Genomic DNA, 42,259 nt, shown 5'->3' with positions numbered 1-42,259 from the left:
AGACAAGGAGGGCAAGGGGGACAAGAGGACAAGGGAGGAAAACCGTACAGAATCTTGTTCGGTCAAGCTAACTTCTAAAAGCCGAAACGCCCTATTTTTCGTTCTCACTCTTCCTTGTCTACTGGTCTACCTGTCTTCCTTGTCTTACCTCAACCCCAATCTTAAAAAACATACCCTTATGAGGGGTTTAGGGGCGGGTTTAGGGATAATTGTAGGGGCGGGTTTAGGGACTCAATTCAAATATCTACCAATAATGGAACAACAAAACCCGCCCTTATTCAATTACAATCTCCGTAATAACATCTCAACAAAACCCGCCCTAACACCAAATCCTGACATAAGACAAATAACTATTCCGTTGACTTTTGCCGTACACCTTGCACAATCCGCGAGAGTTCACTCTTTTCATTCACAGTAATCCGACTGGGAGAACCACTGATAATCCGTTCATAATTGCGGAAAGAATCCTTAATTTCTGCCCCATCTTTGCTAATGGTGTACTCCCGAATGCCCGTATCATGCCAAGACCCGCGCATTTTAAAGACATTAATAGCCCGAGACATTTGCCCTCTAATTTCTACATATTGCAGCATTAAAATGGTATCAGTAATCGTAGAAATATGAGAATCCGTAATTGAATTCGATCCCATAAATTGATCCGTCGTATTGGTAAAAAAGCCCGTAATTTCTTCCTGCTTGGCGTAACCCGTTACCCCAATCACAAACTGACGGAACGCATTATTCGTCACTCCCCGCGCCAACGCCGAAAGCGAATCAATGGCAATGCGAGACGGTTTGAACTCCTGAATTTGGGATTGAATAATTTGCAAATGATCCTCTAATCCTGCCGATTCTGGATAGGAACAAAGAATTTTCAATAATCCTTTTTCCTCCATTTCCTCAAAATCGATTCCCCAGGATAAGCCGTTTCGCGTAAGCTGCGCTCTAGATTCTTCGTAAGCGAAAAGAATCGCCCGTTCTTCATTTAAACAAGCATCATGAATAAACTTACTCACTAATAAAGTTTTGCCCGTTCCCGTAGCTCCCGTTGCTAGAATAATGGAATCTTTAAAGAAGCCACCGCCACACATTTCATCCAGGGTTTTAATTCCAGAGGATACCCGAACATTAGATGAACGCTGCGTCAATTGCATGGCACCTAAGGGGAAGATATTAAATCCTTGATTGCTTAGGGTAAACGGGTATTCCCCTTTCATGTGAGTTGTACCCCGTAGCTTGAGAATTTCAATCGTGCGGCGTCGGCGTTCTCCTTCCAAAACATTACGAATAATCACCACATTATCGGAGACAAACTCTTCCACGCCAAACCGGGCTACAGGTCCATACTCTTCCACGCGCTCCGTCGTCATCACTGTCGTCACGCCAATTTGTTTGAGACGAGCGACTAAGCGAAAAATTTCTCGCCGCACCACGGAAGCCGCATCATATTGTTGAAAGATGGCGGTGATGGAATCAACCGAGACGCGCTTGGCTTTGTACTTACGAATCGCGTATTGAATTCGCTCGATTAAAGCGGACAGATCAAAGTTGCCCACCACTTCTTGTCCTTCTGGATCAGGAGAAGCATCCAGAATAAACAGTTTGCCATCATCAATTAACTTTTGCAAATTCCAGCCTAAGCTATGGGAATTTTTAATAATATCGTTGGGAGATTCTTCAAAGGTAACGAAGACTCCCGGATCATCGAATTGAGTGATCCCGTTATAAAGGAACTGAACTGCAAACAAGGTTTTCCCCGTACCCGAGGTGCCACTCACCAATGTGGTTCGAGCCACGGGTAACCCCCCATGGCTGATATCATCGAACCCTTCAATCATCGTCCGGATTTTCTGGACTCCTGCTGTGGCAAATTCATTGGGTCTTTGCTCATCTAGATTAAATGGACTCATAATTTTTTCATCAATTTTATTTATAGATAGGGCTGGGATCGCCGTCGCCTGAGAATAGATCTCGAATTCGCTATTATGCCATAAAATCTGAACATGACCTAAAAATCAACCTCCCCATCCCGAATTTCTTCATAAAGCAGATCCAATCCGACTAAGACTTTTTCACGATCAGACAGATCCCCAATAATTTTTCGTACCGGAGGGGGTAAAACTTTCGCCAAGGTTGGAGTTGCTAAAATTTTATCTTCCTCAGCGAGTTGAGGACTTTTGAGAACATCAATGACTTTCAGCGCGTAAACCCCTTGAAATTCATTTTCTAGGATATTTTTGAGGGTTTTCAATGCCGTAACTGAATGGGGGGTGTTCCCAGCCACGTAAAGCTTGAGGATATAAGTTTTTTTTAGGGGACTCATAGGGTTAGCCATTAGGACTTAGCGAAGGATAGTTGCAAATTTAAAAGTAACCCGGAAGAAATTCATTCACCGTTCACGTTAATGAGTCGGGAGCGAATTGCCCTGTCAAGATTATAACTCTCTCGGAATCGAACGACGATACATTTCACCTAGATGGGCAATCACATCGATCAGCGTTAGGCGATAGTCCATGAGAATCTCTTCATTGCGACCTTCTAGCTTGAGTTGTTGAGAAAAATCATCCATCAAATCCATGTGAATTTCTACAATCTTAGATACAGAGATGTCAGCAAAAAAGGCTTCATTGACAAAATTATCAATTAACTGGTTAATCGTGGCATCTTGACTGAAGTATATTAAAACAATCTGACGATAATCATTTTTAATTTGTTCGAGCAGCTTATCTTTTTCATGGTTAGGTAAATAGCGAAAGAAAAACTGAGGATTTCGTTTATAGTACACACCGAGATATCCCAGTCGCTCTTTGAGTTTTTCAGATAAGCGATACTGCTGCTTGGTTAAAGAATTCCGATGAGTTTGCTCACTTTTGTGATCCGCATTAGCCGGAAGATTGGGCAAGTTGCAGTTGGGGGAAAGGGCAAGAAACTGGGTAATTGCCTGTTCTATGGAATGTTCTAGGTCAGAGATTTGGCTAATATCGAGTCGGACTTCCGCCGCGTGAAACAAATACTGCATCTCCCCTGGTGTATAATGAAGGGTTTTCTGAATTGGCTGGGGCTGACCATTTGTGACAACAACTGGAACGTTATCTTTTGATTCCTGAGGAAGAATAATCAGAGGAAGTAAGGTTCCTTGTTCGTACAACTGATTAATAACGGGTGGTAAGGAGTCGTCATCTTGCAGCACTAAACAATCGATGTGCTGCTGTTTTTGTTCGATGAACTCCAGAAACTCAGCGGCTGAGTTCGAGATCGATAATAGATAGCGATCGCTATTTAAAACCTGGCTCAGTGATTGCGCCAGGACTGGGGAACGAACAAAAATACCAATCGATAGTTGAGGATGCAAAACGATAGGACTTTAATAGAGTTGACAAACAACCTTACCAGTTGTCGAGTTAAACTCCTCGACTGTAACGTATTTTAACAAATTTTTTCTAAAGTTAATTAACATTACGTTAAATACTCTAAGAATTGTAAGTAATTGTAAGCACTTTACCCTTTACCCCCCCGATCAAGCGCAATAATTGATCTAGAGCGGTGGTTATATTGGTTGGTCAGTAGAGCGAGTCCCTGGCACGATTCGGCTTTGGGACAACTTCATAATTGATAGCCTGTGACCTAACCGCTTTACCTGATTTGAGCGAATTGGTCATATCCATGTCAACTCCCAGTTTAAAAGAATGTGCTGCTCCTGTTCCGATTTGTTCCCAAACCACTGATCTAACTACCCTAGTGGAGATTTTTCACGCCTCAGGGAGTGACTCGATTGTTGTGGTCAGTGAGCAGCACTATCCTCTGGGAGTCGTGAATCTGCGACAGGTTATGCCCCATCTCCTGACCGGGGCGACGCCAGCAGCAACCCCAGGAGCAACGAGAAATTGCTCTCAACGGCTCTCGGAACTAGAACCCTCTGTCATTGAACCCCTAGGGATTCTACCAGCATCGTTGACAATCAGCCAATTCTGGACTATTCTAGCCGACTTGGATAGGGAAACACCAGAGACAGCACTGGATACATCCAAACTTCCTGACTCGGTAGGGTCTAGACAATGGGCGTTAGTCGAATCCAATGGCAGATTTTTGGGACTGCTTAATAGCTGGCAATTATTAAAATTCTTAGCACCATTACCCCAGACTGAGAATGTAGAGACGTTGCATGCAACATCTCTAGGTCAGGGCGGGTTTTGCACAAACGTTACCATCAATAGCCAAAAGGAAGTTTCATTACCCGCCCCGACAAACCATTCCCTCGAGAATCGCCAAGGGTTCCCCAATCCCCAATCACCCTTAATCCAACTCCTGGAACAACTACCCCTCCCCTTGAGTTTACAAACCGCAACCGGACAAGTCTTGTCGGCAAATCAGGCTTGGTGTCAACAGATAGGAGTATCGGAACATTCAACTAGGATAGAGTCAACCCGCGACTGTACCAATTGGCAGACAAAGCCTCAGGTGACAGACCCTTTAAAAGTAGCCGAACCGAACCCCACCCAAATTGAATTCAACAGTAGAGAGAAGCCAATGGCGTGGGGTGTTGGTTATGAAACTCAGCCAACATTCACCTTCCCCAGAACAATAGGTTGCGACTATGCAGGCGATAATCGCACCCACCTCAGGGCAACCCATATTCAACATCCGGAACTTGAGTCTACAGGGATATGCCAAAATCCTCAACACTCATGCATGGATGAGCAAAGGCGGGAAACTACAACAATTCACGATCGCCAGTTTTCGTTGACCAAACTATCTCTCCCCCCCTGCTTGTTCCCCGAATGGACAACGGAAGCCTGGAAAGACGCCCTATGTGTCCCGACCCAACCCGACGCAGCCAAGCCGACGATCCCAGAAAAACCCCTTAATTCCCCCAATTCACCGCTTTGGTTAGTCATGGCGCAAGACACGACAGATCAACAGCAAGTCGCTCAAGAACTGGCGGCAAAAAATGCGGATTTAGTCCAACTCAACCGCCTAAAAGATGAGTTTTTAGCCTGTATTAGCCATGAACTGAAGACGCCACTCACCGCCGTTTTAGGATTATCCACCCTGCTCAAAGACCAGTCGTTAGGCGAACTCAATCAGCGTCAAGCGCGTTATGCTCGGTTGATTTACCAAAATGGGCGTCAACTGATGGCAGTGGTCAATGATATTCTGGATTTAACGCGCATGGAAACGGGTCAGCTTGAACTGACGTTAGAACCAGTGCAGATTCAAAGCGCGTGCGATCGCGCTTATCAACAAGCCCTGCAAGTCTACTCAGACAACAATCCCAACCAGGAAGGTGAGATCCCTGACATCTCCTTTGTATTAGACATTGAACCCGGTCTAGACACCATCATTGCCGACGAACTGCGGCTGCGGCAAATGCTGGCACACCTGCTATCCAATGCGCTCAAGTTTACCGAGACGGAGAACACCATTGGTTTAAAGGTTAACCATCAAGATGGTTGGATTGCCTTTAAAATCTGGGATACCGGAATTGGCATTCCCGAAGACAAGCAGCACTTGATTTTCCAAAAATTCCAACAGTTAGAAGAACCGCTCACTCGTCAGTTTGAAGGGACAGGGTTAGGATTAGTCTTAACCCAACGCTTGGCTCGCTTACATGGAGGAGATATTTCGTTTATCTCTAAAAGCGGTGATGGCAGCGAATTTACCCTGCTGCTACCCCCCTGTCCACCGTCTGGTAAGGATTTGGCGGAAACTCAGGACTGGGAACAGGTAAGCACCAACCTCTCATCCCCCCATCGTAACCGCTTAGTATTAATTGTGGAAACCGTTCCCCGCTATCTAGAAAGCCTAACGGCGCAGCTAAAACAGTTAGGGTATTGGGTGGTCAATGCTCGTTCGGGTCCAGAAGCCCTCGCCAAAGCGCGTAGCTTACAACCAAGCATTATCTTACTCAATCCCCTCCTCCCGCAAGTTTCGGGTTGGGATGTCCTGAAATTACTCAAATCGGATTCACAAACCTGTCACATCCCCATCGTCGTGACAGCCACTCAAGCGGAAAAACAACAGGCGGATCAAAATAACGCCGATGGCTTTTTACGTTTACCCGTTCAAGCGGACGCATTGGCGAAAAGCCTGACTCGCTTGGGTAAACATCAGCCTCCCACCAATCAGGTTCTAACGCTGCTTTATGTCAGTGCGGGGTTGGTGGAGGTTCCCCCGGAATCGTCAAGACTAATTTCTCAGTTAACTGATATACTCAGTTGCCAACATTCAGATCTAAAATACCGGGTACTGGAAGCCGATGATTTAGAACAAGCAGAATTATTGGCACGGGTTTGGAATCCGGATATTGTTTTGCTGGATGGGGCTGGGATTACCGATCATCCCAGTTATTTTAACGCTTATTCGGCAAATCCCACCTTAGCGGATCTACCCCTGATTACCCTGGATCATCAAACCACACAAGCCGCCAATCAGGCGATCGGTCTTTCTGTTTATCCCTGTTTAGCCCCAGATAATCCTCAGAAAATTACCACATTGTTGCAAGTGATTCAAATTGCGGCTGGCGTGAGTCGCAAGTCGAGTATTCTCCTCTTTGATCTGGGCAACAATCAAACCGCTAGTCCAAAACATCCGACTTTTAATCCTCATCCTGTCACCCCTTACACACCTTGGCTACGGGCATTGATTCAATATCTACAAGCGGCTGGATTTAGGAGTCTATTCTCCCACTGTTGGTCAGATGTCTACCATCAACTTGAAGCACAAATGGTTGATGTACTGCTAATTCGGATCAAGGATATGGAAAATGATTCGGGCGTGGTTCAAGAATTAAACAAGTTGAATCAGCTACCGAATCGACCCCCGATTCTTTTGCTGGATCATCGATTGCCCGATTCATCGTTCAATGTTGGAGTATCTGAATTTGATAAAAGAACGACGGAATTAGAGTCGCAATTGCAAAGCGTGGCTACTAAAGTTTTGCCCGGTCGTTCCTATTCCATGAGTCAATTGTTAGAACAAATTCATCAGGTTCTCGGCTAAGGTATATCCAAGCCAGATCCCCGACTTCTCCAAGAAGTCGGGGATCTCTGTTCTGTGATTAATGATCAACAATTAACTTTGTCTGAATCTCTAGATGAGAGTGGCTGCCAATTCTCACCTCTAAATTTGAGGCTCTATCGAAATAGACGATAGTCGCGGTAATCATCGCGAGTCCGATGAAGATGACGCCGATGTCAATTTTTTCCATGGTAGTATGCCCTTATTGCTGATACCTTCAACAATAGACGACTGACTCCATGCAAAAAAAATACACAGGACAAGTTGCTGAATTGACTATGACATAGGGGTTTAACTTAACCAAGATTGGGGAACGGTGAGCTTTGGGGAGTGGACAATTTCTCAGCTAGCACGGTTAAGGGATGAGGGATATAGGAGATGGGGAAGATGAGGGCGGGTTTAGTCAAGTTATTGGTTTGTGGCAAAATGTTATAGCGCTTTTCAAGAGGTACACAGACAGATCCCCGACTTCTTCAAGAAGTCGGGGATCTTGCTTAGAGACTGTACCTCATCAACCACCAAATCTGCTGTATCTGTAAAACCCGCCTCTACACGCCTATTCCTGGTTTCAATGTAAATCTTCTTCCCAAATCCCAATATAGATTCGTCCCTCTTGTTGGCGTTCAATCACGCCTTCCAGATAATCTAGCTGAAAGGAAAACTGCCGAGATTGACGTTTCCACACTTGTTCTAATCCCTGTTGGATTTGCTGGTTCAACTTACACCCTAACATTCCATTCAATGTCAACAATACCGTCTGAGAATCAACTTCAGGTGTAAAGGAAGCTTCGGTTTGTCGAATTCGTAGAGAGTTTCGGTCAAACAGAAAACCTAAACTGATTTGATCCGGTATTAATTCATAGAAAACAGCACGAGTATTGGGCCAATAACCGCGTGCGGTTCCGGTGGGAGCGCCTAATAGACGCATCACATCTTCTTTTTTAATTCCTGGCTGAAAGGCGGGAACGCCAACGCCTGTGGGGACTTTTCGACATCGAGTTTCAATCATATCTCCTAAAGGAGGGGGAAAGACATTGATAGATTCTAAGGGAAATGTAGAGGGCTTAGAGGCAAGTAGGGAACTCAGTTGTAACCGCGTCAGTGATGATAAAAACTGTGTGGATAGCACGATGGAAAAAATCCCGGCTATCAGGAAATTTATAATGATGACTATTCCCATGACTATTTTATTAAAACTTAGGGAGGTATGTATAGCACCGCAGATAATCAGTTTAACGACCTAGTTGTTTACAATTAAAACGTTTTAATAGGATTAGATTTATACTCAAATAATGGCGCAGTTTTTAGGACTATCAAACCATTACGCTTTAAATAATTGGATGAGAAAACCGTCGCTCGTTTCTTACGAGTAAATCATTTTTTTGGTCATGCCGCCATCAATGACAAAATTTGCACCCGTCACGAATGTAGCTGGAGAAGCGGCGAGATAAACGGTAAATGCGGCAATATCTTCAGGTTTGCCCACTCTACCCGCCGGATGTTGTTGATGATCCTGGGGGGTTAATTGGAGTTGATGTCGGGTTGAGGGCTTTTGCCATTCACTGACATCTATCCATCCTGGACTAATGCAATTGACTCGAATATCTGAACCGAGGCTAATCGCGAGGGCATGAGTTAAGGCGACAATTCCGCCTTTAGCTGCCACATACGCTTCTGTATTCGGTTCAGACATGAACGCTCTAGTTGAAGCTATATTGATAATTATGCCTTGGTTTTGCCGGAGATAGGGAACAGTGTGTTTGGCACAAAGAAATGCCCCCGTTAGATTCGTCGCCAGCTTGTGGTTCCAATCGGCTAAACTGAGTTCGGTGATTGGCGGATTTTCGGGATTGGCGATCGCGGCATTATTGACCAAGACATCGATTCTCCCCCATTGGTTTTGGATGGCTTGAATCGCCTGTTTCACGGACTCTTCCTGGGAAATATCCGTCTGGATAAATTGAATTGCACCAAGGGGTTGAAACTCGGCGGCTGTAGCTGTTCCGGCTTCTGGATCACGTTCTGCGATCGCGACATTCATCCCCTGTTCTAAGAAGGCTTTCGCGATCGCTTTACCAATCCCTTGTCCGCCTCCGGTAATAATAGCGACTTTTCCTGGCAAGCTCATCGGTTATTATCCCCTAATCCTTAGGATTGAGCCGCCCGTTGTTGTTTCAGATAGGCAAACACTGACTTATCGCCAATGTCAGGAGGAATTGGCTGCATTGCCTTACGCACGGCAAAGACTACAAATAGAACTGTCCAAAGTCCTAAAAGCACCTGTTCCGCTGTGGCGGGTAACATATTAACTAAATGTCCTAGTAACAAGATGGGTACTAGGGGAGTCAGCAGTTTGGTTTCAAAGCGGTTAAAACAAAAGGCTTCTTTAAAATAAATCCCGGTTAACGCCGCAAACACAAAGCCAATTCCGAACAGGGTAACGGGTTGGTTATACACAAAAAGGGCGAGGGGTTCGCTACTCTGGATCGCGAACCAGCCAGCCGCAATCGCGCCAATTCCCCAAAACAGTTGTAGGAGGCGGTGTAGGGGGGCTAAATAGATATGAATCGTTGCCAAACTCACGCCTAGCGCTACACAGAATAAGCCATATAGGGGCGTGAGGGCGGTTAAAATGGTGGGATTATTCGGTTGCCACAAGACCAACCCACTAGCGATCGCAAAACTCAATGCTGCGATCATCAGGCTACTGCGGTATACAATAACGCCGACGCGATCGTTGTCGGTAATCGTAAATTCGCCAAATTGACCCTGGTACACCTCAGAGTCCCATTGTTGTTGTAATACCATGTTTATCTCCTCTCGTCTCAATACCAGGAAGGGGCTGGGAAGGTAGAGACGTTGCATGCAACGTCTCTACACCACACCTCCCTTATCTCCCAGCCAATGCCCTCTGTTTTATTAATTTAACCTTTCATTTCGGTGGCGACAGTCACGTCTACCCTCTTCCCTAACTCTAACTGCAACTCAGATTGAGCGCTACCGCCATTCACAGCAATTTCGACCCAACCGTGACTCCCAATTAAGGCGATGAGTTCTCCTAAAGGGCGATCGCTATAGGTTTGACCCGTGGGGATCTGGCGCTGGTTGACGGTGACTGACCCCATTTTTCCCCTCACGTCAGCGGCGGGAATATTGGTGATCAGGTTGCCAAAATGGTCAATATACTGGATAGAACCCGTGATCCCCGTCGCGGTTTTGGTCAGTTCCGGAATTGGCAATTGTACCAAAGTGCTGGGTTCAATTACTGATCCCAACTCGTTTAAGGAAACACCACTGGCAAGATGTGCGCCAACAGGGGCAAATATATCTCGACCATGGAAGGTTTGACTAGGGGTGGGGGTGCGCCAGAATTCTGGGTTAGTGAGTTCAACCGCAAAAACAATCGTACTTTGGGTTAAGATACCGCTAAACAATCCATTATCAGGTCCGACGAGGAAACCGTCATCTACTTGTAGCGCGATCGCACGACGCTGACTACCTACACCGGGATCAACCACCGCGACATGGATGGTGCGATCGGGAAAGTAGGGATAGGCGTTCATCAGGTTAAATCGGGCGGCGGCGATGTTTTGTCGAGGAATCTCGTGGGTGAGATCGATGATCGTGATGGCTGGGTTAATTTGGGCGATGACGCCTTTCATAACTCCCACGTAGACATCGTTGATGCCAAAGTCGCTTAATAGGGTGATGATTGGGTTTTGGGACATAATGAATCTAAATGCATTAAGTTAACTGGCGGTTGAAACCACAGCTACACAAACAAAACCCGCCTGCGCGGGTTTACGCACCCTAGTTTTTCTATCTTTCCTTGTCAAGGGAACGAAAGTTTCGTTTGGTTGGGCGATTTCCTTTTCAACAGGGCTTAAGTTGACACAGATGAAGGCTTGCGCCCGCACATAAGTGCCTCATCTATTTGATAAACGCTATAGTGGGAGCGATACTACTCGGATAAGCTCTAATTTAAATTCTTCTTCCCCCGCTTCCCCTATTGGCGTGGCATACCTTAGTTGATGAATTAGAATTGGTTCGTAGTGAGGGAACCTCAGCCCTCTCCAGCTAAGCGTTATAGCACTCTTCGTGCTTACTACAAACAAAACCTATTTTAGCTGTGCCACGCCACTACTGGACTGACACAGCTAAAATTGTGGAATAGATTTCACCATCGAATAGGGCGCACGTCTGTGCGCCCCTACGGTTTCGGGGCATAATTCTAATATCAAATAGGGTGTGCCACGCCACTACAACCTTTCTGATTCAATGATAGGTATAAAACTTCTATCTTGCAGCACTGATAATCAATCCTCACTTACCTTGAGGTGGGCAAGAGCAACAAAGGATAATATTAGGGTATCAAGGTTTATAAATCTTGCCCACCCTACATAAAATCGACTGAATCGAAGAACCCGCGCAGGCGGGTTTTGTTTGTGTAGCTGCGGTTTCTAACCGCCACGCTAACCGCCGCCCTTTTCTTACCCAAGCGCCTGCTTCACCCGTTCATACTCTGTAATTGCCTGAGAAACCAACGGTTCCGCTTCATCTATTGTACCCGCCCGCCCTAGGGCTTCTAATTGTTGACAAAGTTGGGCAAGGTTCTGCACTCCTAATGCCTGACTGCTTGACTTGAGACTGTGGGCTTTATGATACAACAAATCAGCATCGTTTTGCTTAACGGCATCCTGAATGGAGTCTAACAATTCCGGTGCTTCTTGTAAATAACAGTTAATCACTTCGCTGAGTTCATCCCCTGCCATTTCTTGCAAGGTTTGCATTACGTCTGGATCAAGAACAGGCTGTTCCGTCGGCTGTTCTGTTGTCGGCGGTTGACATTGACTCAAAACCTGTTTTAAAACATCAACGTGAATCGGTTTACTCATATAGTCATCCATCCCCGCCGCCAAACAGGTTTCGCGATCGCCTTGCATGGCATTGGCGGTCATGGCAATAATCCGGGGACGCGCCGATAAGGGAAATTCCTGACAAATTTGCTGGGTTGCAGTCAATCCATCCATTTCTGGCATCTGCACATCCATGAGTACCACATCGTAGGATTGACGGTGTAACGCTTGTAAGACTTCTAACCCATTAGCAACACTATCGGGTCGATATCCCAACCGCTTCAACATATTAATCGCCACTTTTTGGTTGACCACATTGTCTTCCGCCAAGAGAATTTTCAAGGGGAATCGTTGGGAAAAACTGGGGTCATATTTGGATGAATGGGAACGAGTTTTGCGGGGTAAACTGACGTCCTGGGTCAGAATATTAACTAAGACATTATACAACTGAGACTGTTTAATTGGTTTAGGCAAATATGCCGCGATCGCGGGGCTTGAATAGGCGAACTGGGTGTCAGGCGATGTCTCAACTTGCCCGATCAATCCTAGGATGACAATCGGTAAGTTTTTACAATGGGGATACTGACGGATTTGCGTGGCGAATGTCCACCCATCCATTTGAGGTATTTGGGGTGTTAAAATCGCGACATCAAAGCGTTTTCCTGCTTCTAACCATGCTGAGGCTTCTGTTGTGGAGGCGGTAGCGTCCACCTGTATCCCAAAACATTGGGCTTGTTCGGTCAACATTTGCCGAATTGCCGTATTATCTTCCACTATCAACAGGCGTTTATCACTTAATACTTGCTGAGAACTATCGGGTTCTGAATCCGAGGGAACAGGAGTCGCGATCGCGGTAAAATAAAAGGTAGAACCCACACCCTTTTCACTGTCTACCCACATTCTGCCTCCCATCAGTTCACTCAGTCGCTGGCTAATCGCTAATCCTAATCCTGTACCGCCATATTGACGAGTGGTTGACGCATCGACTTGGCTAAAGGGTTTAAATAGCCGATCCATTCGGGTTCTAGAAATCCCAATTCCTGTGTCACGTACAGCAAATTGTAAACAAATTTGATCCTCTGATAGTTCAGCCGTAGGGGTTACTGAAATCACCACGTCTCCAGTTTCAGTAAACTTGACCGCATTACTAACTAGATTGACTAAAATTTGGCGTAATCGGGTCACATCACCTACAATCATCTCAGGCGTTTGAGAGTCCATCAAATAGGCAAGTTCAATCCCTTTATCTCTAGCTTTCGACGATAATAGATCTAAAGATTCTTCAAGACAAGCGCGTACATCAAACGGCTGTTCCTCTAAAATCAGCTTCCCTGACTCAATTTTCGAGAAGTCGAGAATATCGTTGATGATCGTCAGTAAGGCATCACTACTATTGCGGATAATATCGACAAATTCACCCTGCTGATCGGTTAACTGCGTATCCAGTAACAAACTTGTCATGCCAATTACCGCATTCATCGGCGTGCGGATTTCATGACTCATCATTGCCAGAAAATCACTCTTGCTACGGTTCGCCATTTCCGCTTCTTCTTTCGCTGCTTTGAGTTGTTCTTGGGCAAGTTTTTTCTCGGTAATATCAGTAATAGTGCCAACAAGACGGTAGGGATTGCCTTCGCGATCGCGAATACAGCGCCCCTTTGCTGCAATCCACAGATAATGCCCATCTCGATGTTTGATGCGATGGATATTTTCATAAATCTGGGTTTTCCCAGCTAAATGATGATTAATATCCTCTATTACCTGATGTAAATCATCCGGATAAACATGATCAGACCAGCTTGATAGACGGTTGGGCAAGGAATTCTCCTCATAGCCAATAATTCGCATCCAGACGGGAGAATAATATACCTCATTGGTCAAGACATCCCAGTCCCAAATTCCATCATTTGTCCCCGAAACAGCCAGTTCATAGCGTTCTTCGCGTTCCCGCAATAGGGTTTCTATTCGTTTACGTTCTTTAATTTCGATAGCTAGTTCATTATTAATAGAGGCGAGTTTTTGTGTGCGTTCTTGCACCCGTTGTTCTAAGGTTTCGTTTGCCTGTTTAATTTCATGAAATTTTTGTGTCAGTACAGATGCCATCAACTGAAAGTTACTAATCAGAGAATGAATTTCCCGGACTCGACTTTTCGACCAATCAACAGGAACCGTGTTATCCAGAAGCTTTTGCGGTAAGTTAGTGGTTACCTGTGCCAACGTGTAGATGGGCTGGACTAATCGATGGCTTAGTAGTACAGCAACCAGCAATGCTAAAACCGTAATCAGTAGCATGGTTGCCAGGTTTTGCAGGTAGAGGATTTCTAAATTATCAATATAAGGCGCTGTCGGAATTTTAATCACTAACGTCCAAGGAAGATAGGGTTCGAGTGAGAGTTCTTGGACATGAAATGAATTTCGCCAACGCACCATAATTGGTGTGCCGGGAGCAATGGGCAACCATTGAAAAATATCAGCATCAAGGGGACGAATTTCACCTCCTTGACGCGGATCAAAGGGTTCCATGATCCTGACATTCGACTGGGTACTGGCAATCAGGTTATTTTGATGATCAACTAATGTTATTTGTAACCTTCTCCCTTTAATATTCAGTTTGAGGAATTCCTGAATGTGACTTAAATCTAAGGAGCCATAGGCAATGCCACGAAAACGATTATTGACTATCACTGGCACACTTAAGCCGACATGAGGTAACGGATAGGCATCATCTATATGTACATCGGAGAGAATCGGCTTTAAACTGGTGGCAGTTTGTTCCAGTAAGGACTGTTTGGTTATATTTAAGCCGATGGTTGATTCTCCATCTGGATTAAATGGGGGTTGAGCGGCAATTATTGTTCCATCCGTATCGGTGACATAAGCCTTAATAAAATCAGAGAAACTGCGTTTAATTAATTCAGTACTTTTCTGTAGAAGTTCCGAGGGTTGCTCTGGATATTGAGCGGCAATCTCAGCTAGTTCCTCAACCGCATGTAAATGTTGCTGATACCAAAAATTTAGGTTAGCGACGAGGGATGCAGATGTGGCATTGAGTTCGGTACGAATGTCTGATTCAATATTATTGAGAATTTGCCGCCCGTTAAAAATGGTTAAAATTAATACCGGGAATAAGACAAACGCGACGAAGAGATTAAAAATTGTTTGCTGTAGCGAAAGTCGGTTGGATTGGCGTCGAAATTTGAGCCAATTCTGTAAAGGTAAATTTGTGACAATTAGCGTTGCAATCAAAGCATTAAAGATACTATTGACCGACTGCTTAAACACAATCAACCAGGTTTGAGTCACGCCAACATTTAAAACCCCCCCATAAAATAGCCACACCAGAGGCATACCAATCAACACCCAATAGATACCAGTGAGGAGCAGCATGTTTTCCGTCTTGCGGTGCAACAGCAAGCTAATAAACAGGGCTTCCCCGGTAAAAACAATAATGGCGTAGGGATGTCCCCAGAGGGTATAGGTATAACTGCTGGCAATCAGGGCGGCTAAAGTCCCCCAGAATATGCCATAAAAATACACCACCATTAAGACGGCAATACTGCCAAATAAAAAGTCCACCCCAAAAAATAGGGATAGACTGAAATAGTTGCCTAAATATCCAGCTCCAATTAGGGCGAAGAGTAAGAGATTAACACGCTTAAACAGGGAGGAAAATCCTTTGTTCAAATGAAAAGGGAATTTCATAGATGAGAGAGCGTTGGCTGGGTTTCCGGATCTAAAAGTGACAGAATGACCAGAGACTGATCATCACCTAGGCTGGACTGAATCCACCTTAGATCTAGCTTAGACTCAGATCTTGCATCTGTCGCTTTTTTCAGACACGATCATTGAGATTTTCGGGATTATTGGGATTATTGGGATGATCGCGGTTGTAGGGGCGAGTCGCTGCACATCGTAGGTGGTGTGAGAATTAACCTATATCGACTCGCCCTTTTCTAAAGGTACGCCGTGTCGGATAATTGCTGATAACCGGTGGAGGGCGACCCGATTAAATCAAAGGTTGTGGCAATTTTCAAAATTGCTGAAACAGCAGAATGGCAATTTCTTGTAACATTTCTACATCCGAGAGTTGGGCGATGTTCAGAATTTCATCGGGAATGACAACAGCCATCGGGTAAAATTTAGACTCGTTTATTCCTATTGTAAAGACAACTAATACCCGACGGAGGGCGACCCGATAAAATTAAGGGTTGGGTGATGTTAATTGAATGAGGCGGGTCGCCCCTACCATTGTTTTGATGTGCGCGGTGTCGGATAATTCCTGATACTATTCCTACAATGCCCTATAATGCCCCGTTTTGGCAATATCTAAGGTACAACTGCAATACATTCAATTTCGACTAAAACGTCTTTGGGAAGTCGGGAAACTTCCACACAAGCCCGGGCGGGGGCGGATGCTTCATCAAAATAGCGGGCATATACCTGATTCATTGCCGCAAAATTATTCATATCCGAAAGAAAAACTGTGGTTTTGACGATATCTTGCATCTGAACCCCAGCCTCTTCCAGAATCGCGGCTAAATTTGCCATCGCCTGTTCCGTCTGCTTGACGATATCGTTTTCGCCAATAATTGCACCCGTTTTGGGGTCAAGGGAAATTTGACCGGCGACAAAAATCAGTTCTCCTCTAGCTGCGATCGCTTGATTATAGGGTCCGACGGGTGCAGGGGCGTTGGTTGTACGGATGATTTTTCGGCTCATTGGTCATTCATCATCAGTTATTGGTCATTCGTCAAAGAATTATCGCACTGAATGGGAGCAAATGTAGGGGAAGGTTTTACAGATAAGTTATGGCGACACAGGGATAAGTTAACTAAACCTGCCCCGACTAAACCTGCCTCTACAATGTTCAAAACTCAAAACGGTATAATGTCTGATCCTTGCGCTGTATTTAATGATGAATCAATCCACTCAATCTACCTCCACTCTGCCCAAACCGGATCTCGTTCCCGGAAAAAAACGACGTCAGCGCATCAATTTCTGGACGCTAGGGGTTTTAGCGATCGCGCTTTTGGTGGCGACGCCTGTCTTATTTGTATTGAGCAATATTTTTACCGATGCGGGTGAGATTTGGCAGCATTTGGCGCAAACGGTTTTATGGCGCTACCTAGCTAACTCATTCTGGCTGATGATTGGTGTCGGCTGTGGCGTTGGTTTAATCGGTGTGGGAACCGCCTGGTTAGTAACGATGTGCCGTTTTCCCGGATCTCGCCTGTTTGAATGGGCGCTATTATTACCCCTCGCCGCACCTGCTTATGTCTTAGCCTATACCTACACCGACTTTTTAGACTTCTCAGGACCGATTCAAACCGCGTTACGGGATGGGTTTGGCTGGAGTTATGGCGATTACTGGTTTCCCAATATTCGTTCCTTGGGTGGGGCAATTCTCATGTTAACGCTGGTGTTGTATCCCTATGTTTATTTATTGGTACGGGTGGCGTTTTTAGAGCAATCGGTTTGTACCTTAGAAGCTAGCCGCAGTCTGGGGTGTAGTCCATGGCGCAGTTTTTTTACAGTAGCATTACCCTTAGCCCGTCCCGCGATCGCCGCAGGTGTGGCGTTAGCGTTAATGGAAACGCTGAATGATTTTGGCACGGTGAAGTATTTTGGCGTACAGACGTTCACCACGGGTATTTATCGAACCTGGTTTGGTTTGGGGGAACGAGTCGCCGCCGCCCAATTAGCGGCATTTCTGTTGCTGTTTATTTTAGCGTTAATTTGCGTCGAGCGATGGTCACGGCGTCAGGCACGATATTATCAAAACACGAACAGTTATCGTCAACTGCCCAGTTATCAGTTAGAAGGGATACGCGGAATTGGCGCGGCGTTGGCGTGTTTTGTGCCATTGAGTCTCGGATTTTTGCTTCCAGCGGGACTTCTGCTGGAGATGACACTCAAAAATACTACCGCGACGCTAGAGGGTAAGTTTTGGGTTTATGCCCGTCATAGTTTTATTCTGGCAGTGGTAACAGCGGTTTTGGGTGTGGCGATCGCCGTCATTATGGCGTATGGATTACGGTTGCAATCAACCCTGGTGATGCGCTTAGCGACTCGGATTGCCGCGATGGGGTATGCTGTACCCGGTTCAGTGATTGCTGTGGGGATTCTGATTCCCATTGGCAGACTGGATAATGCCATTGATGCCGGGATGCAAGCACTATTTGGCATATCCACAGGGTTACTGTTCAGTGGTACGATTACTGCCTTAGTTTATGCCTATTTAGTGCGCTTCCTTGCCGTATCGTTTAATAGTGTGGAAGCCAGTTTAAGTAAAATTAAGCCCAGCTTAGACGATGCTGCCCGTTCCTTGGGGTACAGTCCGACGAGTACCTTAGTCAAAGTCCATGCACCGATGATGTGGGGGGGATTACTCACCGCCGGGATGTTGCTGTTTGTGGACGTGATGAAGGAATTGTCCGCCACCTTAATTATTCGACCCTTTAATTTTGACACCCTTGCCGTGCGCGTCTACAACTTGGCATCAGATGAGCGGTTAGTGGAAGCGGCTGCACCAGCATTAGCGATCGTCGTTGTCGGAATAATTCCAGTTATCTTATTAAGTTGGCGAATTGCGCGATCAAGGTGATTCGTCATTTGTCATTCGTCATTTGTCGTTTGTGATAATTGAACGGTTAAGTCGGGGCGGGTTTAGTTATATCAGGGTGAAAACGAAACGTTAGTGGTAAAACCCGCCCCTACAACAGATGTTTTATCGGAACGTCTCTACTACCCCATCTCCCCCATCTTCCCCATCTCCCTCATCTCCCCCATTTCCCTCATCTCCCCCATCTCCCCCATCTTCCCCATCTCCCTCATCTTCCCCATCTTCCCCATCTCCCTCATCTTCCCCATCTCCCCCATCTTCCCCATCTCCCTCATCTCCCCCATCTCCCTCATCTCCCCCAGCTTCCTCTTCCCTGGTGCGTAATGTCGGTTATTATGATAAATTTTTTAACATACGTTTTAAGATTTGCTGCATTAGACTTTTGCCAGCGATGATCGAACCAGCCAATGAGCAAACCTTGGCAGAACAAGCGCCAAGTCGTTACGAGTGCCGCTCTTGCGGCTACGTTTACGAGCCAGATAAGGGAGATAGTAACCGTAATATTGCCGCCGGGACACCCTTTGAGGAGCTACCCAGCGACTGGCGTTGTCCAGTATGCGGTGCTAAAAAGCCCCAATTTCAGGATATTGGTGCCAGTGGTGCCCCCTCTGGGTTTAAGGAGAACCTCAGCTATGGCTTTGGGGTGAACCGTTTAACCCCAGGGCAAAAGAATGTCTTGATTTTTGGCGCCTTACTGCTAGGCGTTATCTTCTTTTTAAGTTTATACGGACTACGCTGAACCGAGGAGGCAATCCCTCTATACACATATCTCAGTTACGCCAAACGACAGCATGTTGCCAATGAGCAATTTCATGAAAACCTTGAAACGAATCTTAATAATCTTCGCGATCGCCTGTTTGTGTGTTAGTTGTAAGTACGCCGAACCCTTGGGCTATAACCCTTGGGAATTGGTTTCCTTACCTACCCAGGAAACACTACGGGATATCGGGTTTACCGATGACCCCAGTCATGGATGGCTCGTTGGCAGCAATTCCACACTCCTGGAAACCACCGATGGTGGCGAAACCTGGCAGGAGAAACTCCTAGATGTTGGGGATGATAATAAATATCGTTTCACATCGGTGAGTTTTGCGGATGACGAAGGCTGGATTGTGGGTGAACCCTCAATTCTGCTACATACTACGGATGGTGGTGCGTCCTGGGTACGCATACCTCTAAGTGAAAAGTTACCCGGCGATCCCAACACCATTTTGGCGCTAGGTCCCAAATCAGCGGAAATGACAACCACAATTGGGGCAATTTACCGCACCCAAGATGGGGGTAAAACCTGGAAAGCTCAGGTGGAAGAAGCAGTAGGTGTTCTGCGTAATATTTCCCGTTCCCAGGATGGTAAATATGTCGCCGTTTCCGCCAGAGGGAACTTTTACTCAACCTGGGAACCCGGTCAAAGTTCCTGGGAACCCCATGAACGCAGCACTTCTAAGCGTCTGCAAAATATGGGATTCACCGAAGACGGGCGTCTCTGGGGCTTAGCACGAGGCGGAATGCTGCAATTTAGTGGTAGTGAAGATTTAGATGCTTGGGAAGAACCAATCTATCCCGAATTTTCCACCAGTTGGGGATTACTGGATTTAGCCTACCGAACTCCCGATGAAGCGTGGATTGCTGGGGGAAGTGGGAATTTGCTTTGTAGTTTTGACGGTGGCAAAACCTGGCTTAAAGATCGCGAAGTAGAAGATGTGCCATCCAACTTTTACAAAGTTGTCTTTATCACGCCAGAACAAGGATTTGTTATTGGTCAAGCGGGTGTTTTGCTCAAGTATGAACCCCCAGCCAAAACAACGGCTTGATCGCGTATAAATTAGTTGACTGTAATCTCGGCTTGATCATGGCTGTAAAGCCAGCTCGATGTTTTAAAATAGGAAGGTCGAGTGAATTATAACTGTTTCTGGGAAGGAGGAATCATTTATGTCAGGTAGTACTGGTGAGCGTCCATTCGGCGATATTATTACCAGCGTTCGTTATTGGGTGATTCACAGCATCACGATTCCGGCTCTGTTTATTGCCGGTTGGCTATTTGTCAGCACAGGTCTAGCCTATGATGTGTTTGGCACACCCCGCCCGAACGAGTATTTCACGCAACCGCAGCAGGAAGTTCCAATTGTGAGCGATCGCTACGAGGCGAAAAAGCAAATTGATGAATTTACCAAAAAGTAAAATTTGGAGATTTCAGTAAAAAATCATGACTAATACTCCCAATCAACCCGTTTCCTATCCGATTTTTACCGTTAGATGGCTAGCGGTGCATACGTTAGCGGTTCCCACCGTATTTTTTCTCGGCGCGATCGCCGCCATGCAATTTATTCAACGATAGGAGCTAAAATCCATGCCAGAGCGCACTCCCAATCCGAATAACCAGCCAGTTGAACTGAACCGGACCTCTCTGTTTCTCGGTCTGTTGTTGGTTTTTGTGTTGGGCATTCTCTTTTCCAGTTATTTCTTCAATTAACTCAACTCACTCATTCGTTAGCTTGAACTAGGAGGTATTCGTCGTGTCTGGAAGTGGAAAAATTCCGTTATGGGTCGTCGCCACAATTGCTGGAACAGGTGTTCTGGTCGTTGTTGGTCTTTTCTTCTACGGTGCTTACGCAGGCGTTGGTTCTGCAATGTAGGATGGATCGTCAACTCAGTTGAACTGAAAATTAATTGAACTGAAAATTAATCTGAGAATTAACGCCGCCAGTTTTGTGGAGACTGGCGGTATTTTATGGTGATTTGTCATTCGTCCTTTGTCATTTGTCATTTGTCATTCGTCATTCGTCCTTTGTTAATCAGGAAGTCGCTCCCCCATCTCCCTCTCTCATCGGTGCTGGAACTGGGGGAGATCACCACTTTTGTGTGATCATTTCTTGATAATTGACAGTTTTAGGGAAAAACTGTAAAAATATATACAGAAATATTTTGATAAACCTATCTGAATTCAGGGATCTATCCCAAGTCAGATGCGTTTTCAGTCCAATTAGAGCAAGAAGCCCATTTTCCCCAAGCCAAGATTCGCTGGTGGAAATCAATTGGAGGCGTAAACCATGAAACTTCATTATCGAGGAGTCAACTACGATTCAGAGCCATCAATGGCAGATGTAACCGAAGGTGAGACTGGCGGCACATACCGAGGTCACACTTGGAAAATGCACAAGCCAAAGCTACAGCAAAGACGCCCAGGGTCAGTTGGACGCCCAGGGTCAGTTGAACTGACCTATCGAGGTGTCACCTATCGGCGCAGTTAAAACGCTTAGAGTCTAGGCTTCACTCAATTCAAACCATTTTTTAAAAGACTTAAGGGAGACAAGACAGATGAAACGTTGTTATCGGGGTGTTCATTACGATGACACACCATCCACATTAGACGTAACCAAAGGCGAGATTGGCGGCACTTATCGGGGTCAAAATTGGCGGTTTCACTATCTCAGACATATTCCCGAACCCCCACCTACCCATGATTTAAAGTGGCGAGGCGCTGGATATCAGACCGGGAAACCCGGTGTTGTCAAGTCTACTCCGGTCGAGTTACCGATGACGATGGTAGGAACTCGTTCCTGGTTTATTAATAATTCGCGCCAAAAAGCCTTCCAGCAAACCCGCGTCACTCACCTGGACAATATCTGTCAGTCCCTAGAACATCGGTTAGAAGTCGCCAGGGCAAAAGGTGATCAAGACTTAGTGCGTCAGCTGGAGAAAGAATCCGAGCAAATGACCTGTCCCTTGAGATAAGCTTACGCTACTCCAGATCCCCGACTTCTTTGTTGAAACCCTGATTATCCCGAATAAATTGGATTCTCCAAGTCGGGGATCTACCGGACGTTGACAAGGATTGTGGCTTAAGTTGACACGGATGACTGACGTGCGCCCTCTTTTCAACGTGTGTAAGTTTGGATAATAGTATCTGTCAACAGAACAATGAACCCAAAAGGTTAACGCTGCGCCAGTAGACTCGTATCTAGTACGACTGGAGCGATCGCACGAGCACGAGTTTTATCCCTAATAATGATAGCGACAAGAAATAATCGTTAGATAATTATCATCTACCGCGTAGACAAGACGATTCGTATCATCAATACGACGTGGCAAAAACCCCGATAAATTTTCTTTCAACGGTTCAGGTTTGCCAATCCCCTCAAATGGCATACTTTTAGTTGCCTTGATCAGTTTATTAATCCTCTTAAGCGTCTTCTTATCCTGATTTTGCCAATAAAGATTTTGCCAATAAAGATAGTCCTGCCACGCTTCATCAGTCCAGGCTAACTTCTGGTTACTCATCTAATAAGTCTTTCTCTGTTACCTGTCCTTGTTTGTATTGGGCAATGGAGCGTTCTAAGTGGGCTACATTGGCTGGAGACTTTAATAAATGAACGGTTTCGAGCAAACTATTAAAATACTCAAGGGACATAACGACGGCATCATCAGCATCCCGTCTGGTGATTATAGTATAGTCAGCATCATTAACCACCCGATCCAAAATGGCTTTCAGTTTATTTCTAGCTTCAGTAAACGTTACGACTTTCATCGATCAAAGTTGTCCGTTTAATTGTACAGGTATAGCCTAGCTGATCTGAGCTACGCACGTCAAAGTCATTGCGGTTCAGTTCCCCAACTGCTTAGAGGAATGGGAGTTCTCACGTAGGTAAAGACGATTAGCGCTGCGCCAATAGGCTTACATCAAGCATTACCGAAGTGATCTGATTTTCTCGACTTAATACCCTAATGATTGTGAAAATTCGGCAAGCGCGATCGCGTTACAATAGCAGCAGGTTAATCTGAGGCTGATTTTAGTATGCCCATTACATTGCCACCGGAACTGGAACAGTTTATTAAAAATTAGGTTGTTAAAGCGTCGGTCAAGTATTATGAGAAACCGGGTTTCTCGTGAGGATGACAACGAAATATCATTCACCCAAAGAAACCCGGTTTCTTGACCGATGTCCTAGCGGCAAGTATGCCTCTACTGATGAAGTCTTGTTGATGGCTTCACTCTCATTTAGTTGTCTTAACCAAGCCCATATTGTTCTTTTCTGCCTGTTGGGGCTTCGTGAATCTGCAACCATGTTTTATAATGAGAGAATCAAACTTGCTGAAAAACAGGGATGGACAAACTAAAGTTTATTGATTTATTTGCTGGAATTGGTGGATTTAGAATTGCCTTTGAAAGAACGGGATATGAATGCGTGTATTCTTGTGAAATTGATCCCAAATGCCAGGAAGTATATTTTAATAATTTTTTAGATCAACCCGCAGGTGATATTAGAAAAATAGACATTAATAGTATTCCTGACTTTGATGTTTTAACGGCGGGCTTTCCTTGTCAGCCTTTTAGTATATGTGGCAAAAGAAAAGGTTTTCAGGACACACGAGGTACTTTGTTTTTCCGCATTTGTGAAATAATCGCAGCCAAAAAACCTCCAGTTATTCTCCTGGAAAACGTAAAACATTTAATGCATCAAGATAAAGGTAGAACGCTCAATGTGATTTTGTACTCTTTAGAAGATTTGGGATATAAAGTCAATTATAGTCTGCTGAATTCTAAAGATTTTGGCGTCCCCCAAAACCGGGAAAGAATAATTATTGTTGCCACCCAAAATAAACAATTTAATTTCACTAAAATAAAAAAAACAAATGCTAGAGCAAAATTAAAAAATTTTCTATCTGATTCTGATAATTTTGAATATTTAGAGCCGGACAGCTATACCATAATAGATCAACCCAAACAACAGCAATCGGGATTAATTTTTGTAGGATATCGCAATAATAAGAGTATTTGGAAAAAAGGAGTTAGACCCAACACTCATCATTTATCTAGAGTTCACCATCAACCCAATAGAATTTATTCAGTAGAAGGCATACATCCTACAATACCTTCTCAAGAGACATCGGGGCGATTCTTTATTTATCTCAGCCAAGAAAATGCAGTTCGCAAATTGACGATTAAAGAATGTTATAGAATTATGGGATTTCCAGAGAATTTTAAACTTCACGGAAATTTAGGAGAATGTTACAAGCAGGTGGGGAACTCGGTCTGCATTCCCATGGTTTCTGAAATTGCTCATCAATTAAAAGAACAAATATTTTTTTGTAGTCAGGAAGAAGAAGATGCAAATAATTTTATGGCTGAAAGTAAAGAAAAGTTTGTTCAATTGCAAATACCAGAATTACGGTTATGAATCACAAATAAAAGTTATTACAGGTTTATAAGCAAGCTATCAATGCTGAAGATATTCAAGGTGAAATACCAGATACTTACAAAGATTTTATTTCCAAGATTGCCAACAACTGTACTCGATTAAAAGGAGTTTATACAGTTTTAATAACTTTGTTAGTACATAAAACTCTTAACCCAGACCAAGATATTAGATTTCATCAAGCCCAAATAGGAGGTTTTTCAGGTAGAAATATAGATAAACAGTATATTACTCCTACGTTACAAGAGTTAGGGCTTCCTGCAATGGCTGAAAGTGGCTGGTTAACTCGTTCCCTTGAACAACCTAAACCTTACACTCTTGATTACCCTGGGAAAATCGGTAATAAATCAGTTAAAGAAGCATTTCTGAATCTTATAGATTGGGTTCAAAAAAATCCTAACAAAGCAGAGTTAGTATTGAGAATACTTTTAGGGCAAGTTATCCAAAATACCAATTCCACTAAAATTGAGATTACTAAAATAGAAAATAATGCAAGGCTTAATATTAGAGTTATAGTAGATTGTTTAGAAGAGCATTTTAATTTTAATTATAAAACTCATGGAGCATCTAAACTTCCAGTTCTTGCGTTCTATGCTATTTATCAAATTTTGATTGAAGAAGTTGAACGATATAAATTATGTACCTTAAAAAAGTTAGCTAGTCATACAGCTTCCGATCTAACGTCTAGAAGTGCAGGTGATATTGAAGTATTTGATGAAAACAATAAGTTATTTGAAGCTGTTGAAATTAAACAGGGTAAGAAAATTGATATTTAAATAATTCGTATAGTTAAAGAAAAGATAGTGAAATACAACCCACAACGATACTGTATTTTTTCATCATCTGATATTGAAAATTCAGATTCTGAATTAATTGATATAGAAATTAGTGAAATAGATAAAAATTATGGCTGCCAAATAATTATTAACGGAACCATACCTACCTTGAAGTATTATTTAAGATTGATAAGTTCACTCGATAATTTTATCAATAAATATTCCCTATTGATAGAATCAGACTCTGAACTTCAAATTGATCATAAGATTAAGTGGAATGAAATATTATCTAAACATTTTGATATCTCTTACGGGGATCAGAGCGACTGATATTATGGACACATGGGAAAGGGCGCAAGCCTTGCGCCCCTACCGTCGAACCTGGAAAGATCGCATACACTGAAAAGGCAAGCGCGATCGCACTTCGGGAAAGTATGGATGTGATCGCGTTACAATAGCAGCAGGTTAATCTGATGCTAATTTTAGTATGCCAATTACATTGCCACCAGAACTGGAACAGTTTATTAAAAATCAGGTTGCTAGCGGCAAGTATGCCTCTACTGATGAAGTCTTCTTAGCTGGTATTAAACTGCTACAGGAACGAGAAAATCTTTATCAAGGACGATTTGAGGAATTACGCTGCGAGATTATGGTTGGAGTTGAAGCGGCTGAACGAGGTGAATTCTTGGATGCAGAAACCGTCATGATTGGGCTGCAAGAGAAATTGCAACAGCGTCGCGCTTAGGCTAATTGATAAGCAATGTTTGCCGAATTACATCGACAGAAGCCGAGATATAGAGAGTATTATGGACTATCTCGCCCAAAGAGGAAGTATTGAAACGGCAGAGCGTTTTCTTGATAAGATCGACAGGAAGTTCAAAAGGCTATCTCAATTCCCCCAAATGGGACGTCAACGAGATGAACTCTATCCTGGCTTGCGGAGTGTACCGTTAGAGGATTATCTAATTTTTTATCGTCTGGTTACAAATGTAATCGAGGTGATGCGGGTAGTGGGCGGTTATCGCGATCTGGAGGCGCTATTTCGGGAAGATGATCAAGACTAAGCGATCGCATCCACTGAGGCACAAAGGCGATCGCTCTGTGTATATTGGACTTAGGGCAAGAGCATTACAACAGAAAATATATGTCTACTTATCATGAAGTACGTCGTCTAGCGGAAAACCTTACTCCTGATGAGCAAATGCAGCTGATAGAAGAATTGTTCAGCTTAATTCATCAACGAGTGACTTTAGCACCTAAGCCCAAACGTAGCATCTTGGAGTTGCGAGGGCTAGGTAAAGAAATTTGGAATGGCATGGATGCTCAAGACTATGTTAATCAGGAACGAGACTCATGGAATGGATAGCCCAGTTACAGGGGCAAGTCGTTGGTTTGGATAGTGCGCCACTGATTTACTTTATAGAGGAAAATCCGACTTACTTGGAGATGACTGACGCTTTTTTTGAGGCAATGGTGCGCGGTGAGTTTAGGGTTGTAACCGAGGGTGATAACTTTGTTAGAAGTGCTAGTTTATCCTCTACGGCGAGGGAACACAATACTGGCTCAACAATATCGTGACATCTTGTTTAATGAAGAAGGTTTGACGACTATCGAAGTGTCTGTAGCTATTGCTGAGGAAGCTTCACAACTCCGGGCAGCTTACAATTTGAGAACGCCTGATGCAATTCAAATGGCTACAGCAATTCGTCAAGGTGCTTTGTTTTTTTTGACTAATGATGCGCGTTTACCTTCTTTACCAGGGTTGGCAGTTTTGGTGTTAGAACCCACATTCCGCACTTCATAATGTAATACGTGATGATTACGCCTTGTGGGTAGCTTGGCGAACATAAAAACTGAAAAATCTAAGTATTTATACGTAAAAAGTTCGCCAAGCTATCCAGTTTTTCCGTACTACTTGGCATACTACAACTTGACGTGCGGAAGGTGGGTTAGAAGAATTGAGAGCTTGATTTTTAGTGGAGAGCGATCGAACTTCGGAAAAGATAGACGCGATCGCATACACCGACGCAGAAACGCGATCGCACTTCGGCAATAAATGCCTGGTCTACCATCCTCCAGTAGAGAATAATTTCATATTCCCAATTTAAATTCGTGACAGCTTACAATAGCAGTAGGTCAATCCAAAGCTGATTGCAGATAAGCGTGAATAAATGGAGCTAATTTGCCGTTCATCACATCATCAATTGACGTTGTCTCCACCCCAGTTCGACAATCCCGCACTATCCCCTCTAAGCACTGAGACTCACTAAATTTGGTACACAGATAGTCTCGAACATTTGGGACTTCTGATACTCCTGTAATTAAATCACATCGGATGTTACTAATATCCCCCACACCTTGGGCTTGAGCAATAGCTAACAATTTGCTTTTGAGAAGAATGAGAGCTTTTTCTCTGTTCTGTAGCTGAGATCGCTCCTGTGAAGAGCAAACAACAATTCCTGTTGGAACATGCAAAATCTGCACCAACACACATCTGGAAATAACCCCTGTTATCCTTAAGCATCTAACCTTGGAGGGTATCGTGATTTGTAAGTGTTTCTGAGGAATATCAATCTCACCATCTTCATCTAATAGTGGTATTACTTCCACTGTGACACTCGATATGTACTGCTCCTCACCAGTAAGAAAAAGTGAATTATACCTCAGACTATGTTCTCCTTTTTCTGCTTTGAGATAACCGTAGGCGTAACGCCCAAAAATTTCCAGAGTGAAAGATTCATGGCAATTCCTTGCATTTTCTCCATAATCTCTCTGAATTATATCGATTATATCTATCCCTTGATGAGCCACTGGATATATTATCCTATAGTCTCCCTGAATTACGTCAATTAGACGTATTCTATAGCCATAATTTTCTGCCCATTGAACATACATTCGTACTATCTCTATTACCCAAAATTGAAAATTTTTATCTCTAGATTTTGCCTCAATAATTAGAAAGGCTCCCTTCTGGTCACAGGGATCAGAGAGTAATTGTTGTATTTCCCATTTTTCTAGTTCCCGATTCAGTTGAGCAATCAGTACCTGCGATTCCTGCAACAACTCCTCATCTGTTTCCTGCTCTAGCAATAATGAGGCAGCTTGGAGGTCTTGCCAGCTAACTTGCCACTGCTCAAAATGCTGGAGTTGGAGTCGGTAGTTACTAAGCTGTTGGAGTGCTTCTTGGTAAGAAGGGCTTCTGTTGCTAAGGTCTGGTTGAGTGGCTACCTGCTCTAGGTATTGAATTATTGCTGTCAGTTCAGGATTGTTAAAGACAGTCTCTCACCTTATTTAAACGAGAGGACAAGATTTCTAGCTGTTGCTTGATGTCTGGGACTTGAGTCATGACGTATTTCCTTATCGTAAATTAACGATTCTGTTTTAAGTAATCTTAAATTAAAGTAAAGCTTGAATACTACCAAATGGAATCAAGATTCAGGACAAATCCAGGTAATACTGTTTCCACTGAAAGGGTAGAAGGAGATTCAAGCACTTCAATCTCTTGACCGGGGCGATAAATTTCCACTTGCCGCAGTTTCTGATTAATTAACCAACCTAAGCGGACACCATTCTCTAAATATTCTTTCATTTTATCCTGAGTGTCTTTCAAGCTATCACTCGGAGAAAGTAACTCAATCACAAAATCAGGACAAAGAGGAAGAAATCTCTTTTGTTGCTCAGGAGTTAGGGCATTCCAGCGTTCCAATTTTACCCAGGAAGCGTCAGGAGAGCGATCCGCTCCATTCAGTAGTTTAAAACCACCAGAAGAATCAAAAACTTTACCTAATTTATTTTGCTCGTTCCAGATCCATAATTGAGCAGTTAATCCAGCATTACGGTTACTCGTTTCTCCCCCTACAGGTGGCATGATAATTAATTCCCCTGTAGCAGTACGTTCAAATCTGAGCGTTTCATTGTCCTGACAGAGTTGATCAAATTGCTCATCTGTTAGTTGAATGATTGAGTGTAGGTTGAGGGTTAAAGCAGTCATAGTGATTGAGGAGACATGAAAGCAAGTTATTCGATTACATCCACAAATTTGCGGGATTGTCTTTGTCATCTTCCCACTTAGCCGGATTATTGATAATATAGTCTCGAATTCGGTCTAATGATCCATCAGCGCGAATGATGTGGTCATAAAATCGCGGTTGCCAACCAAAAGATGAATAATTATTCCTTTTACACCACTGACTAACGGCTGCTTTGTATGATCGAATGATGGCACCCAGAGAACCTGCTTTCGGAGACATTTGTGATCTTGCCCGATAGAACTCCGTGTCGCCACGGAATGTAGAGACGTTGCATGCAACGTCTCTACATGATGAATTAGGTTTATTAATAATCACAATGCCATGTAAATGATTGGGCATGACCACATAAGCATCCAGATCGGTATAAGCACAATGATGAGGAATTTCTGCCCAAAATTGTTGGGCGATTTGCCCAATCTTGGATAGGCGCATTTCTCTTGATATGACATCACCCAAGAAAAACGTGCGATCGCGTGTACAGATGGTGACGAAATACCAACCATTTGCGCCATAGTCTCTGTGGGGTAATCGGGTGGATTCAACCCGATATTTGCCTTTGTACAGGGTCATGGGTTTGTCCAGATGATGGTGTAGAGACGTTGCATGCAACGTCTCTACATGATGCATTTGGGTTGTTAATTATCACAATACCATATAAATGATTGGGCATGATCATATAGGTATCCAAATCAGGATAGATACCATGATGAGAAATATATGCCCAGAATTGTTAGGCAATTTGCCCCATCTGAGACAGGCGCATTTCTCCTACTATCACATCAGGGAATAAAAATGTGCGATCGCGGGTACAGATGGTGAGGAATCAACCTTTTGCCCCTGGCGTGTTAATGGGATTCCACCCGATATTTGTTTTGTACAAGGTTATAGGTTTTCCCCGATCATTGTGTAGAGACGTTGCATGCAACGTCTCTACAATCGTCAGGTCACCGACTATAACATCAGCAAAGAAAAATGTGCGATCGCGGGTACAGATGGTGAGGAAATATCAGTGGGTTAATGGGATTCCATCCGATATTTGTTTTATACAAGGTTATAGGTTTTCCCCAATCATTGTGTAGAGACGTTGCATGCAACGTCTCTACAATCGTCATGTCACCGACTATAACATCAGCGAAGAAAAATTGGCGATCGCGGGTACAGATGGTGAGGAATCAACCTTTTGCCCCTGGTGTGTTAATCGGATTCCACCCGATATTTGTTTTGTACAAGGTTATGGGTTTTCCCCGATCATGATGTAGAGACGTTGCATGCAACGTCTCTACAATCGTCAGGTCACCGACTATTCTATCCCTTCAATCCGATCCTCAACCTCCTGATACAACTCCCGCAACATTTGCAGATTACTCTCACTCGTCTCCCAATACCCGCGTCCATTCACTTCCAACAACGTGGATACCACCTTGCGGAAGGAATGGGGGTTCAAATTCATCAACCGCTGACGCATCGCTTCATCCTGGATAAACGTCTCATTAGCTTCCTCGTATACCCAGTTATCCACCGCGCCAGCCGTCGCACTCCAACCCATGGTATTGACTAACCGCTTCGAGAGTTCTCGCACGCCTTCATAGCCGTGACTCAGCATTCCCTCATACCATTTCGGGTTGAGTAGCTTCGTCCGCGCATCTAAACGCACCGTCTCCGATAATGTCCGAACTTGGGCGTTTGCTGTCGTCGTATCGGCGATATAAGATGCAGGCGTTTTCCCATCCTGACGCAGGGTTGATACCACCTTCGTCGGATCAGAATCAAAATAGTGAGACACATCCGTCAAACTAATCTCCGAGGAATCCAGATTCTGGAACGTCGCCTCCGCTGTTTTCAACGACGACTCGAAAATCTGGCGATTCTGTTCCATGGTTCCCGGATTATCCGCACTAAAGGCAAAGGATTTCCGGGTTAGGTACATATCCTGTAACTCGGATTCGTTTTCCCAAGTGCTATTCTCCACTGCTAGATTTACATTCGAGGCATAGGAACCCGACGCATTGGAGAACACCCGCGTCGCCGCTTGGCGCAGATTAATTCCCATATCTTCCGCCTGTTGCATGGCGTGTTTGCGGACAAAGTTCATCTCCTGGGGTTCATCCGCCTCAGCCGCCATTTTCACAGCTTGATCTAACAGATTCATCTGGTTGATGAACAAATCCCGGAATACGCCAGAACAGTTAATCACCACATCAACACGGGGACGCCCTAATTCTTCTAAGGGAATCAGTTCTAACTTATTCACTCGCCCTAACGCATCAGGAACAGGTTTCACCCCAACCATCCACATAATTTGTGCCAGGGATTCCCCGTAGGTTTTGATATTATCGGTTCCCCAGAGGACACAGGCAATGGTTTCGGGCCAAATTCCGCCATTTTCCGCCCGATGTCGCGCCAATAAGCGGTCTACGACGATTTTTGCTGATTTTACGGCGGCGGTGGTGGGGATGGATTGGGGGTCAAGGGCGTGGATATTTTTTCCCGTGGGTAATACATCCGGGTTGCGGATGGGATCACCACCGGGTCCAGGTAGGACATATTCCCCTTCCAAGGCTTTCAGCATCGCCCCCAGTTCGTTATCCGCCACGACTTGCTGGAGACAGAATTCCAGATACTCAAATAGGGGCTTAATTGCCTCCGAATCTACCTGACAGTACCCCGCATCAATTAACGCTTCAATCCAAGGGGTACGCTTCCGCATATTAAAGAAATTCAGACTCGTCACCTTGGACACCCGCCCCTCGGCATCGGTTTGGGCTTGGACTAACGCCGCGACAGCCGCACGAGTGGCTTGGGTGATGTCTTGGAGTAACTGTACATCCGCTAAGACACCTCGGTCGTTATTTTGATAGATCTCGTCGATATCCCGGTTAAGGCTATTGGCGATAATTCGCGGGAGACTCAGGATTTCTTCTTCGGGACGATCCAGACTAGCAATATTTACTAAAGTCGCGATCGCTTCCTCAGCCGTGGGCGGCTTACCAATCACATGCAACCCACAGGGTAACAGCCGCGACTCAATCTCCATCAGCTTTTTGTAGACTAACCCCACCAGGGTATCCCGTTCCTCTGGGGTCAGTTCGCTGGCGTCTTTTTCCGGTAAGGCGATATCTTTATCCAGATTCACCAAGCGGCATTTATCCATAATGGTGTTCACAATCGGAACGCCGCGTCCGGTGTCTTTCAGGGTTTGATAAGACCCAATTAACTCATTCAGTTCCTTCAACCCTTTATATAACCCCGCATTCTCCGCCGGAGGGGTCAGATAGGAAATGGTTTCGGCGTAACTGCGCCGTTTCGCGATCGTGGCTTCACTGGGATTATTCGCCGCGTAATAGTAAAGATTGGGAATCGAACCAATTAAATTATCCGGGTAACAATCCCCCGACATCCCCATCTGCTTACCGGGCATAAATTCCAATGACCCGTGAGTCCCGAAGTGCAGTACGGCATCAGCTTGCCAGAGATGTTCTAAATAGGTGTAGTAGGCGGCAAACCCGTGGTGGGGACTGGCGGAACGGGAGAACAACAGCCGCATCGGATCGCCTTCATAGCCGAACGTGGGCTGCACGCCAATAAACACATTGCCGAATTGCTTACCATAAATCAGTAGGTTTTGTCCATCACTATTTAAATGTCCCGGCGGTGGACCCCAGTTTTCTTCTAAACGGGTGGAGTAAGGGGTAAACCGTTCATACTCCATCACGGACATCCGGTAAGCAATATTCAGTTCGGGACTGGCATATTGTGCTTGGGCGTCGTGGATGACTTGTTGCATCAGGGCTTCGGCGGATTCGGGTAAGTCTTCCACGTCGTAGCCGTTATGCTTCAGGGCTTCCATGACTTTATAAATCGACCCGAAGACATCCAGATAGGCAGCAGTTCCGACATTCCCCTTATCTGGCGGGAAACTAAACACGGTAATCGCCACCTTCTTATCCAGTTTCGGCTTACGGCGCAGGCTTGCCCATTTCAGCGCCCGCTTCGCCACAGCTTCAATCCGATCCTGAAGGGCGATCGCTTTCCCGGTTGTACCGTCTCGCCCAGATAAAATAATCGGTTCAATTGCCCCATCTAATTCGGGGATGGCAATTTGCAGGGCTACCTGAATCGGGTGCAGTCCCAAGTCACTCCCTTCCCACTCTTCAGTGGTTTGGAAGACCAAGGGTAATGCCACCATATAGGGACGGTTGAGGCGTTTTAAGGCTTCAATTGCCTTAGGATGATCTTGTCGCGCCGGTCCACCAACTAAGGCAAATCCCGTCAGAGACACCACCGCATCCACCAGCGGCACATTCCCTTGTCCTTGACTCGTGGGGGTGTCATAGAAAAAGGCATCCACAGGTTTAGAGAAATCGAGTCCCCCAGCAAATACAGGTAGAACTCGTGCGCCCATGGCTTCTAATTCCTGTACCATTGCCACATAATGGGCATCATCCCCAGTTACCAGGTGGGTACGTTGCAGGACTAACCCGACACAGGGGGCGAAGGGATCTTTTAAATCTTCGGAGATATCGTCGCGATTGTTATACCAGGTGATATACTCTTTGACATCCTCAAACATCTTTGTCGATAGGGGATGCCAGATGCCCATGTCTGGGTAAACCACCGGATCTTTAAATTCTAGGGTTTTTCCCTTAAGCACATATTTATCTGCCAGCATTAACAGGAAGTTTTCCAGGTTTTGGGAGGAACCCCCTAGCCAATACTGGAATGAAAGCATAAAGTTCCGGGCATCCTGTGCCTTGTCAATGGGCATATATTTCAGGACTTTCGGCAGCGTCTGCAATAGCTTCAGCATCCCATCTTGGAAGGATGAGCCTGACTTAGCTTTACGCTTCTTCATAAACTGGGCGATCGCACTCTTGGATTGACCCAGTTGTGCCATGGAGAAGCTGCCTAATTTGTTCAGGCGCATTACCTGTGGCATAGAGGGGAATACCACCGCCGCATCCAAGCGATCGCGATGGGGTTGAACGGCGGCGACTACCTTATCCGCTAAGTCTTCGATAAAGATTAGCGAGGCGATAAAGATATTCGCTTGGGCAATATCCTGCTGAAATGCCTCATAGTTTTGTTCGTCGCGGAGTTCTTCGATTAAGTAGCCACTCATGTCAATGGCGATATCCGGCTGATTTTGATTGATAGAACGGACAGCCGCTGATAAGGCACTTTGATATTGTGGCTCTAGCACGACATAGACCACCTTCAGGACGTGACGATTCTTGGGGTCATCAGGGGTGATGTGACGAATGGTGGACTTGACGTGAGTGAACATGCGGTTCTAGCTCCTTTTGATGCGTGTTCTCTTCTCATTGATAGGGTTCCAGGGAAAGTTGGCTTGGCTTCCCTTCGGAACAATCGGCTTGGCGTTACAGTTAGGGCAACTTTAGTGGTTTTACCAGAAAATGCTGACCGATGCAGCGTTTTCGCCCTCGTTTGACACAATTCGATAGGAAGTTGCTCAATTTACTTTACATTTATTTACATTCATTGAAGTAGTCGCTCTAAATATTTTTCACAAAAATTTACAATTCAAGCAATCTGGGCAAAATTAAACTCAGTGTTCTAGAGATACTGGGGTGCATGTAGGCACATAATATTGGCAATTCTGGTATACAGGGACACAAAAACACAGAATCCCCAGCGAGGTTAGTCGTTGCGCTGTCTTGGCTAGATGCGATCGCATTTCCATGTAAACAGGGGTACTGGTGTATACAAACTGAGATTCCCTATCCCTTGCAGCGTTGGATCATCTCCTGTGTTAGGATATCGCCAGCATTTGTGGCATTTTGTGGTGAGTACCCTTCCCTTTAATTTGAAGGAAAAACAGATTTAATCAAGAAACTGATAAATGAAAAAATAGTCTGTTTTTTAATAGATAATCCTATGTTAAAACGTATCTATATTGATAATTTTCGCTGTCTGGTAAATTTTGAACTTGACGTTGATGCGATTAATCTATTTCTGGGTTCTAACGGAACAGGTAAATCGACAGTTTTTGAAGTCTTACAGAAAATCCAGGCATTTGTCAGTGGTGATAGCAAAGTCGATAAAATTTTTAACGCTGCCGACTGTACCCGCTGGCAAACCTTAGCTGTTCAACGGTTTGAACTGGAACTTCAAGGGAATGGTGGCAGCTACAAATACGAATTGGGTATTGGTCACAATCAGAATAAATGCCGTGTTGAGTATGAGCGTCTGTGGTTTGATAACCAACCCTTACTGAAATTTGAGTTAGGCGAAGTTAAACTCTATCGAGACAACCATTCAGAGGGACCCCAATACTCTTTTGACTGGTCGCAGTCTATGCTCCCTTCATTGATGCCAAGAAATGATAATACCAAGTTAACCTGGTTTAGAGAACGGATTCAACGATTTATCATCGTCAAAATTGTTCCCAGCTTGATGATTGATGAAAGTTCCCAGGAAGAAATGCGTTTGACGATTCAAATGGAAAATTTTGTGTCTTGGTATCGCTATCTTTCTGAAGATCAGGGTAAAATTGCTGAAATCGCCAATGTCTTAAAAGATGTGATTGAAGGGTTTTCTAGTTTTAAATTTGAACGAGTCAGCGAACAAAATTTAGTGCTGACACTACGAATTGCCGGAGAGACAGATAATTCTCAAACCCTTGAATATCGATTTCGGGAATTGTCCGATGGACAAAAGATGTTAATTGTTTTATACACGCTGATTTATGGCACAAAACAGGAAGACTATACGTTGTGCATTGATGAACCAGAAAATTTCTTAGCCTTACCGGAAATTCAACCGTGGTTGATTCAGCTTTATGATTTTTGCAGTGAGGGACAACTCCAAGCATTACTGATTTCTCACCATCCTGAGTTAATTAACTATCTTCTAGCGTCACCCATTGGCTATTGGTTTGAGCGTCAAAGTAATGCTCCTGTCCGAGTTAAACGCATTAGTAGTGAAGTCGCGGATAGTTCTGGATTACCCGTCTCAGAACTCATTGCTAGGAGATGGTTAAGTGAGTCAGCGTAGAGTGCAGATAGTGATTCTTTGTGAGGATCGCCAGCAGGAAGTGTTTGCCCGTCATTTCTTGAGGTAGCGCGGTTTTACTGGTATATTTCGCTCTAAAATATGTCCGCATTGATGTGCTAATTGATGGATTGACAATTACTGGGGGAATGTCAGGCAACAACGGAGGCGGCATTTCAAATAGAGAAAACTTGACAATAATCAATAGTACTATCTCTGGTAATACAGCAGAAACAGGGGGTGGTATCTATAATTTTGGTAACAGTGCAAATGGCAACTTTGTTAGCATGGTGGAGGTAAACAACAGTACCATTTCTGGTAACTCGGCGAGAGAAGAAGGTGGCGGTATATACAACAATGGAGGTGGAGTGAACGTAAGCAGCAGTACCATCTCCGAAAATAATGCAATATCTGGAGGTGGTATTCTTAACAACATATATGCCACTAACAGCGTCTACGCCGTTACTATTAATAACACTATTATTTCTGGTAACAACGGCACTAACTCTGATGTTGAAGGGAACTTTATCAGTAATGGTTTCAATCTAATTGGCGACACCACTGGTAGCACTGGCTTCGAGAACGACCTTATCGAGCCAGATATTACCAAAATTTTAGATACCACTCTTGCAGATAACGGTGGTTCCACTCTCACTCACGCCCTAGTTCCCGCTAGTCCTGCTATTGATGCTGGAAATAACAATGATGTCCCAGATGGAATTACCACAGACCAACGGGGTATGGGCTTTAACCGAATTGTGGATGGCAATAACGATACTATTGCGATTGTTGATATTGGCGCATTTGAGGTGCAGCAACTGCCATCAACTTCTGTTCCTGAACCCTCGTCAATACTAGGTTTAGTTGGTCTAGTGATTATTGGTACTGGTTCACTGCTGAAGCGAAAACTGCAAAATAAATCGTGACACTTATTCCCTTATTAAGGTTTTCTGTCTCAAAGCATTGTCAGGGATTTGGTTATCAGTTACCTGTAGGTCAGCCGGGAAATAAATTTCCGGCTGATAGCTAAAGTCAGCTAAAGCTGACTAGAGGTTTTAACCCGTTTTAACAGGTTTTAGCTTGGGTTCCGGAACTTGAGTTCACGGCTTAGTGCTGCTGATACCAAATCCGTGTTTTTTTCGCTTCGGTTTCCCAGACTTTTTCGGAAACGGAGAGTTAGACAATTGAGTTATATCTGATTTCACCTGCGGTTGAGAAGTCCTCGTTTCCGTGATCAACTGCTTTTGTCCATCAGGCACATCTGCCAAGGCTGCATCGGGTAAAACATAGGATGTGGCAATCAGTTGTTCATCCCAATCAATGATCTCAGGAAACCGAATACCCGGTAAAACCTGAACGGCGAAAATTTCCTGAACTGCTTCTTCAAACTGCAAAAACGCTACAGTTTGCCCTGTCTCAATATTGACCACCCAAACTCCACAGATGCGTTCCTCTAGCCTTTCGGTCAACGGAATACCACTAAATACTGCCGTTTCCCGTACTTGGGAAAGACCAATAAATGCCAAAGGACCCCAGAAGTCTATACCCCGCGTAAAGCCAGGAAGCTGAGTCGCTGTCTCACATTTCCCAGACGCCAAATCAACGGTTGCTAGAGAACCATTTCCTGATTCCAATACCCAGAGACGATTTTGATACCAGCGAGGTGAGTGAGGCATTGATAATCCCCGCACAATTACCTGATTCGTCTCTACATCCATCAATACGCCACCATAAGCCTTATTTTCTCGCCAGCCTCCTCGACTATCGGTTGTTCCCAATGCGGTGACGTACTTGGGGTAATTATTTACCATACCTAAACCATTGAGATGACAACGGTCTTCTGGTGATAATGCGCTGATAAAATCAGGTCGCCAACGGGGGACAAAGCTGTGGTCAAAGTCTAAAGTACACAAACAAGAAAAACGGGTATTGATAAACCAGAGTTCTTGTTCTGCCCACGCCATTTCATGAATATCAATATCCCCAGTAATATGAGAATTACGGGGAAGATAGCAAGCATCGTGTTTACCGATAGGTTCCAACTTTTGAGCAACGGCTGGTACATTGCGGAGTTCACAAACTTGGTTAGCTGTACCAATGGCAATTCTACCTCGGTCAGCGGCTAAACCCATGGGTTTTTGGAAGACGCGGAAGTGAGTATTGATATGTTTTCCATCAGCACGGAGGACGATTAACTTACCGGCTTGGTAAGTGGAAACCACTAAGGAAATTCCCAGTTGGGTGAGGATTTGGGGAAAGTTCGTGGTATGGACACTCCGCATTGGGTCGTCCTGGGGTTGGTGCTGGGAAGAGTTCGTCATCTGAAGTATGAAACACTCAATCGGAACATCAATATCTCCCATTTGAGCATATATTGCGGTTCCCAAGCAGATGAGGTACACCCAACTGTAGGGGCGCAAGGCTTGCGCCCTTACCGATGTAACTGAAAACTGCAATACCACCTGCTGAGACGATCGCGGTTTAATTTGATTCGACAGACAACGTGCGATCGCAAAGCAAGGCTTAAAGCTGACTAAAATTTTGGTGGATGTTCTCCTAGCTTGATCCACATTCGATGCACAGGAACTAAATGGGCATAACTGAATTAAGCGTTTGTAGTCAACGATACCAGCGCTTAGGGCGCTAAAGCGCAACTACGAACGAACCTGTGTTAAGCGCCATGGCACGTCTCTACAGATTGATCCAAAATAGTCCAAGCGACCCACTACGCCGTAAGATCTAAAGCATGATCTATCAACCACCGCGCCCAATTATCCCTGAGAGTACCTGGCACCGTCCAATTGGACAGGGCTGGGAGAATCCCTATACTGTACGCTATGCCAGTAATCTGGATGATGGACCCTGGCATGGTATGCCCCTGGGTGGATTTGGCGCAGGTTGTTTGGGGCGATCGCCACGGGGAGATTTTAATCTATGGCATCTGGATGGGGGTGAACATACCTTTAAATCTTTGCCAGCTTGTCAGTTTAGCGTCTTTGAACAGCCAGAAAACCAAGACGCCCAAGCCTATGCCCTTTGCACCGAACCCCCAGAGGATGGCAGTCTGGGCAAATGGCAATGGTATCCCACGTCGCCTAATGTAGAGACGTTGCATGCAACGTCTCTACAAACAGGAACCTATCACGCCCTTTATCCCCGCAGTTGGTTTGTCTACGAGAATGTATTTCAAACGGAATTAACTTGCCAACAGTTCTCCCCAATTTGGGCAGATTGTTATCAGGAAAGCAGTTATCCGGTGGCGGTGTTTGAATGGACTGCCCATAATCCCACAGATCAGCCGATTATATTAAGTATTATGCTCACCTGGCAGAATATGGTGGGCTGGTTTACTAACGCAATCAAGCATCCTCAAGTTCGGGTACGGGATGATGGGAGTCCAGTTTACGAGTATCAACCCCGTTGGGGCAATAGCACCGGGAATTATAATCAATGGATTGTGGATAATTTCCGCGTGGGTTGTCTGTTAGATCGGGTGAGGTTGCGGGATGAGATTGAAGAAGGCGAAGGACAACTCTGTTTTGCCACGGTGACGAATCCCAGTCAGGAGGTATTCTATCACTGTCGCTGGAACCCCACAGGCGATGGATCAGAGGTGTGGAATACATTTGCCAGTGACGGGAGTCTCAGTGATGTGCAAGACGAAACCCCTGCTGAACCCGGAGAACAAATTGCGGGTGCGATCGCGGTACGGGTGCGACTGCGCCCAGGTAGAACCCGGAAAATCCCCTTTATCCTCGCTTGGGATTTTCCGGTAACCGAGTTTTCGGCTGGGGTTAAATATTACCGCCGTTATACCGATTTCTTTGGGCGCACCGGGAATAATGCCTGGTCAATAGTTCGCACCGCTCTTAAACATTCTGACCTTTGGCAAGAGCGAATTTCATCCTGGCAAAACCCCATTTTAAAGCGTCAGGATTTACCTAATTGGTTCAAAATGGCGCTGTTTAATGAACTGTATTTGTTATCGGCTGGGGGGACAATTTGGAGTGCGGCAAATGAACGCAATCCGGTGGGACAATTTGGGGTGTTGGAATCCTTTGATTATCGTTGGTACGAAAGTTTAGATGTGCGGCTGTATGGGTCTTTTGCTCTAGCAATGTTGTGGTCGCGATTGGATAAAGCGGTACTGGAAGCCTTTGCCCAGGCAATTCCCACGAGTGATGATACACCGCGAATTATTGGCTACAATCAAGCCACAGCAATTCGCAAAGCCGCTGATGCCACACCTCACGATTTAGGCGCAGCGAATGAACATCCGTGGGAGAAAACCAACTATACCAGTTATCAAGATTGTAATCAATGGAAAGATTTACCCTGTGATTTTGTCTTGCAGGTGTATCGGACTTTTGTATTTACGGGGTCAAAAGATATTGAGTTTTTAGCCGAATGTTGGTCAGCGATTGTCAAAGCGCTGACGTATCTGAAAACCTTTGATCAGGATGGTGATGGGATTCCCGAAAACTCAGGCGCACCGGATCAGACGTTTGATGATTGGCAGTTGCAGGGAGTTAGTGCTTACTGTGGTGGACTATGGTTAGCCGCCTTAGAAGCCGGAAGCGCGATCGCACAGATTCTCCTGGACAACTACACCCTGGTTTTTTCCATTAATCTACCTGATCCAGAGGTAATTCAACAAACCCTAAACGATTATCAGCAATGGCTACAACAGGCAAAACCGATTTATCAAGAAAAACTCTGGAATGGTCAATATTATCGCCTGGATAGCGACAGTGATTCCGATGTGGTGATGGCAGATCAACTTTGTGGTCAATTCTATGCAAAACTATTAGGATTACCGGATATTGTTCCCGCCGAATGCACCCAGTCGGCATTAAAAACGGTGTACGAGTCTTGTTTCTTAAAGTTCCATAATGCCCAATTTGGTGCAGCCAATGGCGTAAAACCTGATGGTTCTCCCGAATATCCCGATGCGACGCATCCCCTAGAAGTGTGGACAGGGATTAATTTTGGACTAGCCGCCTTTTTAATTCAATTGGGGATGAAGGATGAAGCGTTAAAACTCACTGAATCAGTCGTTAGACAAGTCTATGAAAATGGGTTACAATTCCGCACCCCAGAAGCGATTACACCTATTGGCACATTTCGGGCAGGTCATTATCTGCGGGCGATGGCAATTTGGGCAGTTTATTTGACGGTAAGTCAATAGTGTTGAGTGTTGTGTAGGAGTTCTTTGCCCTCATATCATGTCCTAACGATTGCCCATAATTGCAATACTGCAATAACAGGGGTTTTAGGCGTTTTTATTAGGGGTGTTTGACCGGACATGATATCACCTATCTACGGCGTGCGATCGCGTATGAAATACCTACGAGCATACAGCTAAACTTCTGGTACTATTTGGGGCTTGCTGCACAAAGCCAAAACCGCAAAGCCCATCAATACTTTGAGTTTTATTGACAGAGGGTTTGATTCACGGAAATCGGGTAGCATCCTTCATAAGTATGGCATCACCTGGCTCAGGAAAAATGTACCCTTGCTCCCCCAGCTCCCAGACGTGCCATGGCACGTCTCTACATTGGCTTCCCCAGCTTCCCCCGCTCCCCCCCCTCACAAGGGTAGGTTTTTTAAGATGGGGGTTTAGGTAAGACAAGGGAGACAGGTAGACCAGTAGACAAGGAAGAGTGAGAACGAAAAATAGGGCGTTTCGGCTTTTAGAAGTTAGTTTGACCGAACCGAATTCTGTACGGTTTTTCCCCCTTGTCTTCTTTCC

The 42,259-nt window shown here is 44.8% G+C and carries 37 protein-coding genes and 1 pseudogene; 20 read left to right on the top strand and 18 right to left on the bottom strand.

Going from position 1 to position 42,259, the window contains the following annotated elements:
- Positions 1–350 precede the first annotated feature (350 nt).
- From kaiC to RIE73_RS02425, 3 genes are all read right to left on the bottom strand, one after another.
- On the bottom strand, positions 351–1,910 hold the full coding sequence (gene kaiC / locus RIE73_RS02435; RefSeq protein ID WP_446399662.1) for a circadian clock protein KaiC: 1,560 nt from the start codon (positions 1,908–1,910) through the stop codon (positions 351–353).
- Positions 1,911–2,008: 98 nt separating this feature from the next.
- Positions 2,009–2,323, bottom strand: coding sequence for a circadian clock protein KaiB (kaiB, locus tag RIE73_RS02430; protein ID WP_446399661.1), 315 nt, complete (start codon positions 2,321–2,323; stop codon positions 2,009–2,011).
- 111 nt (positions 2,324–2,434) lie between these two features.
- Positions 2,435–3,352 carry a circadian clock protein KaiA gene (locus RIE73_RS02425; protein WP_446399660.1) on the bottom strand — a complete coding sequence of 306 codons (918 nt, stop codon included), beginning with the start codon at positions 3,350–3,352 and terminating at the stop codon, positions 2,435–2,437.
- A 311-nt stretch (positions 3,353–3,663) separates the two neighbouring features.
- Between RIE73_RS02425 and RIE73_RS02420 the strand changes: the two genes are divergently transcribed.
- Positions 3,664–6,999, top strand: a complete 3,336-nt coding sequence (locus RIE73_RS02420) for an ATP-binding protein (RefSeq protein ID WP_446399659.1) — start codon at positions 3,664–3,666, stop codon at positions 6,997–6,999.
- 58 nt (positions 7,000–7,057) lie between these two features.
- Here the strand turns inward: RIE73_RS02420 and RIE73_RS02415 are convergent, their stop codons facing one another.
- The 7 genes from RIE73_RS02415 to RIE73_RS02385 form a co-directional block, all read right to left on the bottom strand.
- Entirely contained in the window at positions 7,058–7,207 is a 150-nt protein-coding gene (locus RIE73_RS02415) for a hypothetical protein (RefSeq protein WP_446399658.1), read from the bottom strand.
- Positions 7,208–7,585: 378 nt separating this feature from the next.
- Positions 7,586–8,197: a hypothetical protein gene (locus RIE73_RS02410; RefSeq protein ID WP_446399657.1), complete on the bottom strand. Its 612-nt coding sequence runs from the start codon at positions 8,195–8,197 to the stop codon at positions 7,586–7,588.
- Between the two features lie 183 nt (positions 8,198–8,380).
- Complete coding sequence (locus RIE73_RS02405) at positions 8,381–9,145, bottom strand: SDR family oxidoreductase (protein WP_446399656.1); 765 nt, start codon at positions 9,143–9,145, stop codon at positions 8,381–8,383.
- 20 nt (positions 9,146–9,165) lie between these two features.
- Entirely contained in the window at positions 9,166–9,825 is a 660-nt protein-coding gene (locus tag RIE73_RS02400) for a DUF2301 domain-containing membrane protein (RefSeq protein ID WP_446399666.1), read from the bottom strand.
- 116 nt (positions 9,826–9,941) lie between these two features.
- A complete protein-coding gene (locus RIE73_RS02395) occupies positions 9,942–10,745 on the bottom strand; it encodes an SAM hydrolase/SAM-dependent halogenase family protein (protein WP_446399655.1) in 804 nt (267 codons plus the stop codon).
- A gap of 762 nt (positions 10,746–11,507) precedes the next feature.
- On the bottom strand, positions 11,508–15,575 hold the full coding sequence (locus RIE73_RS02390; protein ID WP_446399654.1) for a response regulator: 4,068 nt from the start codon (positions 15,573–15,575) through the stop codon (positions 11,508–11,510).
- Positions 15,576–16,199: 624 nt separating this feature from the next.
- Positions 16,200–16,592 (bottom strand): RidA family protein, encoded by a 393-nt coding sequence (locus RIE73_RS02385; protein WP_446399653.1) that lies wholly within the window; start codon positions 16,590–16,592, stop codon positions 16,200–16,202.
- A 196-nt stretch (positions 16,593–16,788) separates the two neighbouring features.
- Between RIE73_RS02385 and RIE73_RS02380 the strand changes: the two genes are divergently transcribed.
- On the top strand, positions 16,789–18,477 hold the full coding sequence (locus tag RIE73_RS02380) for an ABC transporter permease (RefSeq protein ID WP_446399665.1): 1,689 nt from the start codon (positions 16,789–16,791) through the stop codon (positions 18,475–18,477).
- 140 nt (positions 18,478–18,617) lie between these two features.
- Here RIE73_RS02380 and RIE73_RS02375 read toward each other — a convergent pair whose 3' ends face one another.
- Positions 18,618–18,788: a hypothetical protein gene (locus RIE73_RS02375; protein WP_446399652.1), complete on the bottom strand. Its 171-nt coding sequence runs from the start codon at positions 18,786–18,788 to the stop codon at positions 18,618–18,620.
- A 98-nt stretch (positions 18,789–18,886) separates the two neighbouring features.
- Between RIE73_RS02375 and RIE73_RS02370 the strand changes: the two genes are divergently transcribed.
- From RIE73_RS02370 to pirA, 8 genes are all read left to right on the top strand, one after another.
- On the top strand, positions 18,887–19,234 hold the full coding sequence (locus RIE73_RS02370; protein WP_446399651.1) for a rubredoxin: 348 nt from the start codon (positions 18,887–18,889) through the stop codon (positions 19,232–19,234).
- 61 nt (positions 19,235–19,295) lie between these two features.
- Positions 19,296–20,306 carry a photosynthesis system II assembly factor Ycf48 gene (locus tag RIE73_RS02365; protein ID WP_446399650.1) on the top strand — a complete coding sequence of 337 codons (1,011 nt, stop codon included), beginning with the start codon at positions 19,296–19,298 and terminating at the stop codon, positions 20,304–20,306.
- Positions 20,307–20,424: 118 nt separating this feature from the next.
- Positions 20,425–20,673, top strand: coding sequence for a cytochrome b559 subunit alpha (gene psbE / locus RIE73_RS02360; RefSeq protein ID WP_446399649.1), 249 nt, complete (start codon positions 20,425–20,427; stop codon positions 20,671–20,673).
- Positions 20,674–20,698: 25 nt separating this feature from the next.
- Positions 20,699–20,830, top strand: a complete 132-nt coding sequence (gene psbF, locus RIE73_RS02355) for a cytochrome b559 subunit beta (RefSeq protein WP_446399648.1) — start codon at positions 20,699–20,701, stop codon at positions 20,828–20,830.
- A gap of 12 nt (positions 20,831–20,842) precedes the next feature.
- Positions 20,843–20,965 (top strand): photosystem II reaction center protein L, encoded by a 123-nt coding sequence (locus RIE73_RS02350; protein WP_446399647.1) that lies wholly within the window; start codon positions 20,843–20,845, stop codon positions 20,963–20,965.
- Positions 20,966–21,008: 43 nt separating this feature from the next.
- On the top strand, positions 21,009–21,128 hold the full coding sequence (locus RIE73_RS02345) for a photosystem II reaction center protein J (protein WP_006106138.1): 120 nt from the start codon (positions 21,009–21,011) through the stop codon (positions 21,126–21,128).
- Positions 21,129–21,542: 414 nt separating this feature from the next.
- Positions 21,543–21,743 carry a DUF4278 domain-containing protein gene (locus RIE73_RS02340; protein ID WP_446399646.1) on the top strand — a complete coding sequence of 67 codons (201 nt, stop codon included), beginning with the start codon at positions 21,543–21,545 and terminating at the stop codon, positions 21,741–21,743.
- Positions 21,744–21,810: 67 nt separating this feature from the next.
- Positions 21,811–22,227, top strand: coding sequence for an arginine synthesis PII-interacting regulator PirA (gene pirA / locus RIE73_RS02335; RefSeq protein WP_446399645.1), 417 nt, complete (start codon positions 21,811–21,813; stop codon positions 22,225–22,227).
- A gap of 267 nt (positions 22,228–22,494) precedes the next feature.
- On the opposite strand, the gene RIE73_RS02330 is transcribed toward pirA, so the two are convergent.
- Positions 22,495–22,773: a Txe/YoeB family addiction module toxin gene (locus tag RIE73_RS02330; RefSeq protein ID WP_446399644.1), complete on the bottom strand. Its 279-nt coding sequence runs from the start codon at positions 22,771–22,773 to the stop codon at positions 22,495–22,497.
- Positions 22,766–23,020 (bottom strand): type II toxin-antitoxin system Phd/YefM family antitoxin, encoded by a 255-nt coding sequence (locus RIE73_RS02325; RefSeq protein WP_446399643.1) that lies wholly within the window; start codon positions 23,018–23,020, stop codon positions 22,766–22,768. The genes RIE73_RS02330 and RIE73_RS02325 overlap by 8 nt, the downstream gene beginning before the upstream one ends.
- Before the next feature lie 577 nt (positions 23,021–23,597).
- Between RIE73_RS02325 and RIE73_RS02320 the strand changes: the two genes are divergently transcribed.
- From RIE73_RS02320 to RIE73_RS02295, 6 genes and pseudogenes are all read left to right on the top strand, one after another.
- Positions 23,598–24,671 (top strand): DNA cytosine methyltransferase, encoded by a 1,074-nt coding sequence (locus RIE73_RS02320; RefSeq protein WP_446399642.1) that lies wholly within the window; start codon positions 23,598–23,600, stop codon positions 24,669–24,671.
- Between the two features lie 149 nt (positions 24,672–24,820).
- Positions 24,821–25,465 carry a hypothetical protein gene (locus RIE73_RS02315; RefSeq protein WP_446399641.1) on the top strand — a complete coding sequence of 215 codons (645 nt, stop codon included), beginning with the start codon at positions 24,821–24,823 and terminating at the stop codon, positions 25,463–25,465.
- A 487-nt stretch (positions 25,466–25,952) separates the two neighbouring features.
- Positions 25,953–26,210 (top strand): type II toxin-antitoxin system ParD family antitoxin, encoded by a 258-nt coding sequence (locus tag RIE73_RS02310; protein ID WP_446399640.1) that lies wholly within the window; start codon positions 25,953–25,955, stop codon positions 26,208–26,210.
- 19 nt (positions 26,211–26,229) lie between these two features.
- Positions 26,230–26,529, top strand: coding sequence for a type II toxin-antitoxin system RelE/ParE family toxin (locus tag RIE73_RS02305; RefSeq protein ID WP_446399639.1), 300 nt, complete (start codon positions 26,230–26,232; stop codon positions 26,527–26,529).
- 80 nt (positions 26,530–26,609) lie between these two features.
- A complete protein-coding gene (locus RIE73_RS02300; protein ID WP_446345341.1) occupies positions 26,610–26,831 on the top strand; it encodes a hypothetical protein in 222 nt (73 codons plus the stop codon).
- Positions 26,819–27,269 (top strand): annotated as a pseudogene (locus RIE73_RS02295) (type II toxin-antitoxin system VapC family toxin). The gene RIE73_RS02300 and the pseudogene RIE73_RS02295 overlap by 13 nt, the downstream one beginning before the upstream one ends.
- Before the next feature lie 332 nt (positions 27,270–27,601).
- On the opposite strand, the gene RIE73_RS02290 reads toward RIE73_RS02295, so the two are convergent.
- The 3 genes from RIE73_RS02290 to RIE73_RS02280 form a co-directional block, all read right to left on the bottom strand.
- Positions 27,602–28,711, bottom strand: coding sequence for a PCRF domain-containing protein (locus RIE73_RS02290; protein ID WP_446399664.1), 1,110 nt, complete (start codon positions 28,709–28,711; stop codon positions 27,602–27,604).
- Positions 28,712–28,880: 169 nt separating this feature from the next.
- Positions 28,881–29,456 carry a Uma2 family endonuclease gene (locus RIE73_RS02285; protein WP_446396122.1) on the bottom strand — a complete coding sequence of 192 codons (576 nt, stop codon included), beginning with the start codon at positions 29,454–29,456 and terminating at the stop codon, positions 28,881–28,883.
- 34 nt (positions 29,457–29,490) lie between these two features.
- The gene (locus tag RIE73_RS02280; protein ID WP_446399663.1) at positions 29,491–30,066 is read right to left on the bottom strand and encodes a transposase; all 576 of its coding nucleotides are present in this window, start codon (positions 30,064–30,066) and stop codon (positions 29,491–29,493) included.
- A 518-nt stretch (positions 30,067–30,584) separates the two neighbouring features.
- On the opposite strand from RIE73_RS02280, the gene RIE73_RS02275 reads away from it, so the two are divergent.
- Complete coding sequence (locus tag RIE73_RS02275; protein WP_446399638.1) at positions 30,585–30,755, top strand: hypothetical protein; 171 nt, start codon at positions 30,585–30,587, stop codon at positions 30,753–30,755.
- 41 nt (positions 30,756–30,796) lie between these two features.
- Here the strand turns inward: RIE73_RS02275 and RIE73_RS02270 are convergent, their stop codons facing one another.
- The gene (locus tag RIE73_RS02270) at positions 30,797–34,780 is read right to left on the bottom strand and encodes a magnesium chelatase subunit H (RefSeq protein WP_446399637.1); all 3,984 of its coding nucleotides are present in this window, start codon (positions 34,778–34,780) and stop codon (positions 30,797–30,799) included.
- 611 nt (positions 34,781–35,391) lie between these two features.
- Between RIE73_RS02270 and RIE73_RS02265 the strand changes: the two genes are divergently transcribed.
- Entirely contained in the window at positions 35,392–36,510 is a 1,119-nt protein-coding gene (locus RIE73_RS02265) for an AAA family ATPase (protein WP_446399636.1), read from the top strand.
- A 146-nt stretch (positions 36,511–36,656) separates the two neighbouring features.
- Positions 36,657–37,433 carry a choice-of-anchor Q domain-containing protein gene (locus RIE73_RS02260; RefSeq protein WP_446399635.1) on the top strand — a complete coding sequence of 259 codons (777 nt, stop codon included), beginning with the start codon at positions 36,657–36,659 and terminating at the stop codon, positions 37,431–37,433.
- Positions 37,434–37,607: 174 nt separating this feature from the next.
- On the opposite strand, the gene RIE73_RS02255 is transcribed toward RIE73_RS02260, so the two are convergent.
- Entirely contained in the window at positions 37,608–39,077 is a 1,470-nt protein-coding gene (locus RIE73_RS02255) for a TIGR03032 family protein (protein ID WP_446399634.1), read from the bottom strand.
- Positions 39,078–39,253: 176 nt separating this feature from the next.
- On the opposite strand from RIE73_RS02255, the gene RIE73_RS02250 reads away from it, so the two are divergent.
- A complete protein-coding gene (locus RIE73_RS02250; protein WP_446399633.1) occupies positions 39,254–41,695 on the top strand; it encodes a GH116 family glycosyl hydrolase in 2,442 nt (813 codons plus the stop codon).
- Positions 41,696–42,259: the final 564 nt, after the last annotated feature.

Source organism: Coleofasciculus sp. C1-SOL-03 (assembly GCF_040220555.1).
Taxonomy (GTDB): domain Bacteria; phylum Cyanobacteriota; class Cyanobacteriia; order Cyanobacteriales; family Coleofasciculaceae; genus Coleofasciculus.
Note: the sequence above shows the minus strand (reverse complement) of the source record. Positions and strands in the feature narration are given on the sequence as shown.

Excerpts from the sequence above, each read along its gene's own strand:
- RIE73_RS02395 (WP_446399655.1), bottom strand. The coding sequence starts at position 10,745 with ATGTCCCAAAACCCAATCATCACCCTATTAAGCGACTTTGGCATCAAC.
- RIE73_RS02270 (WP_446399637.1), bottom strand. The coding sequence starts at position 34,780 with ATGTTCACTCACGTCAAGTCCACCATTCGTCACATCACCCCTGATGAC.
- RIE73_RS02250 (WP_446399633.1), top strand. The coding sequence starts at position 39,254 with ATGATCTATCAACCACCGCGCCCAATTATCCCTGAGAGTACCTGGCAC.
- RIE73_RS02300 (WP_446345341.1), top strand. The coding sequence starts at position 26,610 with ATGTCTACTTATCATGAAGTACGTCGTCTAGCGGAAAACCTTACTCCT.
- RIE73_RS02390 (WP_446399654.1), bottom strand. The coding sequence starts at position 15,575 with ATGAAATTCCCTTTTCATTTGAACAAAGGATTTTCCTCCCTGTTTAAG.
- RIE73_RS02265 (WP_446399636.1), top strand. The coding sequence starts at position 35,392 with ATGTTAAAACGTATCTATATTGATAATTTTCGCTGTCTGGTAAATTTT.
- RIE73_RS02325 (WP_446399643.1), bottom strand. The coding sequence starts at position 23,020 with ATGAAAGTCGTAACGTTTACTGAAGCTAGAAATAAACTGAAAGCCATT.
- pirA (WP_446399645.1), top strand. The coding sequence starts at position 21,811 with ATGAAACGTTGTTATCGGGGTGTTCATTACGATGACACACCATCCACA.
- RIE73_RS02400 (WP_446399666.1), bottom strand. The coding sequence starts at position 9,825 with ATGGTATTACAACAACAATGGGACTCTGAGGTGTACCAGGGTCAATTT.
- RIE73_RS02260 (WP_446399635.1), top strand. The coding sequence starts at position 36,657 with ATGTCAGGCAACAACGGAGGCGGCATTTCAAATAGAGAAAACTTGACA.
- RIE73_RS02405 (WP_446399656.1), bottom strand. The coding sequence starts at position 9,145 with ATGAGCTTGCCAGGAAAAGTCGCTATTATTACCGGAGGCGGACAAGGG.
- RIE73_RS02330 (WP_446399644.1), bottom strand. The coding sequence starts at position 22,773 with ATGAGTAACCAGAAGTTAGCCTGGACTGATGAAGCGTGGCAGGACTAT.
- RIE73_RS02380 (WP_446399665.1), top strand. The coding sequence starts at position 16,789 with ATGAATCAATCCACTCAATCTACCTCCACTCTGCCCAAACCGGATCTC.
- psbE (WP_446399649.1), top strand. The coding sequence starts at position 20,425 with ATGTCAGGTAGTACTGGTGAGCGTCCATTCGGCGATATTATTACCAGC.
- RIE73_RS02420 (WP_446399659.1), top strand. The coding sequence starts at position 3,664 with ATGTCAACTCCCAGTTTAAAAGAATGTGCTGCTCCTGTTCCGATTTGT.
- RIE73_RS02340 (WP_446399646.1), top strand. The coding sequence starts at position 21,543 with ATGAAACTTCATTATCGAGGAGTCAACTACGATTCAGAGCCATCAATG.
- kaiB (WP_446399661.1), bottom strand. The coding sequence starts at position 2,323 with ATGAGTCCCCTAAAAAAAACTTATATCCTCAAGCTTTACGTGGCTGGG.
- RIE73_RS02285 (WP_446396122.1), bottom strand. The coding sequence starts at position 29,456 with ATGACTGCTTTAACCCTCAACCTACACTCAATCATTCAACTAACAGAT.
- RIE73_RS02365 (WP_446399650.1), top strand. The coding sequence starts at position 19,296 with ATGAGCAATTTCATGAAAACCTTGAAACGAATCTTAATAATCTTCGCG.
- RIE73_RS02370 (WP_446399651.1), top strand. The coding sequence starts at position 18,887 with ATGATCGAACCAGCCAATGAGCAAACCTTGGCAGAACAAGCGCCAAGT.
- RIE73_RS02415 (WP_446399658.1), bottom strand. The coding sequence starts at position 7,207 with ATGGAAAAAATTGACATCGGCGTCATCTTCATCGGACTCGCGATGATT.
- RIE73_RS02410 (WP_446399657.1), bottom strand. The coding sequence starts at position 8,197 with ATGGGAATAGTCATCATTATAAATTTCCTGATAGCCGGGATTTTTTCC.
- kaiC (WP_446399662.1), bottom strand. The coding sequence starts at position 1,910 with ATGAGTCCATTTAATCTAGATGAGCAAAGACCCAATGAATTTGCCACA.
- RIE73_RS02350 (WP_446399647.1), top strand. The coding sequence starts at position 20,843 with ATGCCAGAGCGCACTCCCAATCCGAATAACCAGCCAGTTGAACTGAAC.
- psbF (WP_446399648.1), top strand. The coding sequence starts at position 20,699 with ATGACTAATACTCCCAATCAACCCGTTTCCTATCCGATTTTTACCGTT.
- RIE73_RS02280 (WP_446399663.1), bottom strand. The coding sequence starts at position 30,066 with ATGACCCTGTACAAAGGCAAATATCGGGTTGAATCCACCCGATTACCC.
- RIE73_RS02320 (WP_446399642.1), top strand. The coding sequence starts at position 23,598 with ATGGACAAACTAAAGTTTATTGATTTATTTGCTGGAATTGGTGGATTT.
- RIE73_RS02385 (WP_446399653.1), bottom strand. The coding sequence starts at position 16,592 with ATGAGCCGAAAAATCATCCGTACAACCAACGCCCCTGCACCCGTCGGA.
- RIE73_RS02375 (WP_446399652.1), bottom strand. The coding sequence starts at position 18,788 with ATGAGGGAGATGGGGGAGATGAGGGAGATGGGGAAGATGGGGGAGATG.
- RIE73_RS02310 (WP_446399640.1), top strand. The coding sequence starts at position 25,953 with ATGCCAATTACATTGCCACCAGAACTGGAACAGTTTATTAAAAATCAG.
- RIE73_RS02275 (WP_446399638.1), top strand. The coding sequence starts at position 30,585 with ATGCAACGTCTCTACAATCGTCATGTCACCGACTATAACATCAGCGAA.